Consider the following 56,518-nt stretch of genomic DNA (forward strand, 5'->3'; position numbering starts at 1 on the left):
AGCATGGCTCAAAAGAAAATCTGTTTTATCGGCGCCGGCAATATGAGCCGCAGTATCATCAGCGGGCTGGTGGGCAGCGGTTATCCGGCTGAATTGATCCAGGCCAGCAACCCAAGTACAGCTAAACTCGATGCCCTCAAGCGCGATTTCGGCATCCTCACCACCACAGACAACCAAGCCGCCTGTGACTGGGCCGATATCATAGTGCTGTCAGTCAAACCGCAACTGATGCAGCAGCTGTGTGAGCAACTGGCAACACTGCCGCTGGCCGACAAGCTGTTTATTACCATAGCGGCAGGGATCCCAGCCGCCAGATACAATGACTACTTCGGCCAGCAGATTAAGCTTATCCGTACTATGCCCAACACCCCAACCCAACTTGGCTATGGCATGACAGGCCTTTATGCCGCAAGCGGGGTTGAGCAGGCGGATAAAGATCTTTGCCAGCAGATTATGGCCAGTGGCGGCGAGACCCTGTGGGTAGACAAAGAAGCGGATCTCAATTTGGTGATCGCCTTGGCGGGCAGCTCTCCGGCCTATTTTTTCCTGTTTATGGAAGGCATGATGGATGCGGCCAAAGAACTGGGGCTGGATGAATCCAAGGCCAGGTTACTGGTGCAGCAGGCGGCGCTGGGTGCCTCACAGATGGTGATTCAAAATCCTCAGCTGAGCGCCGGCCAACTGCGGCAGAATGTCACCTCCAAGGGCGGTACCACCCATGAAGCGGTGGAAACCTTCCAACGAAGTGATCTCAAGGGACTGATCAAACAAGCAATGAACAACTGTATTGCCAGGGCTGAAGCCATGGCCAAAGAATTCTAAACGACCCAAGGGCGAAACTTTTCATGAATGACGCATTGATTTACCTGATTACAGTCGTATTCGACCTCTATTTTATGGTAGTCATACTAAGGATCTGGCTGCAGTTGGTGCGGGCAGATTTTTATAACCCCTTCAGCCAGTTTATCGTCAAGGCCACCCATCCTATTGTGGCGCCCATGCGGCGGATACTGCCCTCCATAGGCAGTCTGGATACGGCCTCTGTGGTGCTGGCGCTGCTGGTGGTGGTGGTCAAAATACTCTTGCTGACCCTGATGGCGGGCCAGGAGTTCAACCTGATTGCCACCTTGATGTTTGCCCTGGTGTCCTTGTTTAAAAAGGCCGGGGTATTGCTGTTCTGGATCCTGATCATCCGCGCCATCCTCAGTTGGGTCAGCCAGGGCCGCAATCCGATTGAGTATGTGATGATGCAGTTGACCGAGCCACTGCTGGCGCCCATTCGCCGCTTCCTGCCCCCCATCGGCGGGCTGGACTTATCGCTGCTGGTACTGATGGTATTGATGAATTTCATCAACATACTGCTGGCCAAGACGATTCCTTTCTGGGCCATTGCCTGATGAAAGCTGTTAGCTGGGAGCAGCAGGATCTGCTGCTCAATCTCTATATCCAGCCCAAGGCCAGCCGGGATCAACTGGTTGGCCTGCATGGTGAAGAGTTCAAGGTGGCCATTACCGCGCCACCTGTGGACGGCAAGGCCAACGCCCACCTGACCAAGTATCTGTCCAAAGCCTTCAAGGTGCCCAAGGGGCAGATAGCCATAGTCAAGGGAGAACTGGGCCGCCACAAGCAGGTGCGTATTGAGTCGCCCAAGATATTGCCCGCAGAAATCGAGGCCTTGCTCTGATGCCATGGCAGCAGACAAGGGACTATAATCAATTCAACACACTTAACCTCAGGTAAAGCATTATGTTGCGCAAATTTTTGACCCTGCTTTTGTGTCTCGGCTCTCTGGCCGGTGTCGCTCAGGCCGAACAGAAGCAGACCGTCGGCCAGTTCGACATCCACTATATGGCGCTGGGCAGCACCTTTTTGACGCCATCCATCGCCAAGAACTATGGTATAGAACGCAGCCGTTACACGGGTATCATCAATATCGCCGTACTGGATACCAGCGAAGAGGGCAATCCGGCAGTACCGGTCGAGATATCCGGCCTGGCCAACAATCTTATCGATGCCAGAATGCAGTTGAAATTCCGCGAAATTCGCGAGGGTGATGCCATCTACTATATTGCCGAGGTGCCCTATCGCGACGATCAGGAGATCAACTTTCAAATCCTGATAAAACACGGTAACGAGCTCAACACCACTCTGGCCTTCAAACAGAAATTCTACGTCGATTGAGCTGTACATTCCGTCAATAGAGCGCCGCCGAATAAGCGGCGTTTTTTTATGGCCGCCCCGAGTGGGTATTGGCCGCCGACTTAGAGAAACGACAACAGCCATTAGGGCTCAAACCTTCCACAGCTCTACTTGTTTTCGCACCTTTTCATTGTCGCTGAGTGAGTAAACTCTTTTGCAAAATGGTACTATTGCCGGCATTGCGAAATAAGGAAAATCCAAGATGAAACAGATAGTGCTTGCCAGTGGCAACAAGGGAAAACTCAAAGAATTCGCCGAGATGTTCAACGCCTTCAATATTGAGGTGTTGCCACAAAACCAATTCGATGTGCCTGAAGTGGCGGAAACCGGCACCACTTTTGTTGAAAATGCCATTATCAAGGCGCGCCATGCCGCCGAAATCACCGGCCTGCCCGCTATCGCCGATGACTCAGGCCTCGAAGTTGATGCTCTGGACGGCGCTCCCGGCATCTATTCCGCCCGTTACAGTGGCGCCAACGCCACGGCCGAAGGCAACTACAACAAGCTGCTTGGCGCCATAGAGGCAACGCCCGCCCCCCGTACCGCCCGTTTCCAGTGTGTACTTGTGTATATGCGTCATGCCAAGGATCCGACTCCCATCATCTGCCAGGCCGCCTGGGAAGGTGAAATAGGTTTTGAACCCAAGGGCAACAACGGCCATGGTTATGATCCCGTATTCATTCCCTGTGGCTACCAGCAAACTGCCGCCGAGCTAAGCAGTGATGAAAAGAACCATCTCAGTCACAGAGGCAAGGCGCTGAAATTGCTGCTTGAAGCCTTCAAACAACAGGGGATCCTCGGCTGATGCTGACGCTGCCACCGCTGAGTCTCTATATTCATATTCCCTGGTGTGTGCAGAAATGCCCTTACTGTGATTTCAACTCTCACGGAAAACAGGGTGAGCTGCCGCAGCAGGAATATGTCGATGCCCTGCTTGGCGATCTCAACGCCGACCTGCACTATGTTCAAGGTCGGCAACTGCACAGCATATTTATCGGTGGCGGCACCCCCTCCCTGTTCGATGCTGCCCAGATAGGCAGGCTGCTGCAAGGCGTGAACCGGCGCATTGCCTTTGCCGATGACATAGAGATCACCATGGAGGCCAACCCAGGCACCTTGGAACATGATGACTTCAGCGCTTACCGCGCCGCAGGTGTCACTCGCCTCTCCATAGGTGTGCAGAGCTTTGCCAAAGACAAGCTCAACCTGCTGGGGCGAATTCACGGCAAGGACGAAGCCGTCAACGCCGCCAAAGGCGTTGCCGCAGCCGGATACCAGAGCTTTAACCTGGATCTGATGCACGGGCTGCCGAACCAGAGCTTTGAAGAGGCCATGGCCGATATCGACACGGCGGCGGCGCTCAATCCTCCGCACCTGTCCTGGTATCAGCTCACCATAGAGCCAAACACCCTGTTTCATTCGCGCCCGCCGCAGCTGCCGGACGATGAAGCGCTTTGGCACATCTATGAACAGGGCCAGCAAAGACTTGCAGCCCTTGGCTACCAGCAGTATGAAATATCCGCCTACGCCAAACCCGGTTTTCAGTGCCGCCATAACCTCAACTATTGGGAGTTCGGTGATTATCTGGGAATTGGTTGCGGCGCCCACGGCAAGCTGACGCTACCGGAGCAGGACCGCATAGTACGCACGGTAAAGATAAAACATCCAAAGGGTTATTTGGCCACAGAGGATTATCTATTTGAGGTAAGTGACGTGCTGCCGGAAGACAGGGCGCTGGAGTACCTGATGAACAGGCTGCGACTGATGAGCCCCATCCCCTGGAGCGAATTTGAAGCGCGCACCGGCGTTGCGGCCAACACCCTGGATAAAGGCATGCAGCAGGCCGCCGAGCGCGGGCTGGTGGAGATCACTCCCGGTTACTGGAAGCTCACCAACAAGGGACATATGTTCGTCAACGATCTGCTGTCGCAGTTTTGTTAACTCCATCTCTTATTAGCCTCCTCTTGCTGCTGCGAAAGCAAAAGCAGCAAGAGGAAATATTTTCTAACATTTACGCCAATACTTAATTACTCAACTTCATTAGGATTAACTTCTTTAGACGCAAATGAGCCATAGCAGTCGCGGTTTCTGTGCGTCTTTCCTGACTCGGGCCATCGTCATCCGGCCTGCCATTGCCAAGCAAAAAGGAAGTTGTCCATGCCTATAACCATAAGAAAAAGTCTGTTGACGCTGGCCCTTGGCGCCGTTTTAAGCAGCAGTTATCCCCTTCTCGCCCAAGCCTCTGTCTCCGGGCAGAGTAACCAAGCATCAAACCTGGCTCCTGAGGTCATCAAGGCCGAATCCGCCAAAGCCAACGCCCTGTTTGAAGCCATCTTCAACGAGGATGTCGCCGCCAGCCCGGTGCGGCAGACCTTTCTTGGTATCAAGACAGATTACGGCAAATGGGACTCACTGGGCGATGCGGCCGATGATGCCGCGCTTGCTCGCGCCAAGCAGCAGCTTGAGCGTCTGTCACAACTGGATCCGACAAAGTTGGACTCACAGAGCAAGTTGAGCCTGGAGCTGTTGACCGCCAAGCTGCAACGCCTGATCCGCGATGATAAGTTCCGCCACTACAACTACCCGGTCAACCAGATGTACGGCATTCACTCGCTGGTACCTTCATTGTTGATAAACCAACACTCGATAGCCAACGAAGCCGATGCCCGCGCCTATATCAGCCGTATAGCCGGGGTTCCTGAGCTGTTTGAGCAGCTGATCACCGCCCTCGAGGTTCGCGCCGAGGAAGGCATAATCGCCCCCAAGTTCGTATTCCCCCACGTACTTTCAGACAGCCGCAATATTATTCATGGCGCGCCGTTTGATGGTGAGCCTGACAGCGCCATCTGGGCCGACTTCAAGGGCAAGTTGGCAAAACTCAAGCTGGATGAAGACACCCAAGATAAACTGCTGGATCAAGCCGCCATCGCCCTCAAAGAACAATTGAGGCCAGCTTACCAAAAGCTGATTGCCTATCTCGAAACCCTGGAAAAACGGGCCGACAGCAGAGATGGAGTCTGGAAATTTCCGAGCGGCAGCGCCTTCTATAACAATGCCCTGGCCAATACCACCACCACAGAGATGAGCGCCGATACCATTCATCAATTAGGACTGGACGAGGTCGCCAGGATCCACGGCGAAATGCGCGCCATCATGGACAAAGTTGGCTTCAAGGGCGATCTCAAAGCCTTCTTCAAGTTTATGCGCCAGAATGAGGGCTTCTACTTCCCGGACAATGACGCCGGCCGCCGGGCCTACCTGAGAGAGGCCACCGCCCTTATCGATAACATGAACTCGCGCCTGGATGAAGTGTTCAAGGTAAAGCCCAAAGCGCCTTTGATAGTCAAACAGGTGGAAGCCTTCAGGGAGAAGTCTGCCGGCAAGGCTTTCTACAACCAGCCCTCGGCCGATGGCAGTCGCCCGGGAACTTACTATGCCAACCTCTATGACATAATGGCTATGCCCAAATACCAGATGGAGGCACTGGCCTACCATGAAGGGATCCCCGGGCATCACATGCAGATAGCCATAGCCCAGGAACTGGAAGGACTTCCCAGCTTCCGTCGCTTCGGCTCTTACACGGCTTATATCGAGGGCTGGGGCCTTTACAGTGAGTACTTCCCCAAGGAGATGGGGCTTTACAGCGATCCTTACTCAGACTTTGGCAGATTGGCGATGGAGCTATGGCGCTCCTGCCGTTTGGTGGTAGATACCGGGATCCATGCCAAGAAATGGACTCGAGAGCAAGCCATAGCCTATTACATGGACAACACTCCCAATGCCGAATCTGACGCAGTAAAAATGGTTGAGCGGCACATAGTTATGCCCTCGCAGGCAACCGCTTACAAGGTGGGGATGAACAAGATACTTGCGCTTAGAGCCTACGCCAAGGAGGCGCTGGGTGAGCGTTTCGACATTCGCGCCTTCCACACCCTGGTATTGCGAAACGGCCCCTTGCCGCTGGATGTACTTGAGCAGGAAGTAAAAGACTGGGTAGCCGCGCAAAGCCAAGCTTGAAATTGAATCAACTGCCGCTCCCCTGAGCGGCTTTTTATGCGCTTGATTCCGTCCTGAAAACAGGCATAAAAATACCCCGGCCACCTGGGCCGGGGTAAACCAAAATCAGGATGATGGTTTTAAGGCCGACATTGTTTTAGTTCGAAAACCTGGATCGGCATTGATAAGGGCTTAACACTCTGTGTTGAACCAAGCAGTCTACAGCAGGAGGGGTCAGTCCCGCGGCACACCCGTATGTTGGTTCTACCCGAATCAACTGCAACCATTGTATTGATTTCAGAACAGACTGCAACTGAGTTATTAAAAATCTTTAAAGCCCATCAAATAATAAAGCGCTTAAAAAACCAATAAAACCACACCATCCATATGATATATAAACAAAAAACACCCAAGCGAAACTTGAGTGTTTTTCATTGTTCTATTATAAGAACGATATTTCTTTATTTTTCCTGGCGTTGGGCAAACAGATCTGCGTATTTTTTGTCCCAATAGGGTGGTGTACCTATGTGATCCTTGATGAACTCGATAAAGGCACTCACCTTGGGAGCCAAGTGTTTACGTCTTGGATAAACCGCCTGCAGCGGCAGATGATGGGTCAGTTGCCAATCGGGAAGTAGAGGAACCAGAGTGCCTTTTTCTATTTCATCTTCCAGCAGATAACTGGCGAGATAAACCACCCCAAGCCCACTGACAGCGGCAGACTTGAGCGCCGGCGCATTGTCGACTCTGAAATTACCCGAAACCCCTATCTCACAGTAGTCATCGCCCTTCTTGAATTGCCAGACGCTGTGCTCATGCCATTCACCGTGGTAAACCAAACAGTTGTGCTCCACCAACTGCTCCGGACGGGCCGGCATACCGTGGGCCGCAACATACCCGGGGGATGCCACCAGCAGGAACTGACACTTCATCAGCGGGCGGGCCACCATACCCAGAGGCAGTTGCTCTGACATGGTCAGCAGCAAATCCAGGCCTTCACTGACCACATCAACCTTATGGTCCAACAGGCTCACCTGCAACTCGAGATCCGGGTGACGGGTCATAAACTCGGGCAGTGCCGGAATAATATGCATGGTGCCGAATGACTGGGAGATCCCTACCTTGAGCACGCCTCGGGTGGCATCATTGAGGTTGTGCACACTGGCCACCGCCTGATCCGCATCCCGGAGCAGTTCTTCCCCCTGCACATACAGCAGATTACCGGCTTCGGTGAGGCTTAAGCTACGGGTTGTTCGCTGGATCAACTGGATCCCGAGTTTATGTTCAAGATCGGCAACCTGGGTACTGACCTTGGATTTGGATATTCCAAGCCTGCGCGCCGCGGCACTGAAGCTGCCGGCACGGGCGACATGAGTGAAAATAGCGATAGGTTCTAACAGTTCTAACATGAAAGTCGCCTTAAGCCGTTTACAACACTGGTAAAAGCTTTCCTGGAAAAGCGACGGGCCTCACCGTCAAGACCCCATAATGGGGTGTGGGCTGCCGGGTTTTGGAAAGCGCACTGGGTAGAGTCACTGAGTCCTGACTTGGGTGTCAGTTTTATTATTTTTGCGAAGTATACCAATTCTTTCTTATTGACTCTAACCCAAGGATAGCCTTGAGCCAAAAAAACCGCCGCAGTGATGGCATAATCGGCAGACAACCAATAAAAAACCCCTGTATCAAGGGAGGGGTAGATACAGGGGGAATCACCAGCTTAAACTGTCAAAGACTTCAATTGGAAACTATTGCAAAGTAATCGTAAAAATATGCCGTTAACTACTCGGGCTTCAGGTTATAAGCCCTTGGCTCCTAGTTTTGAACCTTAGGCTCTCACGGCTTAAAAATTATTGCTGCAGTTCAACCTTGCCGGACAGTACCTGGAATTCGCCCAGCTCAGGGACCTGCTTGCGTAACTTGTCTTCCAGCACCACCAAACGTTGGAAGTTGTCGCAAAGCGCGTCGGCTCTCTGCTCCATCTCCTGGGCGCGGGACTCCATTTGCACTTCAATATCCTTGCCCATCTTTTCCATCTTCTGGCTGAAGGCATTGATCTTCTCATCAAAGGTTTCGCCCTCACCTGACATCATCGCGCTGCCCATGGCCATCATCAAACTGCCTAGCGACTGCTGCACCAGTTGCTCTATCTCTTTGGAAAACTCATCACCAAAGGCGTTTTCCAGCGACTCTTCAGTGGCTCCAAGGAAGTACTGGTCACCATTGCGATGAGCCACTTCATAGACTCTCTGTTGCAGACTACCCATGGTTTCATCCAACTTGGCAGCGGCGGCATCACCCAAGAGTGGTGTCAGGGCCATGCTCACGGCCTCGCTCGCCATGGTGACGGCATCTTCCACCAAAGAGATAACTTCGGGTAACTGCTGAGCCATGGCATCCGAGTACTCGTTGACAAGCTTGCTCTGCTCGGCATTCAAGACCACTTCTTCACCTTCCACATACAGGCGGCCCGGCTCAATTCGATAATGTTCTTTCCCTTGATTACTGACACTCAGCTTCTTGGGCTCCAGTGAGATGTCGTAGTTTAGCGACATCTCGCATTGCTCATCTCTTGGCTCAAAGTTGATCGCCATAGCAGGCGCCGCCGCAAACAGTGCACACACCAAAGATATTCCACCAATCGCTTGTTTCATTCTGTCTTCCCTCTCGTTTTAATCTGCCGAGTAAACTTGGTTACCGCTTATGGCTCAGAATAAAGCAGACTTTGTGCCAAAGTTATAATTAACTGATACTAAATGAATTAACATCAAGCAAGGCTGTAAAACATGAAAATCCACCATCTGCGAGTGGCAAATTTTGCCAACTTGTAGCCGTTATGATGAATAAGACACAAGAATCCAAAGAAAGGTTTAACAGGGAATACTCTGGATGGCCAAGACAGTTCCTTTTCTTCACTGCATTCGGGATTAAAAGCCATAATAGCCGCTGTGCCAGCAGCCTGAAGTCGTGGAGCTTCGAGCGGGGTCGGTGTAATTCTGTGAGAATGGAGTAGCTTGAAACATCTGAAGTGTCCGCAGACATACACCTCATTTTCAGGCACAGGCGGAACTGTGACCTTCCGAGCCAGGGATGGCGAGGCAGAGCTTACAGGGATGTACTTGCAGCGAGTCACAGGATCGCCTGTGCGAAAGCGCACCGCAGGTGATGGGCTGCAACTTAGCTGGCAGCTAAAACCAGGTTTATTGGTGGGATTTGGTTCAAAGCCTGATAGCCGCTGTGCCAGCGGCCTAAAGTCGTGGAGCAAATGCATCCATGCACAACGGCCAGTTCGCCATCCCTGGCTCTCGCTCGAAAGCACGTTGCTACGCAACTCTCGCCAAACCACACCGAGCAAGAGGCTTTGCTTGTCCAAAGCCCCTTGCATCCCCAAGGACACCCCGACGTAGCCGAAATTCCCGCTGGCTTATGAAACAAATTGGCTACACTCAGGACTCGCCAAATGCATCCATACATAACGGCCAGCTCGCCTTCCTTGGCTCGCGCTCATGAACTTGTCGCTTCGCAACATTCGCCTTGCTCGACCTTCGAGCCTCGACATCCCTGTCTCGGCTACGCCAATTGGCAACAATGCCAGCGACGGCTCCAAAGGGGAGTCGGTGCAATTCTGTGAGAGTTAACTTGTTTGAAGCGACCTATATGCCCGCAGACATACACCTCATTTTCAGGCACAGGCGGAACTGTGACCTTCCGAGCCAGGGATGGCGAGGCAGAGCTTACAGGGATGTACTCGCAGCGAGTCACAGGATCGCCTGTGCATAAGCCTGCGGCAGGCAATGAGCAACATCCGTTGCCGGAAGCTTGGGCAATACTAGCTTAGATACTTTTAGCTGGAAGCTATGCTAGCCGCTGTGCCAGCAGCCTAAAGTCGTGGAGCTTCGCCCCACACCCGACCAAGAAGGGATCAACAGCAATCCCCTCTTGGATCTCCCTTGCCGCCCCACACGGTGTCGAAAGCCCCTCGGCCTAATGGCGCAAATAACTATCGCTTCAGACGCTCAGAGTCACATCCATGTGACTCTGGCCCAGCTCAACATCCTGTTTCGCGCTCGTTAGCTCGTCGCTAGGCGACACTCGCCCCTGATTCAACTGAGCTGCGTCAGCATCTGCCGGACAGGAGTCCCAATGCCGTGAAGGGCTGGACGCCCGTGAACGGCCATGCCTCGCTACGCGATTGTCATCAACGCCCTGCGGCCGCTTCGAGCGGGAGTTGGTGCAATTCTGCAATCATAGCGTTGCTTGAAATTGCTTATATACCCACTAACATACGCCTATTTCCCTGGCACAGGCGGAACTGTGACCGTCGAAAACAGAGCCGAATTTTGTTCCCGACAAATTCGGCATTTCCTACGTCCCTGTAGGTCAGATGTTTTCGTCGAGGCTACCACCGCATTTGTTCCAGACAAATGTCGGCATACACTCCATCCATGGAGATAAGGGACGTATTAACGCCGAGTCACAGGATCGCCTGTGCATAAGCCTGCGGCAGGCAATGAGAAACATCCGTCGCCGGAAACCCGGCAAGCGCCTAATGTGCGACTTTAGGCTGAAAGCTATGGTATGGCGTAAAAAACAAAGGCAGCGGAATGCTGCCTTTGGGATCAGAAGATTGAGCGGCCAACGGCCAGCCTGAGTTGCTCCAGCGCTGCCGTACCGGCGAGTGAGTTGCCGCTGCGGTCAAGCTCAGGCGACCAGACACAGATGGACATGTCACCGGGGATCACAGCGATGATGCCACCACCGACTCCACTCTTGCCCGGCATACCGACCCGGTAGGCAAACTCACCGGCGCCATCATAAAGCCCGGATGTAGCCAGGAGCGCATTGAGTCTGCGGCTCTGCAGCGGTGATATCAGCGCTTTGCCATCCAATGCCTTACCGCCTTGGACCAGATACATCATGGCCCGGGAAAGATCGGCGCAGCTCATTTTCAAGGCGCAGTAATGGAAATAGCTTCGCAGCACAGTATCCACATCATTGTTGAAGTTACCGAAGGACTTCATCAGATAGGCAATGGCTGCATTGCGGGCACTGTGCTGATACTCGGAATCGGCCACCACCTTGTCGTAGCAGATATGCGGATTACCCGCCAAACGGCGAACCACTTCCAGCATTCTGTGCTTGGGCGCTCCGAGGCGGCTCTGCAGCAAGTCGGCTATGACCAGCGCACCTGCATTGATAAAGGGATTACGGGGAATGCCGCGCTCCAACTCCACCTGCACCAGAGAATTAAATGAGTGACCCGACGGCTCTTTGCCTACCCGGCTCCAGATTTCGCCTTCTTCATAGAGTGTCAGCGCCAGTGTCAGGCTGAACACTTTGGAAATACTTTGAATGGAAAAAGGCTCTAAATAATCCCCTGCCCCCACTGTGGTGCCGTCGGCCATGGTGACGGCAATCCCCAGCTTGTTGGCATTGACCTGGGCAAGGGCCGGAATATAATCCGCCACCTTACCCTGGCCAATCAGAGGGCGAACCCTGTCGAGCACCTGCTCAAGCAAGGCCTCGTCCGGGATTAACTCCACCAAATGTCGTACAGCTCAGTAACTTCCAACTCGCTGATTGGCTGAGCTTCCCAGAATGCCTTGACTGCGCTTCTGTCATCTTCGGTGCACTTGCCAATTCTTTGGGTGGCAATAATGCCTTCCCACTCTCTGTGGCCACCACCGTGGAAGCCCAAGCCTCTAGGTTCTATGACTTCATCAATAAAACGGTCGACCAGGGGATCTATCTGTTCCTCCGACACAGAGTCGGCAAAACGCCAACTAACGTCAAATCCCAACTCCTGGAATTCATCAACACGCAACTTCTTGCGCAAACGACGACTGCGAATAGCCATACTGCTTCTCCCTCTGGTGTAATTACTCTGTACGTTCGAACATCAGATCCCAAACACCGTGACCCAGGCGCTGGCCGCGGGCCTCGAACTTGGTCAACGGACGATAATCCGGGCGTGGCACTACAGTGCCATCGCTGGAAAGGTTACGATAGCCGGGGGCGGCATTCATCACTTCCAGCATATGCTCGCTGTAGTTTTCCCAATCGGTAGCCATGTGGAACACACCGCCAATTTTCAGTTTACGGCGCACCAACTCGGCAAAGGCCGGCTGCACTATGCGGCGCTTGTGGTGGCGTTTTTTGTGCCATGGGTCGGGGAAAAACAGCTGCAGCCGCGCCAGAGAATTATCAGCAATGGTGTGCTCCAGCACTTCCATGGCATCGTGATGGAATACTCTCAGGTTGGTGACTCCGGCTTCGCCGGCATCGGCAAGACAGGCGCCCACACCGGGCTTGTGCACTTCGATACCGATAAAGTTAAGCTCGGGGGCTTCCTTGGCCATGGTCACCAGTGAGGCACCCATACCAAAACCTATCTCCAGCACTGTGTCTGCCTCACGGGCAAAAACGGCGTTCAAATCCAGAGGCTCGGGGGAATAATCCAGCCCCATGCTGCCCCAATGCGCTTCTATGGCCTGGGCCTGGCCCTTGGTGAGGCGACCCTCACGCAGCACAAAGCTTCTTACTTTGCGCAGATACTTGCCTTCTTCGTTAAACTCGGCCGTTGTGACTTCGCTCATTTTTGCCCCTAGAGAGGTGTGAAAAAGAAGGGCATTATCCAAAGTTCACCATACAGTGCAAGCCCTGATGCTGAAAAAGTATACCAACAATCCACAAGAACGAAATAAGTCAATCATTTGGGGGATCAATCTCCTTGTTTCGCCCCTTGGCTACGGCTACACTGCGCCGATGAACAAAACAGCCTCTTTCGCAGAACGTATCGTTAAATGGTACGACTTGAATGGTCGCAAGACTCTGCCATGGCAACAGCAAAAGACCCCATACAAAGTATGGATTTCTGAAATCATGTTGCAGCAGACCCAGGTCGCGACTGTTATCCCCTACTTCCAAAAATTCATTGCCCGTTTCCCCGATGTCGTCAGCCTGGCCAATGCCGACACGGACGAAGTGCTGCATCTGTGGACAGGTCTGGGCTATTACGCCCGTGCCCGTAACCTGCACAAGGCCGCCATCAAGGTGCGTGATGAGTTTAACGGCGAGTTTCCAACCGACTTCGACTCGGTACTGGCACTGCCGGGCATTGGCCGCTCAACCGCAGGTGCGGTACTGTCGCTGTCTTTGGGGCAACACCACCCCATATTGGATGGCAACGTCAAACGGGTACTGGCACGCCACGGCGCCATAGAAGGTTGGCCCGGGCAAAAGGATGTGGAAAACCAACTCTGGCAGCTGACTGAAGCACTCACGCCCAAAGCCGAGATCCAAAAATACAACCAGGCGATGATGGACATAGGTGCCACCATTTGCACCCGCTCCCGCCCCGCCTGTGACCAGTGCCCGGTCGCCCGCGACTGCAAGGCGCAGCTTATGGGGCGCCAGGGCGAATTCCCCGGCAAGAAACCGAAGAAGGCGATTCCGGCCAAAGAAGCCTGGCTACTGGTGCTGGAACACAATGGCGAGATCATGCTGCAGCAAAGGCCACCCGCCGGGATCTGGGGTGGCCTCTGGTGTTTCCCCGAGTTCAACAACAGACAAAACCTGCTGCAAGCAGCCAAAGCCTTGGGGCTTGCAGAGCACAGCATCACAGAGCTACCCGGTTTTCGTCACACCTTCAGCCACTTTCACCTGGACGCCCAGCCTATGCTGCTGCGGCTAAAGAGCAAAGTAGCCACAGACACGCTGCTGGACCAAGGTCACAGCGCCCAGAGTAAAGACAGGGTAATGGAACCCAAACCCTGTCTCTGGTATAACTTAAACCAACCTTCCCGGGTGGGACTGGCCGCTGCAACAGAGCGGGTATTGGCCAGCCTGGAACCGAGTCTGACCAAGGAGTAAACATGGCACGCACAGTTAACTGCGTCTATCTCAAGAAAGAAGCCGATGGCCTGGATTTCCAACTGTATCCCGGCGAACTCGGCAAGCGCATTTTCGACAATATCAGCAAAGAAGCCTGGGGACTGTGGCAGAAAAAACAGACCATGCTGATCAACGAAAAGAAACTGAACATGATGAATGTCGATGATCGCAAACTGCTGGAAGAGCAGATGGTCGCCTTCCTGTTCGAAGGTCAGGAAGTACAGATTGAAGGCTATGTGCCACCGGCAGAAGATGAATAAGCCGCTGTAACTATAGCGAGCGAAATGAGACAAGGCCCTTATGGGCCTTTATCACTCCTGTTAACCAGTTTTAAGAATCAATTCTCGTTGTTCACTAATCCAACCAACCAAAATGCAAAGTTAGGTTTTATTGACCACTAATATTTCTCAGAGCTAAAAGAACAGACTCAAGACGAGCCGATAAGTTACTCCTGCCAACAAAATTATCAACGTACTTACGCTAAGTACTTACACTGATAGTCTTACCAGCATAGCCGCACAATATGCAGCCAATAGAATGGTACTTTGCTACGTTATAGTCTTTTCCCCCAACAGACCTTATATATCGTCCGTAAAGTCCCATTGCTGTACCAGTGTGTTTAACAAGCTATCTGAGGCTTCCTCAAGTCACTCCAACACGCTGTAATCAGAAAAACTTATCCAAATGAGTACTCAATCAAACTATCGTCCCCCAAAAAACTATCAAACATTTATTAACAAACATATAATTTCAGACACAAATGCCACGTGCTATAGCAGATCGTCAAGAGAGTTACCCTATGTCCCAAGCAGAGTCCTCCTCCAGAAAGTTGAGTTTTTTCATCATTGGCCTCGTCTTTTTCATTTGGCTCTATAGCTTGTGGGCTGATCGTGTAACCCCAATGACAGGGATGGCCAGAATCCACTCTTATCTGGTTAGAGTCGCTCCCGAAGTTTCAGGCAACATTACCGAGGTCAAGGTCAGAAATAACCAGGTGGTGGAACCCGGCCAGACTTTATTTGAAATTGATTCCAGAGATTACCAAATCAACTTGCGCACGGCTCAAGCCAACCTGGCTATTGCTGGGCAAAATATCGGCGCCAGTACTGCAGCCGTTGAAGTCGCGCAAGCCAAAGTGATTGAGTCATTGGCGGCGCGCGATAATACCAGAGAGCAAGCGGCGCGAATCACTGAATTGGCAGCAAAAGGCGTATTGAGTAAAGCTGAGCTGGATAATGCGATTGAAGCCAGGGATCGAGCCCAAGCCGCCTTAAATGCAGCAGAAGCCTCTCTGGTACAAGCAAAACAAAACCTTGGTCCTGAAGGGCAAGACAACCCGCAAATCCTCGCCGCAATAGCCAGCCTGGAAAAAGCACAGTTAGACTTACAACGCACTAAAGTCATTGCCCCTTCCAAAGGTATTGTGACCAACCTACAGCTCACTGTTGGGCAAAAAGCCAGTGTAGGCTCTCCGCTACTTACTTTTATCGACCCAAGAGGTGTCTGGATATCAGCGCTGGTAAGAGAAAATTCTCTGGAGCATATCCGTGTCAATCAAAAAGTAAAAATTGTCATGGACGCTTTACCGGGTCGAGTGCTCGAAGGAAGAGTCGAAAGCATAGGCTGGGGCACGGGAGGGAGTAATGAAACGGATCAGGCTACCGGCTTTTTAGTCGCAAACAATAACTCCCTAAATGCGCAACGGTATCCGGTTAACATTATCTTTGAGAACGGTAATGTGCCCGGTAATGTTCGTTATGGTTCTAAAGCAACGGTTGCATTCTTAACCGAGCAAAGTAGCTTTGGTGATTGGTTGGCGTCCATCTGGATGAACATTCTGAGCGTTTTGACTTATGTTTCATAGTGCAGCAAATTCAGTCATCAGGCTGGTTTTCACGCCAGTGCTGCTCCTGTTCTATCTCATATATTCAGGCGCCGCCATACCTGTTATCGCCCCTGTATTTGTAGTGATATTGTTTACCCTGATGCCATCCAGGCCACAGCTTAAGGTGCTATTAAAGCTACTGGTAGTACTCCTGCTTATCAGTTTTGGCATAGTAACACTGGGAAATCTGTTGATAGGTACGCCCACTGGATTTTTACTGTTTACTTGGTCACTGATGTTTCTGAGCTATTACCGTGGCCATCAAGATCCCAAAGATATTATTGCCAATTTAACTTTAGTTATCGTCATTTTCATGGTGGTAATGAAGCAACAGATGTCCATACCATTAAGCGCCTTACCATGGACATTGTTCGAAAGCTTTATCATTGCGGTGTTGGCAACCTACCTTGGTTTTTGGTTATTTCCTGGTGACGAGACAAATATCCCGCCCGATGAAACCAGCATTGAAGGTGCTGATAAAAACATGGGGAAAATCGTCTTTAAAGCAACCGCTACAAGCATTGTGCTTTATGCATTAATCTGGGCTGGCAGCTCACAAGCCTTGTTGATAGCCATAACTTTTGGCAGCATGATAAAATCGCCTATTACCAAAGACAGCCACACGTTTGGCTACCATAGACTTATCACAACTTCTGTCGGGATACTATTTACCATACCATGCATGCTGTTAACCTCTGTGAATGCACCGACTTTCGTGATCATAGGGGTAACTATTTTTTCAGGATTACAATTAGCCTGTTTCGCAATACGCCGTAAAACCCACCTGACTATCTACCAGTTACTGTTTACCAACTTTATCGTATTGACTTATCAAATAGTCAATAATCCAAGTGTATTATCGCTCTCTTCTCAAATGGTTAGACTGGCATCCATTATTGCCGCAATCTCAATTGGGGTTCTGACCATAAACTTGCTCAAGAGTGAGCCGAAAAACACCCATTAACCACAATAGCCTCCTCAAAGAAGTGCCCGATCAGCAGCGAAAGCCACACCTGAACAAGCTCAAGTGTGGCCGGCAAGCTTATAAGAAGCTATTTACTCTGCCGCCGCCCCTGCAGGATAAAGCCCGCAGCCAACAGGGAAGAGATAAAGATATACACGGCTATGGTGGCCGAGGTTCCGGGCGGGATCAGCTTTATCAGCACACTGACCATAAGGCTTAAGTACAGGCTTTCCAGCGCATAATAAAGCGCCGTTGCCAAACCCGCCGAAGCGGAGAAGGCGTGCAGCGCGCCGTTGGCCGAGACAGCACAAGTTAAGGCAATATTGACTCCAATCAGGTACATGGGAAGCATAAAGCCCAGCAGGGTAACGCCAAAGAGCCACTCGCACAGATAGAGGATAAGCCCACTGACAAATAGCCCCGCCAGCCCCCGAAACACTGTGCCGCTGATTCCCCAACGCCTAACCAAAGGCTTGACGAACCTGGTGGTCAGTATCATCACAATCGCCACCGAGCCGAACCAGAGGCTGAACTCGACTTTACTCAGGCTCAAGGTATCCATCAGCACCGAGGGCGAGGTGGAAAAGTAGGCGAAGAAGGTTCCCATTGCCGTTGCATAAGCCAAGGTATAACCGATAAAAGTCTTGGACCCCAGGATGGTGAACAAGCTATTGAAACGAAACGGCTGGGTTTTGGCCGGCCGGGTTTCTGGCCATTTAAACACTGTGTGCACGGCAACCACGGCAGCGAATATTCCCAGGAAGTAAAATATGCCCTGCCAATGCCACTGCTTTTCTATCAAGGCGCCCAGAAACGGAGCCACTGCCGGGACACAAGCCAACACTGAACCCATGATGGCATAAACGACTACGCCTTCTTCCCTTTCGGCAAATACATCTCTGACCGTGGCAAACGCCGCAACCAATAGTGCAGACGCGCTCAGCGACTGTAACAATCTCAGTCCCAGGAAGTAATCAAAGTTCGGACTTAAGGGAATAGCCAGGCTGGACAATGAGTACAAGACAGCGCCAATAACGACTATCGGCCTTCTGCCAAACTTGTCCGAGAGGGGACCAAACAGCAATTGCCCAAGGCCTAGGAGTGCCATATACATGGTCAGCGTCAGCTGAACCTGCTCCCTTCCTACCTTGAAACTTGTGCCGATGTCATTCACTGCCGGAAGGTATAAGTCCATCCCCAGTGAAGCAAGCAGATCGAAAGGTACCAGAAGTACCAAAGAGTATAAGAATGAGTAATTCCAGATATTGTTTCTATTCATTTTTGCGTCCAATTATTGCTAAGAATCTATTCAAGCGATAATTGGACTGCCTTCACTGCTCTCTTCATAATCTAACCTCAATCCCAGGCGCAGCTGCGACTTGCGTTGAAACTATATTTAATAACTTAATCAAACAAGCATCGAATACTGACACATCATTGTTTGGGCTAAAACTACTCAAAACTGAGCCGATAGGGCCTGTCGATTGCCTCTCGCAGATCCGCCAGAGAAAATACCCGCTGCAACTCGGCAAACTTTTCGCCGTCAAAATAGACCTGCACCACGGGCAAACTAAAGATACTCATCTGGGCAGACAGCTGCTGGCCAGGGCCCTGACAATCGATATAGGCCGCCTGCAATAGTGGATACTCGTCGGCCAACATGGCGCTTATTCTGGGCTTCAACGCCTGACACACACCGCAATGCTCGCCGCCGAACAGCAGTAATACCGCGGGTTGGCTTTCGAGCAGTTGTTTAAGCTGCTCAAGGGTTTCGATATTCAACATGGTTTCAGCTCACAACTCACCGGTAGCCCAAGTACCCGGGCTCTATTGTTTATATTGGCGCTCATTGTGCCATATCGGCGCTGGCTTTCGGTGACTTTCGCAGCCAGTTTACAGGCCAAAAAGAAAAAGGCGCCGACGGCGCCTTCTGTAAAAACTATTGTGGATTACTGCTTAACCCCTTCAACCACCAGATCGAGTTTGACGTGAGTGGAAGCCGGGCCCAGATCGGTAGTAATCTTGTAATCCTTGAGGGCAAACTCGGTAGAGCCGATAAACCCGGCGCGGTAACCACCCCAAGGGTCCTGCCCTTCACCGATAGCCTTGGCATCTATGGTCAGCGGCTTGGTGACCCCATTGAGAGTAAAGTCACCGGTGATCGCCAATTCGCCATTCCCTTTGTCCTCCACCTTGGTGGACCTGAAGCTGGCCTTGGGATACTTGCCGGCATTGATGAAGTCGGCCGAACGCAGGTGCTTGTCCCGCTCGGCATGGTTTGAATCCAGGCTTTGGGTGTTGATGGTCACATTCACCTTGGCATCTGCCGGGTTGGCCTTGTCAAAGCTGAAGCTGCCTTCAAATTCATTGAAACGCCCGACTACAAAGCTGTAGCCAAGATGGTTGACTCTAAAGTTGATAGAGGCATGGGCGCCCTGGGTATCAATCACATAGTCGGCGGCATTCACGGCACAAGGCAATAACAGGGCGCTGCCAAGCAAACCGGCAAACAGGGTCTTTTTCATTTCGCTATCCTCTCTTGAGTTTAATCATCCTGATGAGTGTCTGATCTTTATCGATAAAATGGTGTTTCAGCGCCGCCAAGGCATGCAGCACCACCAGGGTTATCAAGCTATAGGCGGCGTATTTATGTATCGCCCCGGCGATATCGGCCTGATTGTTAAACAGCTCACCGACACCCGGCAGCTCAAACCAGTCAAATACCGCGATACCCCGGCCATCGGCGGTGGAGATCAATATGCCGCTCAACATAATCAGCAGCAGCAACAGGTAGAGTCCCCAATGCGTCAAACGGGCCGCCTTCTGCAGTAAAGGCTTGTCCGGTATCGCCTGTGGCGAGGGGCTCAGCAGTTTCCACAACAATCTGACCAGGGTAAGCGCCAACAGCAAAATGCCGATACTCTTGTGCAGATGCGGCCCCTTCTGATACCAGGCACTGTAATAGGTCAAATCAACCATCCAGTAGCCGAGCCCAAACAGGCCTATCACGGCAATGGCCGATAACCAATGGTTTAAAATGCTGACAAGGCCGTAGCCCTGACGAGTGTTGGCAAGCATTTTCTATCCTTAAGCTAGGTCTTAAGCACATCATATGGAGGCTAAATGAAAACTAAAATCATTAAATATTGGCCATTTCTTTCGAAATTTTAGAAAGTAGGACAAAAGGTGGGCTTAAAGAGCCACAGTGATGCGGGTACCACGGCAGATGGCGGCGAAGATAGTTTGATGCAATAGGCGGCGTGCTGGCTTTTCAAGCGATATCAGTTTGATTTCAGCTCAAAAAGCCCAATTCTGAGCATTAACTGAGCGAACACAGGATTTATGCCGAAAAAGCACTTGCAGGAAAAAATTCAGAACTATATTATACGCGCACTCCGAACGACACGGGCCTTAACTCCCGGTTCGAAGTAGATGACTGACACTCAGTTCAGTTGCCCGAATAGCTCAGTTGGTAGAGCAGCGGATTGAAAATCCGCGTGTCCCTGGTTCGATTCCGGGTTCGGGCACCACAATTTAGCCGGCATAGCTCAGTTGGTAGAGCAACTGACTTGTAATCAGTAGGTCCCGAGTTCGACTCTTGGTGCCGGCACCATGAAACAGCAAAAACGCCACTCACTGAGTGGCGTTTTTGTTTCTGTAACTCTCTACCCGCCCAACTCCTTGTTGCTAATCGTTTATCTTCCCCATGTAGTCGTTATACATAGCTTAGAGCCATAGCTGCACCTGGTATTAAAGACCTGTTCAAACAAACATCATCCAGAGTGCTTGTTTGAACAGGCCCGACGGCGAAGATTAACTCTGGATGCAGAAGCTATCCGCCCTCGTGGCAGTTCGTTATCAAGTTCACCGCCAGTCTAAAAAACCAAGTCAAATAGCCGGTACCCGAAACCTCTGCCCTTGAATTTCCAGCACCACATCTCTTGGACGGATCTCAACAACCTTTAATATTCCTTTGATACTATCGCCCTCCTGCAATTCGGCACCGTCTACATTCAACCAACGCTTGGAAGGCTCAGAAGCGTATACATGGGCACTGATATCAAATTCAGGCACTTGCAGTTGCAGTCCGGCAGGCAAGCCGCCATAGGGAGGCACCTCTTCCTCAGTTTTGGGAATGGGGTCCAATTCAGGAGGCGATACAGGTTTTTCCGCCGAGTGCCGGTGCTCAACATCGGCTAATGCAGCCTGAAACTGAGCCACCAGTTCATCCTGACGGCGACTCTCGGCACTGGATAGCCCCACATCCTCAGCCGCATCATTGACCTGGCGCTTGAGAGATTCAAGCACCTCAAGCCCACGGCGATTGGGGTTAGCTCCCAGGATAATCGGCTCCTCGTCCGTTGCCTGTATCGCTTGCCGCTGATTTGCAAAAGATGAACTGCCAGACTGAACTTGCTCAAACTGCAGCTCTTTGGCCGCTTCGGCCACACTGGCAGCCAGCGTATCATTATTACTAAGCTCAGTATTCGCCAAAGTCTGACTCTGATTAGCGGCAATATTTGCTTCGCGTCTTTGGTTTAGATTTGTGCTACTCACAGCTTGAGCATTTTGAAGCTGTGTGGTCTGCGGCTGTATAGTTTGCAATTGGGTTAGTTGAGATTGAACCACTTGAGCCTGAGGTATAGGTTGAGCCAAAGGCAAGGCAACCTTTCCGGCTAAACGCACCTCAGCAGCCCCCTGTTCAGCCACCTCAGCGGCTTGAGTCGGTTGCTTATATCCTTGAGACTCATCTTGTTGCCTGACTTGTTGCTGCGAGGCTTGCGCCTCAACTGAAGATGTCTCGGGAGCCGGAGTCTTCTTGCTGTTATCCAACATGTGCCATCCCCAGGCCAGGGCTCCTCCTGCCAGCACAGCAACTACCAATACTGCCAGCGGCTTGAAATAGGCTCCGCCGGATGAAGGCTGACGATATTGCGCCCTGGGGGTCAACACAGGATCCAGCTGCTCTCCCATTTCCTGTTGTTTGGCCCGGGTCACAGCATCAAGAAGAATAGACATCAGCTCTCTCCCCCCGCATGCAATCTGGGGCCTTGATGGCTCAGATACAGATTAAGCTGAACCAAAGTCTGGCTACCGGCAATACCGTCCGGCTTCAAACCATGGCGGCGTTGAAACTGTTGCAGCGACTGCTCCAACTCGCTGTCAAAATAGCTCATTAATCTGGCTTGGCGACCATCTACCTGCGCCAGAGTATTTTCCAGCCATTGCACTTGGGCCAAGCCGGCACTGGGGCCTATCGCCTTGAGCGGATCTTTGGGGGCATCCCAGATGATTTCAAAAGTGCCGCTGAAATGACGATTGAACCAATCAATACTGACCCAGAGTTGCTGTTCATTGAGTTGCAGCAGCAACTGTTCACCATCTTTAGTAACCAAAGTGCCATAGAAAGGTTGCTGTTGTTCATCTTCCAGATAGACCACAGCCGGATAGTTGAGCCGTAGTAAGGAGTTGAGATTACCCTGCTGCTGATAACAGGCTAGCCCCTGCTGCTCGGCGGCCTGACAAGCGCTGATGCCTGAATATGGCACCTTGTCCCAAAGCGCAAACAGCGCCGCGAAGGCGGTATCTATATTGCGGCTCTGATCTATGGCCTGCATCAAGATCCGCTGCGCCCGGTTGGCTGCGGCCTTGTCTGCGCCAGCTTGATTGACAGAAAGATTGTTCACAGAAGCTTTATTAGCGGAAACCTGAGTCTGCTTGGCATCTGTCATTGAATAAAGTTGCCGTCCGGACTGATCTTGGGCCACAGCCTGTTCCGGCTGCGCAAAGAAATAGTAACCACCGGCAAAGGCCAAAAGCAGCATGGCGGCGGCAGATGCCGGTAACCAATAATTACGCTGTTTGATTTTCTCTCCCAGTACCTCTTCGGCGGCAGAGGCCACCATTTTTGCATCGATAGGGGTTCGAGACTGACCATAACCCGCCATCAAGGCCCGCTCACACAAGAGGTTGATAAGCCTTGGAATACCGCCACTGAATTTATGCAAGGCCCGAATCGCACCGCGATTGAACAAGGGTTCGCTGCGCCCGGCCACCTGCAACCTGTGCTGCACATAGAAGCCCACCTCCTCTTCGGTGAGCGGCAACAGATGATAACGAGCAGTGATTCGCTGTGCCAGTTGCCGCAACTCCTGGCGCTTGAGCAGTTGCTGCAGCTCGGGCTGACCTATGAGGATCACCTGCAACAATTTACGAGTATCAGTTTCCAGATTGGTAAGCAGGCGCAGTTGTTCAAGCACTTCGGCCCGCAGATGTTGGGCCTCATCGATTATCAATACTGTGTTGCGTCCGGCCTGATGGTTAGCCAGCAAAAAACCACTGATATGGTCGGTCAACTGCTTAAGGGTGGGTGCCTCACCATAAGGAATTTTCAATTCATCACAAAGAGTGGCCAGCAGCTCAAGCTCGGTCAGAGATGGATTGAGGATAAAAGCAGTATCGGTATTTTCCGGTAGTTGCCGCAATAAGCAGCGGGAAACCGTGGTTTTTCCTGTGCCCACTTCGCCCGTCAGCAGCACAAAGCCTCCCGTTTCCCCCAGACCATAGGTCAAATGCGCCAAGGCTTCCCTGTGTCTGTCACTGAGAAACAGGTAACTGGGATTAGGCGCAATTGAAAACGGGTTATCGTTCAGTCCATAAAAGGCCTTGTACATAGGCACTACCATCCTTCTTTGTTAGAGACAGCTCAGTTTAAGGCAAGGTCATAAATTGTAAAACCCCGGCCGCCATATATGTGATGCACAGGAAAATCCCCCACGGCCTGGTCTCATGTTATCCTGAGGCCAATACCAAAGCAGTCATTATAAGGAATTCACAAGCGTGCAGATTTATCTGGTTGGCGGTGCGGTACGCGACAAGCTATTGGGTTTGCCTGTCAAAGACAGGGATCATCTGGTCGTCGGAGCGACTCCGGAGCAGATGGTCTCACTGGGATACCGGCAGGTGGGCAAGGATTTCCCTGTGTTTCTGCACCCCAAAACCCAGGAGGAATATGCCTTGGCAAGAACCGAGCGTAAGACGGGCTTGGGTTACGGCGGCTTCTCCTGCTATGCGGCGCCCGATGTTACCCTGGAAGAGGATCTGTTGCGACGGGACTTAACCATTAATGCCATAGCCCAAAGTGAAGATGGCGAGCTGCATGACCCTTACGATGGCCAAAAGGATATTGCAGCCCGGGTGCTGAGGCATGTTTCTCCTGCCTTTATTGAAGACCCGCTGCGGGTACTCAGAGTAGCCAGATTTGCCGCCCGCTTTGCACCTCAAGGTTTCAGTATCGCCCCGGAAACCCTGGCTCTGATGCAGGAAATTGCCACTGGCCCCGAGCTTAGCGCGCTTACGCCGGAGCGGGTCTGGCAGGAACTGGATAAGGTGCTCGGCTGCGAACAGCCCCAAGTGTTTTTTGAAGTACTGCGCCAGGTTAACGCCTTACAAGCACTGATGCCGGAAATCGATGCCCTGTTCGGCGTACCACAACCGGCCAAGTGGCATCCTGAAATCGATAGCGGCATTCACACACTAATGGTATTGGAGCAAGCCGCAAGACTGACCCAGGACAAAGCGGTGCGCTTTGCCGCGCTGGTACACGATCTCGGTAAGGCTTTGACCCCGGCCGACATCTTGCCCAAACATCACGGTCACGGCCAGAAAGGTCTGGCGCCTATCCGCAATCTGTGTGAGCGGCTGAGAGTGCCTTCCGAGTATCGGGATCTGGCGTTGCTGGTCAGCGATCAGCATCAAAATATTCATAATTTGATGGAGCTCAAGCCGGAAACCATAGTGAAAATCTTCCACAAAGCTGACTTCTGGCGTAAGCCAGAGCGCCTGGAGCAGTTGGCACTGGCCTGTGAGGCCGATGCCAAGGGCCGCACCGGACTTGAACAAACCCCCTACCCTCAGGCGCAGGCATTGAGGCAGTTGTTTGCTGTGGCATCGGCGATAGATGTCAAACCCATAGTGGCAGCAGGGCACAAAGGCCCGGCCATCAGGGAACAACTCGTACGACAGCGGATTGCCGCCGTACGTCAAGAAAAGCAACTGTTACTGAATTCCGCCGTTTCCTGAGAGAAAGGCAAGATATTGACAGTGATAATTTCAGTTATGTTAAAAAAATAGCGAAAAAAACTGGCTATTTTCCCAAAGACTTGGCAATTCAATGAGTATTCGATAAGGTTAAGCGGCCTGTGCGTGAATATTCGTAGCAAAATAAATTGACTATGACATAATTAGGCGGTGTCGGCTGTTTTACAGTCGAGCCATTAAAAATCCAACCTATCTAAAGGGATTTCTTCATGAACAAAAAAGTACTGATGATTGCTGGCGTAGCAATGACTGCTCTGCTGGGCGGCTGTGCCAACACCACTGCTCTGGAAGAAAGCGTTGCTAACCTGGGCAACAAAGTTGATCAATTATCAGCCGAAGTTAGCTCTCTGAAAGCAGAGCAAGGCAAACTGTCTGCTGACGTTAAAGATGCCAAAGCTGCTGCTATGGACGCTCAGTCTGAAGCTAAGCGTGCTAACGACCGCTTGGACAACGTTGCTTCTCGTTACAAGAAGTAATTCAGTCCCGGATCGGCAACACCAAGGTGTTGCCGATTTGATTTATTCTCCAAGCTACAAGCTGTCCCCCGTCAGTACTTACCAGCATTCCCAACCAATCTTCACTTTCCAGCCCGAAACCCCAGGTTCAGACTCAGTTTCGTTTGATCACCAACAAACGGTAATCCAGCTCCAGCCCTTCAATGGCCCGTCCTGCAATCGAGCGCTTCTGCTTTTCACCGGCGCGCCAGGCATAGGGAGTGGTTTCCAGAAGCGTCAACGCCTGTTCACCACTGACATCCAGCGAAAAACTCAAGCTCTCGGTTTCCAGCACAGTCAACTCCGCCGGCAGGCTGATGCTGAACTCCCGCAGCTTAAGGTCAGCACTCAATTGCTCACGCAACTGCCATAAGTGTCTGGGCCCGGGTGCCAACATCACAAGATGTGCCCCCGGCTTCATCACCCTGGGGATCTCCTTGCCCTTGAGCTGTCCATCAAGCAAAGTCACCAGTGAAAACTGCGCGTCTTCAAAGGGTAAGCGTTTGGCAACACTGAGAAATACCTGCGCCTCAGGCATTGCCTTGGCCGCGGCGAAGGCGGCATTTTGCGCATCACTGATTAGCAAGCGTTGCAGCCCATCCGGCAGTTGCAGCATCTGCTGCAAGGCGCCATCTCCAGCGTTGGGGTCAAGCAAGGCATCACAGTTTTCAGCAAGCCTGGCCAGCTTGAGATTGAGCGCCTGATGCAAAGGCGCCATCAACTCAGACTGCAGCAAAAAACGCCGGGCCCGCAGCGCCTGACGCGACAAGGCGTGCACCGCCGCGCTCTTGGGCTTGGCCAGCAACCAATAGCCATCCTCCTGGCGATCGAAGTGATGCTTGTTGGCGCAGTAAAAACCTCTGGATGCCTGATGTTGCCTGAGCTCACTCTGGCAAACCGGGCACTGAAATTGCACTGAATTCATCTAGGGCCTCACAGAAAGATAAAGCCGCACAGGAGTGCGCCGAGCGCCAAACGATAGATCACGAAAGGCAGCATGCCCATCTTGCTGATAATCTTCAAAAACAAGTGAATACAGGTGAAGGCCGCTATAAAAGAAAGCACTACCCCCAAAATCAACGCCTGCCAGTCAATCACATGCCCACCTTCGAGCAGATCTTTGCCCATCAGCAGCGCAGCCCCCAGGATCACTGGAATCGACATCAAAAAAGAGAAACGCGCCGCCGCCTCGCGATTAAGCCCCAGCATCAAGGCCGCCGTCATGGTGATCCCCGAGCGACTGGTGCCGGGAATAAGCGCCAGTGCCTGGGCAAAACCTATCATCAATGCCTTGCGCCAACCTGTTTGATACTCACTAAGCTCAAGCCGCGCCATCTTATCTGACCACCAGAGCAGCAAACCGAATACCACAGTAGTGATAGCGATAACGCCCGGGCCCCGCAGATAAGTTTCAACCAGATCTTTGGCCATAAAACCAAAGATGACTGCAGGTATAGTAGCCAGAATAATCCACCAGGCCAGTTTACTCTCGGCGCTGTGATTACCCTTGAATATGCTGCCAAACCAGGCGTTCAGCATAGCGATGATTTCAGCGCGGAAGTAAAGTACCACAGCGAGCAGTGAACCTATGTGCACCGCCACATCAAAGGCCAGTCCTTGATCTTCCCAGCCAAGTAACTGAGAGGGCAAAATAAGATGCGCCGAGCTGGAAATAGGCAAAAATTCAGTCAGGCCCTGGATCAGGGCAAGGATAATGACCTGTAATGTGTCCATAATTGTCCTTTAAAAAATCAGGCCGACAGGCCCCAATCGAAAGCGATAGGCCAGAGTTTCTGACTGGCCTTGTCATATTCCTGCCACAACTGCTGATAGCTGAGTTGTGCCAGAGGATGCTTGGTTTGCGGTGCCAACTCTGCCAGCGGCCAAAGCACAAAAGCATTGGTCAGGATCTCGGCTCTGGGTAAAACAATGGGCTGCTGACAGACCTTGTCATCGTAGAGCAGCAGATCCAGATCCAAGGTGCGCGGAGCAAATTTCTTTGCTCCCGGGAGCCGACCATGACGCAATTCTATCTGCTTGAAGCAGGCCACCACTTCGGCAATACCGAGCGAGGTATGAGCGCCCACCACCATATTGAGAAAGTTGCTGCCCTTGAATCCCACCGATTCACTCTCGTAAACCGATGACAACAGCAGCTCGCCAAAAGCAGCGTGCAGCTCTTTGATAGCTGCACGTAAATAATGTTCCGGGTCGATATTGCTACCCAGACTGATGTAGATATGTGCCATATTGCCGTTAGATACCACGCTCGATTTCAACACCGACGGCTTTGGCCGAAGGAACGGCGCCGGGCTTCATCACCCGCACCTTGACCCAAGGCACTGCAAACTCACTCATCAGACAGTGGGCTATCATTTCGGCCACGGTTTCAATCAGCTCAATAGGCTTTTCGGTAATCAAGGCAGTAAGGCGCTTGCTGACGGTTTCATAACAGAGCGCCTGGCTGTAATCATCACTGTCTGCGGCGGCTCTGTTATCCCAGGCCATATCCAGATCGATAAGCAGCGTCTGGTGCACCTGCTTTTCCCACTCATAGATCCCAATAACTGTCTCTATCTGTAATTCCCGTATCAGCACTCTGTCCATAAAATCCCCCTTAACAACTGCCGGGCCTGAGGTCAGATAAGCTAACGGCGATAAAACCGCTATAATCCGACGCGTTCCGGAGATATTCACTGTAGCCCCTTTCTACCTGGCCCGATCTTAAGTAGGATAAGGCATTGAAGGACAAGATGAACCCGAGATTTTAACCACCAGCAGGCGGTCAAGATTTTCACCTTGGGTTATCTGGGCAAGGGCTGCATTTTTCAGTGTGCGCGATAATACCTTAAGACGAGTAAGGAAACCAATTTGAGTACCATGGTACTGACCCCAATGATGATTGTGGCCGCTTACTTGCTCGGCTCTATCTCCAGCGCCGTACTGGTATGCCGCCTCAAGGGCCTTCCGGACCCCAGAGGCAAGGGCTCCGGCAACCCGGGCGCGACCAATGTGCTGCGTATCGGTGGCACCTGGGCCGCCGCCATGGTGTTTTTCTTCGATATGCTCAAAGGAGCTCTGCCCGCTTATACCGCTTATCTGATGGGGATAGATGCCGTCTGGCTCGGAGTAATAGCCATTGCCGCCTGCCTGGGGCACATATACCCGATTTTCTTCGGTTTCAAAGGCGGCAAAGGCGTAGCCACAGCGCTCGGTGCCATGGCGCCCATAGGTGAAGGCTTGGCGCTGTGTTTGATGGGCACCTGGTTAGTGGTGGTTTTACTGACCCGCTACTCATCGCTGGCGGCTTTGGTTACCGCCCTGCTGGCACCTTTATATACCTGGTGGCTGGATGACAGATTTACCCTACCTGTGGCGATGCTATCGACTCTGATCATAGTGCGCCACAAGGATAATATTCGCCGCCTGCTCAAAGGAGAGGAGTCCAAAGTATCCCGCTCCAGGCGCACTAAATAGGGCCTGCAAGGTCACGGTTGTGAAGACAATATTAAAAACCCAAAAGGCGCCAGTGGCGCCTTTTGCTTTTCAGGTACATTAAACTATATTGCCGGGTTTCAGGAAACCGCTTCCAACGTATCCAGCGGCCAACGCGGCTGCCCTTTTACCGCCAACGTCTCACGCTCGCCGGCTTTGAGGCGTTGCAAGCCCGCGTAGGCTATCATAGCGCCGTTATCTGTACAGAACTCACCTCTGGGATAGAAAACCTTGCCGCCTCGGCTCTGCATCAACTCGGCCAGTGAACTTCTCAGGCGGGTGTTGGCACTGACACCGCCGGCAATAACCAAGCGCTTAAAGCCGGTTTGCTCCAGTGCGCGGCGGCACTTGATAACCATGGTATCGACCACGGCTTCTTCAAAGGCCCTGGCGATATTGGCACGGGTCTGTTCATCATCCGGTTCGGCGGCTATGGTATTGGCGGCGTAGGTTTTCAACCCTGAGAAACTAAAATCCAACCCCGGTCTGTCCGTCATCGGCCGAGGAAACTTATAACCGGACTTTTCGCCCTTGGCGGCGAGTTTAGCCAGTCTTGGGCCACCAGGATAATCAAGTCCCATCAGTTTGGCGGTCTTGTCGAAGGCTTCACCGGCCGCATCGTCTATGGACTCACCCAGTACTTCGTAGCGACCTATGCCTTCTACCTTCACCAGCATGGAGTGACCTCCGGAAACCAAGAGCGCCACAAAGGGGAACTCAGGTGCATCCTCTTCCAACATGGGCGCCAGCAGATGTCCTTCCATATGATGAACACCTACTGCAGGCTTATTCCAGGCAAATGCCAAGGAGCGACCGACGCAAGCCCCCACCAAAAGCGCGCCAATCAGCCCAGGGCCCTTGGTGTAAGCGATACCGTCGAGATCTTCGATACGGGTATCGGCCTTGGCCAGTGCCTCACGGATCAGCGGTACTATTTTACGTACATGATCCCGTGATGCCAGCTCAGGCACCACGCCACCGTAGTCGGCATGTAACTTGACCTGACTGTAGAGTGCATGGGATAACAGCCCCTGCTCTTCGTCGTAAACCGCTATTCCTGTCTCATCACAGGATGTCTCAATACCTAAAACCCGCATCTATGAAATCTTTCCACCTGAAAAGGGGCGCCAATTCTACCCCTAACCAGGAGATTTCTCCAGTTGTAGGCTAAAGTGAATTTACTTTAGGGACTTTACATTCAGTGCCTGTCGGTTTAAAATTCCGCACCATTTTAAATCCACTTGGGTCAAGTGATTGACTCAATACAAACTTACACCTAAGGGGTGATGGCGTATGCCAATTATTAAAGTACGTGAAAACGAACCATTCGACGTAGCTCTGCGTCGTTTCAAGCGCTCTTGTGAAAAAGCCGGTATCCTGGCCGACGTGCGTGCTCGTGAATTCTACGAGAAGCCAACTACTGCTCGTAAGCGTGCAAAAGCTGCTGCAGTTAAGCGTCTGGCCAAGAAGCTTTCTCGCGAAAACGCACGTCGCGTACGTTTATACTAATTCCTTATGAGCCTGATAGATAAGCTAAAAGACCAAATGAAACAAGCCTTGGTGGCCAAAGAGAAGGTCCGCCTGGGTACGATTCGTATGGCATTAGCTGCCATCAAACAGATTGAAGTGGATACCCGCGAAACTCTGAATGATGAGCAGATAATAGCTGTCTTGACCAAAATGGTGAAACAACGCCGTGATGCCATTGCCCAATATGAAGCAGCGGGTCGTCCGGAGTTGGCAGAAGCCGAAGCAGCAGAGATTCAAGTTATTGAAACTTTCCTGCCACAGCCTCTGAGCGAAAGCGAAATCGCTGCGCTAATTGATGCTGCTATCCAGGATAGCGGCGCCAGCACCATGGCGGATATGGGCAAAGTAATGGGAGCGTTGAAATCCAAAGTTCAGGGTCGTGCAGACATGGGTGCCATCAGTGCCCAGATCCGTGCCAAACTGCAATAAGCGGGTTTCCACGTATGAACAAGCCGTGCATCTGCGCGGCTTGTTTGTTTACATCGGTCAAGGGTGCATGACTCAGTCTGATGGCTATACCTCGTGATTTTATCAATGAGCTGATTGCTCGCACAGACATAGTTGATCTTATTGATCACAAAGTACCCCTTAAAAAAGCGGGTAAGAATTATTCTGCCTGTTGCCCTTTCCACAGTGAAAAATCACCCTCTTTCACCGTCAGCAGAGACAAACAGTTTTACCATTGCTTCGGCTGTGGAGCCCATGGCAATGCCATCGACTTCATCATGGAGTATGACCGTCTCGAGTTCCTCGATGCTATTGAGGAGCTGGCAAGCCAACTGGGGTTGGAAGTGCCGCGGGAGAATAACCCCAACCGTCGTCGTGACGAAGGGCTCAGCCGCGATCTCTATCAGTTGATGGAAGAGGCCAACAGGTATTATCAAAGCCAGCTCAGACAACACCAGGACAAACAGAAGGTGTTGGACTATCTGGCCTTTCGTGGGTTATCAGACCAGGTCGTCGAACGCTTCGGCATAGGCTTTGCCCCCGATGGCTGGGACGGTTTACTGAGCCGTTACCGCTCGCAGCAAGAGTCGCAGGACAAGCTGTTGACTGCGGGGATGATCATCAGCAACGACAACGGTAAGCGTTATGACCGCTTCCGTGACAGACTGATGTTCCCGATCCGCGATAGGCGCGGCCGGGTGATAGCCTTTGGTGGCAGGGTATTGGGAGATGGTACCCCCAAGTACTTGAATTCTCCGGAAACGCCCATATTTCATAAGGGTAATGAGCTTTACGGTCTGTATGAGCTGAAACAAGCCCACAGAGAACCTCGGCAAGTGCTGATTGTCGAAGGTTATATGGACGTGGTAGCGCTGGCGCAATTTGGGGTCGATTATGCGGTAGCCTCACTGGGCACCTCAACCACGGCCGAACAGTTTCAGTTGTTGCTGCGCAGCGCCAAAGAAGTGGTTTGCTGTTATGACGGAGACAACGCGGGTAAAGAAGCAGCCTGGCGCGCACTGGAAACCGCCCTGCCACTGCTGAAGCCCGGCGATACAGTGCGCTTTATGTTTTTGCCCCAGGGGGAAGATCCCGACTCCATGGTGCGCAAGACAGGCAAAGAAGCCTTCGAAGCATTGATAGATGAAGCGCAAACACTGACAGGGTTTCTGTTCGATACCCTGACCACAAAATACGGGACAGACAAGGGCAACCTGGCCAAGCAAGCCATTGCTCTGATTGAAAAGATTCAAGACACTGTGCTGCAAAATCTATTGCTCGAAGACCTGTCACACAGGCTCGGCATGAACAGCGCAGATGATCTAAAGAAAAAGCTGGGATTCAAGAGCCCCCAAGGGGTGGCTTCTGCCCGGCATAAAGCGCTTAAGGGCCGGGGTACCCCGCTGCGACTCGCCGTCGCCTTGCTGGTACAACACCCACAGTTGGGGCTGAATTTGATCCCCCAACCGGCTCTTAAGCATTTGCAGATGGCCGGCATAGACTTGCTGGTCGAATTACTGGATTTGACTCGCGCCCAGAAGATGAACAGCGCACAACTACTTGAGCAATTCAGGGATACGGACGAATTTTCCGCCCTGAGAAAACTGGCCCAATGGGAGCATCAAGTGGCGGATGAAAACCTGGAGCAAGAGTTCAAAAAATCCCTGGTATGGCTGAATAATCAATACATTGAGCAACGTTACCAGGAATTAAGTCTGAAACAGACCCATACTAAAGAAGAGAAAATACAGCTTAAGAAGCTAATCGCAGCCATGAAAAGCTGCCAATAAGCTCTCTCAATTTATGGGTCCGGTCGCCGGACTAGCACAGGGATGCGCACATGGCTATAATTGACGATTTGTGCGGCAAGAGCCCCAGGCCGCTGCCCATCGTTGTAACAGTTACCCAACTTGGATGATATCTATGGATCAAACTCCGCAGTCGCAACTTAAACTGTTGCTCGCCAAAGGCAAAGAGCAAGGTTACCTAACCTATGCAGAAGTGAATGACCACTTGCCTGCAGATATGGTCGATTCTGACCAGATCGAAGATATTATCCAGATGATAAATGACATGGGTATCCGAGTGTTTGAAGAAGCACCGGATGTCGATGACATTATGATGTCGGAAGACAGCACGGATGAAGATGCCGCCGAGGAAGCAGCTGCTGCCCTCGCCTCTGTAGAGAGCGAATTGGGCCGTACCACAGATCCTGTACGCATGTATATGCGTGAAATGGGAACAGTGGAACTGCTGACCCGCGAAGGTGAAATTCAGATCGCCAAGCGTATCGAAGAAGGCATCAACACGGTACAGAGCTCAGTCGCCGAGTACCCACAGGCAATCGCCATGATCCTCGAACAGTTTGATCAGTTCGAGGCCGAAGAGATCCGCCTGTCCGACATTATCTCTGGATTTGTCAATCCCGATGAAGACAATGTAGGCCCAAGCGCCACCCATATTGGCTCAGAGTTATCCGATGAAGATCTGGATGATGAAGATGATATGGACGACGATGATGACGATGACGACAGCGATTCCGAAGATGAAGGCTCAAAAGGTCCGGATCCGGAAGAAGCACGTGAGCGTTTTGGGCAACTACGCACCGTCTACGAAAACTCACTGAAACTCATCGAACTCAAGGGACGCGATCATCCCGAGTCAGTCGCCACCCTGTTTCACATTGGCGAGATTTTCAAAGAGTTCCGTCTGGTGCCCAAGCAGTTTGACCGTCTGGTCAAGAGCATGCGCAGCATGATGGACAAAGTTCGGGTTCAGGAACGCCTGATCCTCAAGCTTTGTGTTGAACAAGCCAAAATGCCGAAGAAGAACTTTGTTAAGCTCTTCACCGGCAACGAAACCGATATCAGCTGGTTCAACGCCGAGATGAACTCCGGCAAGCCATACGCCGAAGGCCTGAAAATGGTCGAGGAAGACGTGCTGCGCTGCCGCGCCAAGCTGGAAGCCATCGAAGCCGAAACCGGCCTGTCTATCGCCTCAATCAAAGACATCAACCGCCGCATGAGCATAGGTGAAGCCAAGGCTCGCCGTGCCAAGAAGGAAATGGTTGAAGCCAACTTGCGTCTGGTTATTTCTATCGCCAAGAAATACACCAACCGTGGCCTGCAGTTCCTGGATCTGATCCAGGAGGGCAACATAGGTCTGATGAAGGCTGTAGACAAGTTTGAATATCGTCGTGGTTATAAGTTCTCTACCTATGCTACCTGGTGGATCCGTCAGGCTATTACCCGTTCAATCGCGGACCAGGCCCGTACCATACGTATCCCGGTACACATGATAGAGACCATCAACAAGCTCAACCGTATCTCGCGGCAGATGCTGCAGGAAATGGGACGCGAGCCTTCTCCTGAAGAGCTGGCCGAGCGGATGATGATGCCGGAAGACAAGATCCGCAAAGTGCTAAAAATCGCCAAAGAGCCTATCTCCATGGAGACCCCTATCGGGGACGACGAAGATTCGCATCTGGGGGATTTCATCGAGGATACTACCCTCGAGCTGCCACTGGACAGCGCCACCAGCGAAAGCCTCAAGAGTGCCACTCATGAAGTGCTTGCTGGCCTGACGGCCCGTGAAGCCAAGGTCCTCAGAATGCGTTTTGGTATCGACATGAACACTGACCACACCCTAGAGGAAGTGGGCAAGCAGTTCGACGTTACCCGAGAACGTATTCGTCAGATTGAGGCCAAGGCACTGCGTAAGCTGCGTCACCCGAGCCGCTCGGAAATCCTCAAGTCTTTCTTGGACGAGTAAGCAAACTTTTGTACAAAAACCCCGCTACGCGGGGTTTTTTATTGTCTTTCAGCCTCAAGTCTGATTAACAGATAACCACTTGAAAGCAATGACATCAATAATGCGCAAAACACGGGTGACAAGCGCAATTAAACTTCGTATACTCTCTCCCGCTTCTGGTGATGACGATTGCCTTAAGCCGGCCCCTTAGCTCAGTTGGTTAGAGCACACGACTCATAATCGTTAGGTCCCCAGTTCGAGTCTGGGAGGGGCCACCACTTTTTCGAAGGCTTAGCTAATTCAATTTAGCTAAGCCTTTGTTGTTTATGTGGCGCTGGGTGCTGTAGCGTTCAAACTCGCATTAGAAAATATCTTGTTGCCTTCCCCAAACCTCCCCAATAAAGTATCGGTCAAAGAGTATGCATGTAACCGCTTTTGAAGTGGTGGCAATTCCTAAACTGTACATCTAAGGACTAACATGAAAATTATAGGGATATTTACAGCGTTAATAACGCTATCGGCTTGCACCTACACATCTAACATGAACGTAGGAACCAATTTCAGTTCCGGGCAGGTGGCAAAGATAGCAAAGGGCAAAACGGCAGAAGCAGATTTAGTTAACCTCTTTGGTCAGCCACAAGTAAAAGCTGTCATCAACGAAACAGACGTAAAGTGGATTTACAGTTACACAGAGGGCAGCGCATCTGCCCAAGCGTTTACCATGAAAACCACATCCGACTTCACGACTCACACACTTGATATTTTGCTTAGAAATGGTGTGGTAGTGAACTTCGCAGAAACCCACGCGCCAACAAATATGACTATCAACACTCAAAGCTCAATAAAGTAATCAAGTGACTGTATGGACATATTGGACTATTACGACCTAAAGGAATGGTGGAACACGGCGTTAATGCCTGCACAACGCGCTCAGATAGCCAGAGACTATCAGCCGATGGGTTACCCTTCAGGCACACCATTTCTCTACTCGCCAATCGGCAAATCCTATGGTGAAACGGGTAAGTGCTGCCTACTGGACGTCTTAGCGTGTGTGGCAAAGGATGCCGCGAAAGACATCATCTGGAACAAAACCGAGCAAGCGGTAAAAGAGGCTCTTAGCCAGACTAAGCGAAATTACATAGATATTCACTTAGCTCTAGCTGGTTTAATTAAATATCATTACCGTTTGCGAAATGACCAAGCTCATTATGAAAAGGCCAAAGAGTTTTGCTTATTGCAGATATCTATTTCCAGTAAATTAGTCAAAAAATTTCGTTATCCCGAAAAACCGAAAGAATTAAAACGGCTTCATAAATTAACGGGTATGACTCATCCCTATTATGATGAACCTCAAATTCTGCCTTCACATACAGGTTACAAACAACTTGCTATCATTCTTGAAAAAGAAGGCGATCTTAAAGGTGCACTTGAACTGGCCAAGAATGCATTACAGCAAGGGTGGACTGATGATTACGAAAAGCGAATAGCGAAACTAACAGCCAAACTTGCCAAGCAAAGGTAGCCCTTTTTATAGAGTAAGAAAACTCATCCTAAAGGTGTCCAAAAACTCCTTTAGCGATGTCAGAAAACGATCGGCTAATGATGTCGGAAAAGTCCACCAGCGATGTTGGTGACTATTTGTAGCTTGAATCCAGCATTACGTACAATCCAAAGCTGAGCGGCTTCCCACTTAGCTTTGCAGTCTTTTTCATCAATACAAACTGGTGTTGTCGCCTCAAGTTGCGCCCGTTTAGCTTGAATATCTGCCGATGGAGTAGTTGCACAACTTGCGAGCGTTAGTAGGCATGCAGAAAAAATAAAACGTCTGTTCATTATTTTCGTCCTTGATAGTTGGTCGAGTTCCAACTCATTGATTATTTTTAATAACTATAAAATTTATTTATGAAGTTACATTTAAACATTATTTTTACGGCATGTATGATGTCCAAGTATTACTCATCTTTGCAAACGATAGCGCGGTGGTGAGCCCAAAATGTAAGTCAGACTTCCCTCATTGACACAGGTCGCAATAGCTGCACATATGGCGTCCGACTTAGGGGCTTTAAAGTTGGTAATTTTGGTTGTTTTGTATTGCCCAACCATTACAGCAACAAATTAGGAATAACTCAGCCATAACATCACTTCATATTCTGGATAGCTAAATACCGCTGAAACCCTTGCCACACCTTAAACTGACCAAACCAACCAAAAGAGCCAATATCTCTAAACTTCATATATCATCAATTATCGCTTCCATGGTTAAGCTAAGCAAATTACCACCTTTCGCTTCAATATAACCACCATCAAGGTAATAGCAGAACAAGTCTGAATCACGCATTAGGTCGATAAAAACCGGGTTACCATTGTCAGTTCCGATCGTAATGCAAGTGCTGCATTGATCAATGGTTAAAGGAGAACTACCGGAAACTTCCAATTGAGTTTTGATAAAGGCATAAAGCTGATTAAAAGTATTAACTGTATTTTTATCTATCGTGATTTCATCTGCAAGCTCACTCTCTGAAAATAAATAGAACTCACTTCCTCTGTAACAGACCGCTTCAGCCGTATCAATACTATTGAGCCATTCCGTATAATAACTTGGCAATATCACAATCACTCCCCTTCCAAAAAACAACATCCAAATAATGCAAACAAATAATTTTACCGAACAAAATAAATTACGCGTTGCAATTCAAACTTAATGCCATAGCCAGTTCTTAAACTTTTAACCTACTCTCTGGCGAAACTTGATCATTTATCAATTCAACAAGAGACTTGGCAACAAATTTGGCCTCATCCCAACCTAAATCGCCACAATTAGCGATGTAATAGCCAGAAATTTTTCGCTGTTCAATTTTTGCCACGCAAATATTACCATTCCCATCCATGCAAACAGGTATTGAGTTAGGCATATACTTCTTTAACTCGTATATATCCTCACCGAGTATTTCTATGATTGAGAAAAATTGCAGCTCTTTAAAACCAAAAAAGATGTCCGCCCCATTACTTGTCTGCCACCAATCATAAAACTCACTTGGTAAGCTAACACCAAAAGCCCCTTCAAGCTCTCGAATCGATTCTCGACTTACTCCCGGTGGTTTGTTTACGTATTCCATACCGTCCTCTATGCATAATACCGACAACAACTAATCGTAGCGAGGTTCACCCCAGAAATAGCAATACACCCTAGCCTTGCTCTTTGTGTTTTTTGCATATTTCATCAATCTCTTCCAGAACCAAGCCTAGAGAAGATTTTTGTTCATTTTGCTTGAGTTTTTCGGCCAATGCTTTCTGAAGCGTTAGCAGCTCCTCTTTTCTGCAACGCAAGTGCCAGATATCAGCCTTTGATGGTGCCCCCATTATTTTTGACTCTAGCAAGTTTGAAAGCTTAAAATTCCGGAGCAGGATCAGTGCGCCTATTTGTGAAATACTGAAATCTACCATTTGGTCTCTTTAACAAAAATCAAGCTATCCATTATAGAATGAAAAATTAATCTTCTTTCTGTCTGCATCCAAGCAGCGCTATATGGTTTAAGCTCTTTGAAATCGAAAGAGAGCCTTGAGTTGTAGAGCTTTGATGAAATCGAACTTATTTCAGTCGTGCTAACCTCTACCTAGGATTCATTGTCCACGTTTTTAAGCTTGGGTTTACTTGTTTTTTCCTTGCTTTTCATCCCGTTTTTTTGAGCTATAAAATACCTCAATGGACTTACCCTCAATTCTGTGATGATCAGAGAAACAAACCCAAAAGCACAGACTGCAATCATAAAAGCATGCAAAAAACTGATGAAAACTAAGGCTCCGTAAAGAGAAATAGAAAAAAGAAACGCGTAGATGATACCTAGAGGTAAATCTCTAGTACCAACATCATATTGGTCTTTTGCCAAATCATAGGTAACCGATACCGGATTGGTTAGGCCCCCCAAGCGAATTTTTATCGTATTCCCTTGAATCTTGATATTGTACCCTTTGCTTTCTAGTTCATTGGCCAGTTCATTCATCAAGAAACTCCTTTTCCCAATAAGGCATCAAAAAATCTAGCAACCCACTAAAAACAACTTATTTTTCGCTCAAGTATTGTTTGGTAATTGAGCATTCCCAGGTCGAAATCTAGTGTTCAACTATTGGTTAGATATACATTTTTCCTTTGAGTTCGGCGAAGACGTGTTAACACCGGGCAAAAGTTGGGCCGCTTTATTAAACGCCGTAAATTCTGCTTTTCGTACGCGATACCAGTTAACTCTGCTAATTCAAGCAAGACTGCTTAGGTATCAGCTACAAGCTCAGAATACCTCATGATCCAACTCAAACCCACTAACAGCTGTAGAGTACGCATGTGCGGCTCTAAACCTATCATCGGCCAGCAATTAGTTATACCCAACTGAATTTATTGATATTTTCAATTTTTTCAACAGATTAACGCTAAAATCATTCATAACAGGTGCGCTTTTGCGGAGCATTTTGCTGTAGGCATAGCTACCGCACGGATACGAAACTGACTTCGTCCCTGAAGATACCCCAAAACCGCCGAGAACGGCCCGGGAACTGTGTCAGGCCAATATTCCCTATTATGGCCTACTACACTGAGTGTCATATCCACTGCAGTTAAGCAAAGGCTTAACATAAGAAGTTGAATTGTATCTACAATAACTAGATTGAATGAGTGAAACAATCGCCAATCGGGAGAAATTAAGTAAAAACGATAAAATACTGCTTTAGCTGTCGGCGCCGAAATGATTGGCTATTTCGGAAAAGAGTCGCTCTCTTTTGCGATTCAACTCATGCTTGTTGAGCTTTAGCAATCAGGAATGTGAAGCGGATTACAGCAGTTTGCAGCAAAACACTCTAGGGTAAGTTAACCTTAACAACGAGAGGCAAGCTCTCGACTTTAAACAGGAATCTCAGATGTCTGATACAGATAAGGCGTTTTTTCAGCGTGCCAGTGAACTCATCGATTTGGCTAACAAACAGAACCAGAATACTGAGGTCCAAACCGGTGAAGTCAGTGCCTCCTTCATGTATGCCCTGGCTCGCTACAATGCCTGGTTCGGCTCTACCGGTTTTGCCACCAAGGAGCAGATGCAGTCGAAAAAGCAAGAGATGATGGATTACTATATGGAGCGCTACAAGGAGATGCTTGAAGGCTCTATGGACGACTATATCGAGAATTTCGACCACTACCGCGCAACGCAGAAGTAGAGCCGCCATAGCCTTTCAAAATGCCCGGCCAGATGCCGGGCGTTGTATTTTGACTTGACTCATGTTTAAAGCCCTTCCTTGGCCTATCGATTTTGCCAGCCTTTGCTTAGCCTCGAATTCAGATTGAATCGCCACTGATATCTAGGCTGTTGTTTGAGCTCATGTCTAGGCTCTAGTCTAAGCTATTTTTCTTGGCTATTTTCTAAGCTATTGTCTGAGTTAATACTTAAGCTTTTGTACCGCTTTGTGGTCTTGCTCTTAAACTGAGTCTTAAAAGAGTGACCCGCTGTCTCGACCCAGAAAGGCTTGAGGCTTATGCTATGACACCTATTTTGATAGTTAGACAGGTTTTGGCGCAACAGATATCCGGATTAAAACGCGATACTAACGCTACTCACGCCATCACCTAAGGAGACACTTGTGACACCCGCAATCGATCTCGCCACCAAGGCGGGGATCTCTTTTACCGTTCACGAATATCACCATGACAAGAATGCCCCTTCCTACGGGGAAGAGGCCGCCAGTGCACTTGGGCTGGATCCCAACCGGGTATTCAAGACTCTGCTGGTCAGCAGCGATGAAAAGTCGCCGCCACTGGCGGTGGCCCTGGTACCGGTAAATCATCAACTCAGCTTGAAATGCGTTGCCAAGGCGATTAAGGCCAAGAAGTTGGTGATGGCCAATCCGCAATTGGCGCAGCGTTCATCCGGCTATCTGGTGGGCGGCATTAGCCCTCTGGGGCAGAAAAAGCAGTTACCCACAGTGATAGACGCCAGCGCCCAGGAGTTTGACAGCATCTATGTCAGCGCCGGTCGCCGCGGACTGGAGATCTGTCTTGCCGCAGAGGACTTGGCCAAGCTCTGCCGCGGCAGTTTTGCAGCGATTAAGAGCTGAATCGTAAGCGGCCAAAGCAAAAGCCCCGCAACTGCGGGGCTTGGGTTATACGATGCTCTGAATACCTTTTACAAGAAGTAAACACTAACTTCTGGCGGTGTAATCACCGACTCCCAACCACTTGTAGGTGGTCAGTGCTTCCAGTCCCATGGGGCCTCTGGCATGCAGTTTCTGAGTACTGACAGCCACCTCGGCGCCCAGGCCAAACTGGCCGCCATCGGTGAAACGGGTGCTGGCATTGAGGTAAACCGCCGCCGAGTTCACCTGATTCATAAACTCGGTAGCGGCGTTGATATCATCCGTGAGGATAGCCTCGGAGTGACCGCTGGAATAGCGGCGAATATGACCTATGGCCTGCTGGATATCATCGACTACCCGGATCCCCAGATTGAGAGATAACCACTCGGTAGCAAAGCTATCCTCGCTGGCGGCGGCCACTTGCTCGGATCCAAGAATAGCCACTGTCTCGGGGCAACCTACCAGCTTAACTCCGGCATCGACTAAGGCCTTGACCACCTTGGGCAATGCCTCCTTGGCTATCTGCTTGTGCACCAACAGAGTATCCAGGGCGTTACATACGGTTGGGCGCTGCACCTTGGCGTTGAGAATGACAGGAATAGCCTTCTCCAGATCGGCCGCCTTATCCAGATAGAGATGGCAGATACCGATACCGCCGAGAATAACCGGGATAGTCGCCTGTTCGGCGCAGAGCCGCTGCAGCTTGTCGCCGCCGCGGGGTACTATCATATCCACATATTGATCCAGCTTGAGCAGGCCGGTAACCAGGGTGCGATCAGGGTTGTCGATAAGCTGCACCGCATCTTCCGGCAAACCACTGGCTTTAACGCCCTGGCGAATGGCCTTGGCCAGTGCCAGGTTGGATTTCAGGGTTTCCTTGCCGCCACGGAGGATCACCGCATTGCCGGTTTTAAGGGCCAGCACGGCAATATCCACCGTCACATTGGGCCTGGCCTCATAGATAACGCCTATCACCCCCAGTGGCACGGCGCGCCGACACAGGCGCAAGCCGTTATCCAGCACCCGGCTGTCATATTCGCGGCCAATGGGGTCGGCAAGGGCAATCACATTGTCGATATCGGCTATCACTCCGGCCAGGCGCGACTTATCCAGCAGCAGCCTGTCTATCATGGCCGCGTTGAGACCAGCCTCTTTGGCCGCGGCTACATCCTGCTCATTAGCCGCGAGAATAGCCGCTTCATCGGCCTTGAGAGCGGCAACGATATTATGCAGCAGTTGCTGCTTGGCGGTGCCGGAAAGATTGGCCAGGGCAAAACTGGCTTCCTTGGCCCTTTGCCCCAATTGTTGCAGATATTCAGCTGTCATAAAACCACCATGTCGTTGCGGTGCACTATTGCATCACCATAGTCATAGCCGAGCAAGGATTCAATGTTATCTGAATGCTGGCCCGCGATACGTTTGAGGGCCACGGCGCTGTAGCGACAGATCCCCCGCGCCAGTTTACGGCCCTTGGGATCCAACAGTTGCACCGTGGCGCCGCGTTCAAACTCGCCCTCGACGGCGACAATCCCCTTGGACAGCAGACTGCGGCCCTTTTCGGTTACCGCCCGCACCGCGCCTTCATCCAAGGTCAGTTTCCCCTTGGCCTTGGGCCCGGCAAGGATCCACTGTTTACGGCTCTCCAGTGGGGTTTCGATGGCGCAGAAGTGAGTCCCCACTGACTCGCCGGCAGCGATTTTTTCGATGGCATCCGGATGATGACCCGAGGCGATAACCACTTCGATACCGGCGCGGCGAGCTATATCGGCCGCCTCCAGCTTGGTTGCCATGCCGCCGGTACCCAATCCGGAAACCGAGCCGCCGGCCAGTTGCCGCAGGCTGTCGTCGATATTGGCCACTTCGCTGATAAGATGAGCATTGGGATTGTGGCGCGGATCGGCATCAAACAAGCCTTTTTGGTCTGTCAGCAGGATCAGCAAGTCGGCATCGCACAAAAGCGCTGCGCGGGCGGACAGGTTGTCGTTGTCCCCTACCTTGATCTCATTGGTGGCAACGGCATCGTTTTCATTGATGATGGGGATAATATTCTGTTTCAGCAGCGCATTTAGGGTATCTCTGGCGTTGAGATAGCGCTCGCGATCATGGAGATCCGCCCGGGTCAGCAGCAACTGCCCCACGTGCAGACCATAAATACTGAATAATTGAGCCCAAGCCAGGATCAACTGGCTCTGGCCCACGGCCGCCAGCAACTGTTTGTTGGCCATGGTATCCGGCAACTCCGGATACATCAGATGCTCACGCCCGGCGGCAATGGCGCCGGAGGTACACAAAACCACTTCGATACCGGCGCGCATCAGGGTCGCCATCTGCCTGGCCAGCTCGACCATATGGGCCTTGTCCAGGCGCTTGCTGCCGGAGGTAAGCACACTGGTACCCAGTTTTACCACTACCCGGCGGTAGCGTGTGTCACTCAAGTTCATCACTTGTATTTGCTTAAAAAAGTCGGGGATAAATCTTATACCCAATCCGCCGCAGGATTCCTAGCGGCAGTCGGCTTTCAAGCGGACAAAATCGTTATTTATTGCGATATCTCATACAAAAAGGGCCATACAAAGTATGACCCTCAATAAATGCAGTTCATAAAGCAGATGCTTGCGCTTTAGCTTTTTTAACCACCGTAGGCAAACTTGAGAATAAACAGCAGCGCCAGTGCCACAACCCCGGCATTGAGATCGCGAAAACGGCCGCAGAGGAGTTTAATCGCCGCATAGGCGATAAAGCCAAAGGCGATACCCGTGGCTATTGAGAAAGTCAATGGCATCAGCAGACAGACCACCACCACAGGGGCAGCTTCGGTCAAATCTTCCCACTCTACATGCACCAGGCCAGACATCATCAGAATCGCCACATAGAAGAGGGTGCCCGCGGTCGCATAGGCAGGCACCATACCGGCCAGCGGCGAGATAAAGAGTGAGGCCAAAAATAGCAGTCCGACCACGACGGCGGTCAAGCCGGTACGGCCACCGGCACTGACGCCTGAGGTACTCTCGACATAACTTGTGGTGGTCGAGGTACCCAGCATGGCCCCGGCAATAGTGGCAGCGCTGTCGGCGGTCAGGGCACGGTTGAGCCTTGGCAGGCGGCCCTTGTCATCCAGGAAACCACCACGCTGCGCCACAGCCACCAAGGTGCCGGAGGTATCAAACAAGTCCACAAATAAAAAGGCGAACACCACGGAAATCATGCTGATCTCCAGCATGCCGGAGAGATCCATCTTCATAAAGGTGGGCGCTATGGAGGGCGGCATGGATACCAGGCCGGTATATTGCACATCACCAAAGGCCAGCCCTAGCAGAGTGATGGCCAGAATGCTGAGGATCACCGCCGCCTTATATCCACGCTGAACAAAAGCGATGATCAGGAAGAACCCCAATACCGACATCAACGCCGGAAATGCAGTGATATCACCCATGCCCACCAGAGTTGCCGGATTGGCAACCACAATACCGGCACTCTTGAGGCCAATGAGCGCCAAAAACAAGCCGATACCAGCGGCAATACCGAGGCGCAGCGACATAGGAATAGAGTTGACCACCCATTCCCGAATCCGTACCAAGGAGAGGATCATAAAGCAGATCCCGGAGAGGAATACGGCGCCAAGCGCGGTTTCCCAGCTGTAACCCATTTCACCCACAACTGTATAGGTAAAAAAGGCGTTGAGACCCATTCCCGGCGCCAGGGCGATGGGATAGTTGGCCAAAAGTCCCATGACCAGACAACCTATCGCCGCCGCGATACAGGTCGCCACAAAGACTGCGCCCTGATCCATACCGGCATCGGCCAGCATAGCGGGGTTAACGAAGATGATGTAAGCCATGGTCAGAAAGGTGGTTAGACCCGCCACAGCTTCCTGCTTCAGAGAGGTTTTGTTTTGTTTTAACTTGAACAGTTTTTCCAACATGGAACCAGGTTCCTTGAATTTGAGTGTAGGGAGGTTTGTGACACTTCTTTAACGAGGTCATCGGCGGCAGATTATAGGGAGTTTGCTCTGCTCAGACCAGCACCAGAGTAGTTAGCCAGCCAGTGGTATCCATTAAATGCCCACCAGCTCACAATTTATTCACATTTTGCCGCAAACAAAAAAAAGCCTGCTCAAAGAGCAGGCCAAGACATGTATCAAGCACCCAAAAGGGAAAGAGTCTACCGCGCTAGCGGGTAACACCTGGCAACAGAAGCAAAACTTCTATTGCGACTTGAGTCTAAATACACCACAAAGTGGTGAACAAAGGTTGATGGATGATGGAACTACTTAAAGGGGTAGTCAGCCCTTGAAACTCATGGCGAACATGCCGCCGCGCAAAACCTGACAATCAAACCAGGTGTTGCTCCAATAAACTAGGTTGTTTTTGCCTGTGTAAGACATAGCCGATACTCCTAACAAAGTTGTGAAATAAATACTCTAGTGAAGCTTGGCTCGGTTCCCTGGAACTAGAGGTTCTCATATCCGTGGAGACAACTTGTCACTCATTTCCCTGGAGATAGTTATCCATCCTGGATTGACTAGAGGTGGAAGGCGCTTGCCTAACCAACGAGAGCTATTATAGCTACCTGTAATTTTATTACAAGTATTAAGGCGAAAAATTTAAAACACACCTAAAACTGTAAGGTAATTACATAAAAGTTACACAAGATTTACCCAAAGCACCGAATAACACATCTCGAAACACAGTAAAAAATACGCCTTACCACTTGATTCTAAACAAATAAATCAAAAACAAATTAAACTAAGCTAATTCCAATTAAGTAAAATCTAACGCTGTAATTGACTGTCAGTCAGTGCCCAAATGTTAGTCTCCCCACAGGGGTAAAAGCGTGATCCCAAAGAGGTAAGACCAGTTAAAGTGAGTTAGATCACCCGGTTACAGGATTGACTAAAAATCCGTCTGAAAGTTTTCTGTTGTTTTCAGTGCTCGTAGTGGATGACAATTCAAACGGCTTCAAATCAGATCTGACCCAACCGTTTGCAATGGAGAACTTAGGTAAGATGACATCCAGCAAATGTCGGGGCCATGTAATGCCAACATAGCGGTCGCCAAGTAAAGAAAAGCCAACGGACAGAGTGCAGGGATAACCCGGCCGACAGCGTCGGCCGGGAGGCGTTGAGGACTTACTCAGTCATATAGGCAAACAACCCAAGCAGCGGCGCCGCCGTAGGTTTGCCATAGAGGGGATCGCCTTCAGTGGCACTGCCGGCAATATCCAGATGACTATAGGCCATGGGCTGAACGTCTTTTAACCCGTGTTGTGCCAATCCGGAAGCCTTTAGCAGGAAGGCCGCCGGATACTGGTGTCCTCTGGCGGTAACCGATGAGGGCGCATTATTGGAAGAAAGTAGCTCAGAGGCACCGGAAACATCACGCACCTTGGCAAAATCTTCCTTACGCAAACGGGACAGCTCCAGCCCTTCACCGTAACGCTCGGCGCTGGCCTGCAACCGCTTGGGTAATGCCTGTTGCTCGGCAACGGCGTTGGCCACTACCGCACTGTAAGCTCCATAGGCTCGCACCACATGGCCGGTCAGGGTTGCCACAGAGAATAGCTCGGGCGCCGCACTGCCCTGCGCCTTTAAACGCAGATGAGACAGCAAGTCGGCCAGCACCAAACGCCCTTCGGCATCGGTATTGCCGATCCTGACCCTGACACCCGAATGGGCTGTGATGATTTCGTCCGTGACAAAGGCTTCGCTGCCTATACTGTTGCGTACCAGCCCCAGTTCGGCCACCACACGAATGCCTTTGGGCTTGAGTAATGACAAGGTCTTCATCAAACCGGCCACGGCAGCCGCGCCGCCCTTGTCGCGGCTCATACCGGCCATGGCGCCGGCCACTTTCAGATCGGCGCCGCCTGTGTCATACACCACGCCCTTACCGGCAAAGAAATAGTTGTGCTGGATGTCACCTTCGCCGCGGTACTCCAATTTAACGACTCTGGGCTGATGTCTGGCCACGGCAAAAGAGGCCCGCGCCACAGCGCTCAGCAAGGGATAGTCCCGCTCGAGAATGTCTCTGTCTTCCACGACCTGTAGCGACAGCCCTGATTCTTTGAAGGCGTTGAGGCAGTAATCGGCAAAGGCAGGGGCGCCCATGCGCTCGGGCTCAGTGCCACAAAGATCTCTGGCAAGGGTGCGGCCGGCTTCAATGGCATTGAGCATGCCAGCATCGGCGCCGTTCATCACCCCTATGGCTTCTATGCTGTCAAGGGCGGCACCCGCCTCACGGGCTTCCAATGGCTGCCATAACTCCTGCGCCGTTGCCAGCGCCGCAACCATATCTGCCTTGGCGTATTCATCGCCTAAGGATGCAGGCTTATCGACCCACAACAGCGGCCTTTTGGCTCCGGCGTCACGGGCAATGGCGATACCGGCACGGGCGGCATTGGCGAAGGCGCGCACATCGTCATAATCGCCAAGCGGCGCGACCGGGGCGATAATCAAACGGCCACCGGCAAGCCCGGGAGCAAACAACAGGGTTGGGCTCTTGCCCACCCGTTTGTCAACTTGAGCCCCATGGGAGGCCAGCATAGCCACCTCTTCGATTGGACACGCCGTCACATCGGCGCTGACCACCAGTAATGCATCCCAGTCTGCCTCACTGAAAATTGCATCCTGGTCAGTAACATCAATAAATTCAACCATGACCCATCCTAATTATTTTTTATTGGCGCCCAGCATTATTCCCTTTCCGGCGCCGGATTACCAATATCTGGCTGGCAAGTTTCGCTGCCACAAATAAACAATTGTCCCAACTGGGTTCTGCGCCCTTACGTCGCTCTGTGATAGACTGATGACAACTCGCGCTTGGCCCGGTCCAAGCCCGCCAACCAGACGAAAAGATCAGGAGTTTGCTGTGTCCAGTCTCAGCCAATTGCAACCTCAGCCTCTATGGCAGTGGTTTGAACAAATCTGTGCCATTCCTCACCCATCCAAGCATGAAGCCGCGCTCAGCCAGTATATTCAGAACTGGGCCAAAGACCGTCAGCTTGACGTTATCGAAGATAAAGTCGGTAACCTGATTATTCGCAAAGATGCCACTCCCGGGATGGAAAACCGCAAACCCGTGGTGATCCAAGCCCATATCGATATGGTGCCGCAGAAAAATGCCGATAAAGAGCATGACTTTGTCAAAGATCCGATCCAGCCCTGGATTGATGGCGACTGGGTCAAGGCTCAGGGCACGACTCTGGGTGCCGATAACGGCATAGGCATGGCATCGGCGCTGGCCATTCTCGGCAGTGACGATATTCCCCACGGACCGCTGGAAGTGCTGCTGACCATAGATGAAGAAGCTGGTATGACAGGAGCCTTTGGCCTGGAAGCCGGTATGCTTCGCGGTGAAATCCTGATCAACACAGATTCCGAGCAGGAAGGCGAGATCTACATGGGCTGCGCCGGTGGCGTGGATGCCGAGATCACCCTGCCCATGGTCTGGGAAGCCACAGGCGAGGGTTTCCAGGCATTCAACCTGACGCTCTCCGGGCTAAAGGGTGGCCACTCAGGGGTGAACATTCATCTGGGACGCGGTAATGCCAACAAGCTGCTGGCCCGTTTCCTGTTTGAACACAGCGAAAGCCTGCAGCTGGAACTGGCCGAATTCAACGGCGGCTCGCTGCGTAACGCCATTCCCCGCGAAGCCAGTGCCACTATTCTGGTACCGGCCGAACAAGCCACAGCTTTGAGCGAAACCGCCGTGGCTTTCCAGGCACTGCTTAGAGAAGAGCTGGCGGTTGCCGATCCGGCCGCTTGCCTGACTCTCACCGAAGTGCCGCTGCCTGCCAAGGTGATGAGCGAGCAGAGTCAGAACACTCTTATCGATCTGCTGCATGCCTGCCCCAATGGTGTCATGCGGATGAGTGACGAGATTGAAGGCGTGACCGAGACCTCACTCAACCTCGGGGTGATCAATTCCAGCGAGCAGGATGTTAAACTCCTGTGCCTGATCCGCTCCTTGATTGACTCAGGTCGCAGCCAGATTGAGGGCATGCTGATCGCCCTGGCCAACCTGGCCGGTGCCGAAATCGATCTCTCCGGTGCCTACCCAGGCTGGAAACCAGACAGCCAGTCTCCTGTAATGGCGATTGTGCGCGACACCTATCAGGACATCTACCATAAAGAGCCGGTGATCATGGTGATCCATGCCGGTTTGGAATGTGGCCTGTTCAAGGAGCCCTATCCGGCTATGGATATGGTATCTATTGGCCCCACCATACGTTTCCCTCACAGCCCGGATGAAATGGTGAATATCACCACAGTGGGCCAATATTGGCAGCTGCTGTTGGCGGTACTGGAACGTATTCCCGAAAAGGCCTGATACCTTGTTAAAGGCACTTAAGCCTTGAATAAATAGCGCCAAACGACTTGGCGTGGCAGCCAGGCGGCAAGTGAGTGACGCCCCATCAACATGGGCAAACTATGTGATTGGGGTAAGCGAAGATTGCCAGCACAAATGCCACTTCAAGAAAGGTAATTAAAAAAAAGCCGCACCGGAGCACTCCGGGGCGGCTTTTTGATGCGTAGTGCCTAGCGTTTAGGCTATTCCTCCAGCAAGCTACGCAACATCCAGGCAGTCTTTTCGTGAACTTCCAGTCTGCGGGTCAGCAGATCAGCGCTCGGCTGGTCATTGGCCTTGTCGATAACGGGGAACAGGGCTCTGGCGGTGCGGGCCGTAGCCTCCTGGGCTTCGACCAGGTGCAATATCATCTCATTGGCAGAGGGCACGCCTTCCACTTCCTTGATGGATGCCAGACGCACAAACTCTTTATAAGTCCCCGGCGCCGGATACCCCAGGGCGCGGATCCGCTCAGCAATTTCATCCAGAGCATTCCACTGCTCTGTATATTGATCCATAAACATCTGATGCAGGCTGTTGAACTGCGGCCCTTTGACGTTCCAATGGAAATTATGGGTCATCAGATACAGGGTATAACTGTCGGCCAGCAGCGCGGAAAGCCCCGCGACGATTATTTTACGATCCGCATCCGTGATACCTATATCTATGTTGGGTGCCTTGACTTTCTTGGTTGCCATATACACTCCTTTTGCTTGTTGGCGATAGCCGCACTCAATAGCGACTAAAGATAAATAGCTATAACAGGGTGGAGACTTGTGCTCCCATAAACTGTGACTCAGTACACAGTTTATCCAGTTTAAGCTTCCCAATTACGATCTAAATGACTGTTTTGATAAAACCGCTCACAACCAGGGCCTGACCTTAAAAAAGCAAAACCTTTTGCCCATTCACTGGATAATATTTAGCCATCCAAAAGCCTTCAGCTTATGTTCATCAAAGGCCACTTATCCTGAAACTACTGATGGGGAATTGCATCGCAAGGCCTCAGTTAGCTCACTTGCCAGGCTGGTAACCATACCGGCCTAAAGGAGGCAACCATGAACAAGCTGAAAATCTGGCTGCAGCACAGTGTGCTTATCCTGTGTCTGTTTGGCCTGCCAACTACGGCGCTGCAGGCCGCCGAATCCGGCAGAGATATCCGGGAACCCGAGCTGATGCAGCTGCTCTCCCCTATCGCTCTCTATCCGGACACCTTGTTGACCCATATGCTGATCGCCTCAACCTATCCACTGGAACTGGTGCAGGCACAGCGCTGGCGCAAACAGCGCAGCTATTGGAGCAATGAACGCCTGATGGCCGAAGCCGAGAACCAGGATTGGGATCCCAGTGTGATGGCGCTTATCGCCTTTCCGGAAGTGTTAAACAAGATGAGCACAGATCTGGACTGGACCGCCCGTTTGGGCGAAGCCTTTATCGCCGATGAAGGCCGGGTGATGGATGGGATTCAAACCCTGAGACAAGCCGCCTGGGATGCCGACTCATTAAATGATCTGGGTAACCTCAACGCCAGACGCGACGAACGTCAGATAGTGATAGCGCCGACCCGCACCGAGGTGATCTATGTCCCTTACTACGACAGTCGCCGTGTCTATGGCCATTGGCACTGGAGCAGCTATCCGCCTATCTATTGGGACCCTTTCCCCGGATATGTGCGCTACCACTCCAGTCCGTTTTACTGGCGCAGTTCCGGGGTCAGCATTTCATTTAACTTCTTCTTCAGCGCCTTTCATTGGCATGACAGAGTGATCTGGGTCGATTATCGCCACAAACACTATAATCACTACCGTCCGAGACTGGCCTATAGCCAGGGAGCCCAGCGCTGGAGTCATAACCCGCACCACAGACGTGGCGCCCATTATCGTCACCCTGGGCTGCAACAACGCTACAATAAGGCGGTATACAACAAGCCACACAAGCGTTATGAATCCCAGGCCCGCAGCTTCAACCACAGCCAGAGGCTGCATCAGGACAGAAACAAGCAACAAAAGCAGTTGCAGCATGAGCTAAAAAAGCACAGAGAGCACAATAGTCGTGAATGGCGCGCCGGTGACAAGAGGGAAAAGATGCATAAGGGCGAGCCCCAAAAAGTTCGCCAGCTGTCACAGCAGCCGTCATATAGGAGTGCCAATAACAGTGCCAACGCCGCCGACAAAACGATGCGGGTTAAACATCAGGCCAGAGACAGACAGTTGCAACAGGCCTCAAACCGGCACACTAACACTACTTATAGACAAGCTGAAAAGCGCCGGCAACAGGCAGATAAACAACAGCAGCCACAGAGACACTATCAGCCTCAGAGTCAATCGAAGGTGCAGCATCAGCAGCGAGCTCAGCCACAGCGCCATCAGGCGGAGCGACGCCAACCCAGTCGTGCTCAGGAGCACAGACAACGCGCAGTGCATCAACAAAGAGAGCGTTGAACAAAGAGAGTGCTGAAAAAGCTGAGTTGAAAAAGCCGGGTTAAAAGTAGCACTTGCCCTAAAGTGAAAACGAATGAAAAAGACAGGTCCAGCACTGGCCTGTCTTTTTTTGGGTGTAGTTGTATGACTCAGATGAAGGCGCTCAGACGGCTCTGTCGTCGTACAAGTCGATTTGAGTCAGCGCCGCCACCTCTTCGATATAGGCGCGCACTCTGGCCGGGAATACCAGCCCCTTGACCATGGTCAGGTTTCTCAGACCGGGGAACAGGTTGATATCATCAATACTCAACTTATTGCCCCGCTCCGACGGCAATAGCAGCCAGTCGAGCAGTGGCCAACACTTAGCCAGGCCCTCAAGAAAATCGGCCGTTTGCGCAAGCGCTTTTTCGAAAGACATCTCTATCATGGCGCTCTTGTTTTGGGTAAACCAGGCAATCGCCTCTTGGCAGCCAAATTCAGGCAGGCCGAGCAACACACTGCGTGGATAGAGTAAGCGACTGCTGAAATAACCGGATGCCTCCTGCCATTGGCTGACAGCATCGGCCTGGCTGGCAACGGCAATGACCGGCTTACCATCCAGATTATCCAGATAGCTGACGATATCCAGGCTCTCGGCCATGAAGCTGCCATCGGCTTTTTGTAAAATGGGCACCATATTGGCACCGACCATAGCTATTCTGGACTCCACATCATGGTTTTGCAGATAGACCCGCTCCACCGGCAACGCCTTAAGCCCCACCAGCATCATAACCTTGACACAATAGGGACAATGGTCAAACACAAAAAGCTTCATCAGTACTCCTTAGCTTCCTTGGAACTGTCAGGGCCATCAGCATATCCTCCGAGGCCGGAGCTGGGCAACACCTGACTGGCCGGCGGTGCAAACAGCAAACGCCAACGCTGCCTGAAACCAAGGCCGGGGCGGCTCACTTCCGCCAACATATCGCGCCATTCGGCAAAAGTGACTGTCACAGGATTAAAGCTGTTCACTGGCTTGGTAATACCATAGCGCACGGTTTCCCGCTCCGGCTCAAAGCTGCCGAATAATCTATCCCAAATGATCAACACCCCGGCGTAGTTCTTATCTATGTACTGAGGATTACGGCCATGGTGCACCCTGTGATGAGACGGCGTGTTGAATACCCACTCCAAGGGCCCAAGACGTTTGATGGCCTGGGTATGGACAAAAAATTGCAGGCCCAGATTAAGCAGCACCACAAATACCACCCAGTTGGGGTCGAAGCCTATGATCACTAAAGGCAGCCAAAACAGCCACATGCCCGCCAATGGGTACATCAGGCTCTGACGAAAGGCGGTGGAAAAATTCATGTTTTCCGAGCTGTGGTGCACTACATGGGCTGCCCACATCCAGCGGCATCTGTGGCTGGCCCGGTGGAACCAGTAATAGCAAAAGTCCTGCCCCAGCATCAGCAGCACAAAGGTCCAGCCATTCATCTCAATGTCGAACAAACGCCAGCCGAATAACCACAAATACAGTTTGGCCTGCAGTAACCCTGTGAGAATATCGGCGCCCTGGTGCATGCCTGCCAGCACAAAGTTACAGAAAACCTCCGCCGGCCGATAGCGGGCATTCTCAGGCAAACGTCTGAGGCGGTCACCGAAAAACCACTCCAATGCCATGCAGATGAAGAACAGCGGCGCCAATACCAGCAGCAGCCATTCAGGGTGGGAAATAAGTAAATTGAAATCCATTTTTATTCCTTTTATTCCAGCTCACCACTTGGCAAAGTGATCTTCTGTCAGGCCGCTCTGCTGCACCAGCTCATGGCGCTTGCCCAGGGAGTCTTTGACCCAACCGGAAAACAGCCCGGTATACTGGCGAAAATTGCTTTTAAGCAGCCCCAGGTTGAGCCTTTCGCTGCGGCACCCCAAGGGCGAAAATACCAACTCCAGATCGCCGCGCTCAGACCAAACTCGCCATTGGCCGCCTGATGCTGCCATGCGGTCAAACTCAAAATGCACCGGCGACAGCAAATGCCTGGCACCATCAACCCAGAGCACGTTTTCACAAGAGCCGGTCTCGTTGACTCCGGCCGCCAGATTTAGCCCCAACCCCTTACCCTCAATATCGGCATTGATAGAGGCCCAGCGCCAACTGGTTTCCCGGCGCATAAAGCCTGCGGAAAAGTCATAACCTGCTCTGGCATGCAGCAACGGCTGAGGTTCATGATTGAAGGACAACTGGCCGGAAACCTTGAGGGCATTGTGTTTCTGGGTATAGGTCCAACCGCTGTAACCGGTTGGACTGCAAAGCGCCATCGGCAAGCTGAGCGGTTCGGGAACCAAGGTCAGCTCCCCCTCAAGTGGCATTCCCTGTAGTTTAAGATCCAGACTCAGTTGCCATTGTCCCTGCTCACGCCGAAAGTGAATGCCGCCCATACGGCTCTCCCCCTGCCATGGCGAACGGCTCAGGTTAAAACCAGCGGGTGGCCGCAGCAGATTCTGCTGATACATGCGACGACTCTGCAAATCAAACAGATAACAGAAACCACTGCCAAGATAGGCGATATCCGCCAAGGCAACGCCCAGCATCCATCTGGGGCTGTTAAGGCCAATAAACTCAAACTGCTTATAACTGCAACGCTGTTTCAAGCGTGAAACCCTGCGGTCCATCTCATTGAACAGCTGAAAGTCTGCCAATCCCAGGCTTTTCGGCGGCCCGTCGAAATGACCAAACAGAGGCCGGCCGTGAACATCTATCAAAGAGTCAGGCGTGGCCTGGGTTGCAACCCCGGATTGAGTCGTCGGCAAAGGCCCGGATTTCAATTCCAACATATTCCCAACAGCTGTTTTTAGAGCAATAACTTGACTCTACCCTGTCGCCATCGGAGATTGAAGCCTTGAATGTTACAAAAATGAAAAAACTGCTGTGCGGGGTCTTATCCGGTTTACTGTGTCATTCAGAAACGGTAACTGACAGCGATGTTCCTTGATAATCTAAGCTAGCGGTTTTCCCAGATTGATACTCGAGTTTGTCCTTTGGTGGCCTGCGCGCAAAGAACCCGCAAAAAAATCTCCCCCAGACCGAACCCAAGCCGGTTATCTGACATAACCAGATGCTGGAAGCCAAACTCAAATCTGGTTATCCTGATGCCACCTTTTTTACAGCTTCGGATTTTTATGAAACGGCTTGCTACCTTGATGCTGGGGTCGGCGCTGCTCTTTGGCTGCGCCAGTCATACCCCCAACTTTATTGCCCTGAGCCCTGAACTGCCTGCGGTCACGCCACAGACTTCGCTGGAGCCGGCTCTGGCGCTGCAAACCCTGGATACCCGCACCGCCAACTTTATTGTGCGATTCAATGAAGATGGCAAAGCCGCACGTCTGGTCAGCCCGGCGGAGCCACCCAGGGTCCAGCTGGATCAACTGTTCCGTCAAGGTTTTGCCAAGGCCGGATACCGAATCGATCCCGCCAGTGGAAAAGAGGTGCAGTTACAACTGATTGAACTGCTCACTGATGTGGATGAATCCGGCTTCGGCTTCGAAGCCAAAACCAATGTCAGCATCAATCTGCTGGCGAAAAACAGCAGCCATACCCTGACCAAGCGTTATAAGGCCAAGGGACTGCTCAAGGGCCCATTCAGTGCCGACTTCGCCTCGCTGGAACTGGACATGAACAAGCTGATCACCCAGTTGACCGGCGAAATACTCAACGACCCCGAGCTGCACAGCTTTTTGCAACAGTAATTTATTGGGCCGGTCTGTGACTCACGGGCAGGCCCGTCTGCAACACTATGATAAGGAATCAGGTCATGAGCCGATGGATACTCGCAGCCGTATTGATGCTGACCAGTCAGCTGGCGCTGGCGTTGGATATACAAAAAGACAATCTCTACCCCCAAGTGGAATTTGATACCAGCATGGGCAAAATCGTGGTCGAGCTCGATCGCACCCGGGCGCCCATTACTGTGGACAATTTTCTCACCTATGTGGTGCGCGGCGACTACAACAACACATTGTTTCACCGCATTATTGCTGATTTCGTGGTTCAGGGCGGCGGCCTCAGCCCCAAGTATGAAGAACTGCCGTCAGACAAGCCGATAGTCAATGAGTCGGGCAACGGCCTATCCAACAGCCTAGGCACTATAGCCATGGCCAGAGAGAATGCTCCCCATTCGGCCACCCGCCAGTTTTACTTCAATGTAGCCGACAACAAAAAGCTCGACCCATCCTCCAGGCGCTGGGGCTATGCCGTATTCGGTGAAGTCAGCCAAGGGCTTGAAGTTCTGCAGAATATGGCGCTGGTAGAGACAGGCACCAACAGCACCTTGGGTTGGCCCGACGTGCCGGTTACCCAGGTTTTGTTGAAGAAAGCCACACTTCTGCCCAGAAATTAACCCCAGGCCCGGTTCAGTATCAAAAAGCTGTCTATACTGAACCTGGCAAACATAAGGAGGCGATCTGATGACCCCGGAAGAGTTCATCGATGTGAAAGCGCCCCAACTGGCTCATTACGGCAAAGCATTCTTGAGCGACAAGCTGGAATTTAATGAAGTCAGATTGTATCTGTGGGATACCCTGGAAGAATGGCATCAGCTGAACTTGCAGGGGGAAGCGCAAACGGATGTCGAACGCGTATTTTGGCACTTGTTGTACGCCTTCGATAAATGGCCCGATTGGGTATTGCGCGGTAACCAGTTTTTGCGCCAGCAACTGGACGACTGCTGTGAATACCTGTTCGGTGGTGGCCCCATACCCGAAGGCTGTATCGGCGTCAGGCCCTGAGACAGACGTTAATCTACCCCGCCCGGGTGATACTTTAATGACACGGGCGACCAATCCCCGGCTTTGCCGGGGATTTTTTATTGGGCAAACACCCAAGCACGCCTTGAAGTCGCAGGCGCGGGCTT

56 protein-coding genes and 3 tRNA genes are annotated in these 56,518 nt (G+C 51.4%); 30 read left to right on the forward strand and 29 right to left on the reverse strand.

Going from position 1 to position 56,518, the window contains the following annotated elements; genetic code table 11:
- Nucleotides 1-3: 3 nt before the first annotated feature.
- From proC to WKR14_RS15085, 7 genes are all read left to right on the forward strand, one after another.
- The gene (gene proC / locus WKR14_RS15055) at nt 4-822 is read left to right on the forward strand and encodes a pyrroline-5-carboxylate reductase (RefSeq protein ID WP_339086712.1); all 819 of its coding nucleotides are present in this window, start codon (nt 4-6) and stop codon (nt 820-822) included.
- A 23-nt stretch (nt 823-845) separates the two neighbouring features.
- A complete protein-coding gene (locus tag WKR14_RS15060; RefSeq protein WP_339086714.1) occupies nt 846-1,397 on the forward strand; it encodes a YggT family protein in 552 nt (183 codons plus the stop codon).
- On the forward strand, nt 1,397-1,684 hold the full coding sequence (gene yggU / locus WKR14_RS15065; protein WP_037436422.1) for a DUF167 family protein YggU: 288 nt from the start codon (nt 1,397-1,399) through the stop codon (nt 1,682-1,684). The genes WKR14_RS15060 and yggU overlap by 1 nt, the downstream gene beginning before the upstream one ends.
- A gap of 62 nt (nt 1,685-1,746) precedes the next feature.
- On the forward strand, nt 1,747-2,181 hold the full coding sequence (locus WKR14_RS15070) for a DUF4426 domain-containing protein (RefSeq protein WP_101055484.1): 435 nt from the start codon (nt 1,747-1,749) through the stop codon (nt 2,179-2,181).
- Between the two features lie 220 nt (nt 2,182-2,401).
- Entirely contained in the window at nt 2,402-3,004 is a 603-nt protein-coding gene (gene rdgB / locus WKR14_RS15075; protein ID WP_101055482.1) for an RdgB/HAM1 family non-canonical purine NTP pyrophosphatase, read from the forward strand.
- Entirely contained in the window at nt 3,004-4,140 is a 1,137-nt protein-coding gene (hemW, locus tag WKR14_RS15080) for a radical SAM family heme chaperone HemW (protein WP_208172111.1), read from the forward strand. The genes rdgB and hemW overlap by 1 nt, the downstream gene beginning before the upstream one ends.
- Before the next feature lie 216 nt (nt 4,141-4,356).
- The gene (locus tag WKR14_RS15085) at nt 4,357-6,216 is read left to right on the forward strand and encodes a DUF885 domain-containing protein (protein WP_339086717.1); all 1,860 of its coding nucleotides are present in this window, start codon (nt 4,357-4,359) and stop codon (nt 6,214-6,216) included.
- Between the two features lie 440 nt (nt 6,217-6,656).
- Here WKR14_RS15085 and WKR14_RS15090 read toward each other — a convergent pair whose 3' ends face one another.
- The 5 genes from WKR14_RS15090 to trmB all read right to left on the reverse strand — a co-directional run bounded on the left by WKR14_RS15090 (nt 6,657) and on the right by trmB (nt 12,788).
- A complete protein-coding gene (locus WKR14_RS15090) occupies nt 6,657-7,604 on the reverse strand; it encodes a LysR family transcriptional regulator (protein ID WP_039034912.1) in 948 nt (315 codons plus the stop codon).
- A gap of 438 nt (nt 7,605-8,042) precedes the next feature.
- Nucleotides 8,043-8,846, reverse strand: coding sequence for a YggN family protein (locus tag WKR14_RS15095; RefSeq protein ID WP_101055476.1), 804 nt, complete (start codon nt 8,844-8,846; stop codon nt 8,043-8,045).
- Nucleotides 8,847-10,811: 1,965 nt separating this feature from the next.
- Nucleotides 10,812-11,726: a glutaminase B gene (gene glsB, locus WKR14_RS15100; protein ID WP_221061024.1), complete on the reverse strand. Its 915-nt coding sequence runs from the start codon at nt 11,724-11,726 to the stop codon at nt 10,812-10,814.
- Complete coding sequence (locus WKR14_RS15105) at nt 11,726-12,049, reverse strand: YggL family protein (RefSeq protein ID WP_025009472.1); 324 nt, start codon at nt 12,047-12,049, stop codon at nt 11,726-11,728. The genes glsB and WKR14_RS15105 overlap by 1 nt, the downstream gene beginning before the upstream one ends.
- Before the next feature lie 22 nt (nt 12,050-12,071).
- The gene (gene trmB / locus WKR14_RS15110; RefSeq protein ID WP_221060754.1) at nt 12,072-12,788 is read right to left on the reverse strand and encodes a tRNA (guanosine(46)-N7)-methyltransferase TrmB; all 717 of its coding nucleotides are present in this window, start codon (nt 12,786-12,788) and stop codon (nt 12,072-12,074) included.
- Between the two features lie 169 nt (nt 12,789-12,957).
- On the opposite strand from trmB, the gene mutY reads away from it, so the two are divergent.
- The 4 genes from mutY (at nt 12,958) to WKR14_RS15130 (ending at nt 16,934) form a co-directional block, all read left to right on the forward strand.
- Complete coding sequence (gene mutY, locus WKR14_RS15115; protein ID WP_339086722.1) at nt 12,958-14,064, forward strand: A/G-specific adenine glycosylase; 1,107 nt, start codon at nt 12,958-12,960, stop codon at nt 14,062-14,064.
- Nucleotides 14,065-14,066: 2 nt separating this feature from the next.
- Nucleotides 14,067-14,345, forward strand: a complete 279-nt coding sequence (locus tag WKR14_RS15120) for an oxidative damage protection protein (protein ID WP_039034915.1) — start codon at nt 14,067-14,069, stop codon at nt 14,343-14,345.
- A 539-nt stretch (nt 14,346-14,884) separates the two neighbouring features.
- Nucleotides 14,885-15,949 carry an HlyD family secretion protein gene (locus WKR14_RS15125; protein WP_101057025.1) on the forward strand — a complete coding sequence of 355 codons (1,065 nt, stop codon included), beginning with the start codon at nt 14,885-14,887 and terminating at the stop codon, nt 15,947-15,949.
- On the forward strand, nt 15,939-16,934 hold the full coding sequence (locus WKR14_RS15130) for a DUF2955 domain-containing protein (RefSeq protein WP_248952465.1): 996 nt from the start codon (nt 15,939-15,941) through the stop codon (nt 16,932-16,934). The genes WKR14_RS15125 and WKR14_RS15130 overlap by 11 nt, the downstream gene beginning before the upstream one ends.
- 88 nt (nt 16,935-17,022) lie before the next feature.
- Here the strand turns inward: WKR14_RS15130 and WKR14_RS15135 are convergent, their stop codons facing one another.
- The 4 genes from WKR14_RS15135 to WKR14_RS15150 form a co-directional block, all read right to left on the reverse strand.
- The gene (locus WKR14_RS15135) at nt 17,023-18,213 is read right to left on the reverse strand and encodes a multidrug effflux MFS transporter (RefSeq protein WP_339086725.1); all 1,191 of its coding nucleotides are present in this window, start codon (nt 18,211-18,213) and stop codon (nt 17,023-17,025) included.
- A 173-nt stretch (nt 18,214-18,386) separates the two neighbouring features.
- Nucleotides 18,387-18,719, reverse strand: a complete 333-nt coding sequence (locus WKR14_RS15140) for a thioredoxin family protein (RefSeq protein WP_208144665.1) — start codon at nt 18,717-18,719, stop codon at nt 18,387-18,389.
- A 164-nt stretch (nt 18,720-18,883) separates the two neighbouring features.
- Nucleotides 18,884-19,459 carry a YceI family protein gene (locus tag WKR14_RS15145; protein ID WP_101057017.1) on the reverse strand — a complete coding sequence of 192 codons (576 nt, stop codon included), beginning with the start codon at nt 19,457-19,459 and terminating at the stop codon, nt 18,884-18,886.
- Nucleotides 19,460-19,463: 4 nt separating this feature from the next.
- Nucleotides 19,464-20,012: a cytochrome b gene (locus WKR14_RS15150; RefSeq protein ID WP_165565443.1), complete on the reverse strand. Its 549-nt coding sequence runs from the start codon at nt 20,010-20,012 to the stop codon at nt 19,464-19,466.
- Nucleotides 20,013-20,388: 376 nt separating this feature from the next.
- Here WKR14_RS15150 and WKR14_RS15155 point away from each other — a divergent pair.
- Together WKR14_RS15155 and WKR14_RS15160 are read left to right on the forward strand one after the other, a co-directional pair.
- A tRNA-Phe gene (locus WKR14_RS15155) sits at nt 20,389-20,464 on the forward strand.
- A 7-nt stretch (nt 20,465-20,471) separates the two neighbouring features.
- Nucleotides 20,472-20,547: transfer RNA gene (locus WKR14_RS15160), tRNA-Thr, on the forward strand.
- A 275-nt stretch (nt 20,548-20,822) separates the two neighbouring features.
- On the opposite strand, the gene WKR14_RS15165 is transcribed toward WKR14_RS15160, so the two are convergent.
- Both WKR14_RS15165 and WKR14_RS15170 read right to left on the reverse strand, forming a co-directional pair.
- Nucleotides 20,823-21,953 carry a general secretion pathway protein GspB gene (locus WKR14_RS15165; protein WP_339086729.1) on the reverse strand — a complete coding sequence of 377 codons (1,131 nt, stop codon included), beginning with the start codon at nt 21,951-21,953 and terminating at the stop codon, nt 20,823-20,825.
- On the reverse strand, nt 21,953-23,608 hold the full coding sequence (locus WKR14_RS15170) for an ExeA family protein (protein WP_339086731.1): 1,656 nt from the start codon (nt 23,606-23,608) through the stop codon (nt 21,953-21,955). The genes WKR14_RS15165 and WKR14_RS15170 overlap by 1 nt, the downstream gene beginning before the upstream one ends.
- A gap of 166 nt (nt 23,609-23,774) precedes the next feature.
- Here WKR14_RS15170 and WKR14_RS15175 point away from each other — a divergent pair, with 166 nt between their 5' ends.
- Both WKR14_RS15175 and WKR14_RS15180 read left to right on the forward strand, forming a co-directional pair.
- Nucleotides 23,775-25,016: a multifunctional CCA addition/repair protein gene (locus WKR14_RS15175; protein WP_339086733.1), complete on the forward strand. Its 1,242-nt coding sequence runs from the start codon at nt 23,775-23,777 to the stop codon at nt 25,014-25,016.
- A gap of 227 nt (nt 25,017-25,243) precedes the next feature.
- Nucleotides 25,244-25,510, forward strand: a complete 267-nt coding sequence (locus WKR14_RS15180) for an Lpp/OprI family alanine-zipper lipoprotein (RefSeq protein ID WP_025010519.1) — start codon at nt 25,244-25,246, stop codon at nt 25,508-25,510.
- A 133-nt stretch (nt 25,511-25,643) separates the two neighbouring features.
- Here the strand turns inward: WKR14_RS15180 and WKR14_RS15185 are convergent, their stop codons facing one another.
- From WKR14_RS15185 to folB, 4 genes are read right to left on the reverse strand one after another with little or no spacing between them, the layout of a single operon-like run.
- Nucleotides 25,644-26,453 carry a putative RNA methyltransferase gene (locus WKR14_RS15185; protein ID WP_101057007.1) on the reverse strand — a complete coding sequence of 270 codons (810 nt, stop codon included), beginning with the start codon at nt 26,451-26,453 and terminating at the stop codon, nt 25,644-25,646.
- A gap of 8 nt (nt 26,454-26,461) precedes the next feature.
- On the reverse strand, nt 26,462-27,262 hold the full coding sequence (locus WKR14_RS15190; protein WP_101057005.1) for an undecaprenyl-diphosphate phosphatase: 801 nt from the start codon (nt 27,260-27,262) through the stop codon (nt 26,462-26,464).
- A gap of 17 nt (nt 27,263-27,279) precedes the next feature.
- Nucleotides 27,280-27,777 (reverse strand): 2-amino-4-hydroxy-6-hydroxymethyldihydropteridine diphosphokinase, encoded by a 498-nt coding sequence (gene folK / locus WKR14_RS15195; protein WP_101057003.1) that lies wholly within the window; start codon nt 27,775-27,777, stop codon nt 27,280-27,282.
- Nucleotides 27,778-27,784: 7 nt separating this feature from the next.
- On the reverse strand, nt 27,785-28,135 hold the full coding sequence (gene folB / locus WKR14_RS15200; RefSeq protein WP_101057001.1) for a dihydroneopterin aldolase: 351 nt from the start codon (nt 28,133-28,135) through the stop codon (nt 27,785-27,787).
- Nucleotides 28,136-28,408: 273 nt separating this feature from the next.
- On the opposite strand from folB, the gene plsY reads away from it, so the two are divergent.
- On the forward strand, nt 28,409-29,005 hold the full coding sequence (gene plsY / locus WKR14_RS15205) for a glycerol-3-phosphate 1-O-acyltransferase PlsY (protein WP_373296862.1): 597 nt from the start codon (nt 28,409-28,411) through the stop codon (nt 29,003-29,005).
- Nucleotides 29,006-29,103: 98 nt separating this feature from the next.
- Here the strand turns inward: plsY and tsaD are convergent, their stop codons facing one another.
- Nucleotides 29,104-30,120, reverse strand: a complete 1,017-nt coding sequence (gene tsaD, locus WKR14_RS15210) for a tRNA (adenosine(37)-N6)-threonylcarbamoyltransferase complex transferase subunit TsaD (protein WP_101056997.1) — start codon at nt 30,118-30,120, stop codon at nt 29,104-29,106.
- Between the two features lie 196 nt (nt 30,121-30,316).
- Between tsaD and rpsU the strand changes: the two genes are divergently transcribed.
- The 7 genes from rpsU (at nt 30,317) to WKR14_RS15245 (ending at nt 36,272) form a co-directional block, all read left to right on the forward strand.
- The gene (gene rpsU, locus WKR14_RS15215; RefSeq protein ID WP_006080725.1) at nt 30,317-30,532 is read left to right on the forward strand and encodes a 30S ribosomal protein S21; all 216 of its coding nucleotides are present in this window, start codon (nt 30,317-30,319) and stop codon (nt 30,530-30,532) included.
- A gap of 6 nt (nt 30,533-30,538) precedes the next feature.
- Nucleotides 30,539-30,982: a GatB/YqeY domain-containing protein gene (locus tag WKR14_RS15220; protein WP_025010513.1), complete on the forward strand. Its 444-nt coding sequence runs from the start codon at nt 30,539-30,541 to the stop codon at nt 30,980-30,982.
- Nucleotides 30,983-31,062: 80 nt separating this feature from the next.
- On the forward strand, nt 31,063-32,790 hold the full coding sequence (gene dnaG, locus WKR14_RS15225) for a DNA primase (RefSeq protein ID WP_039034928.1): 1,728 nt from the start codon (nt 31,063-31,065) through the stop codon (nt 32,788-32,790).
- A 133-nt stretch (nt 32,791-32,923) separates the two neighbouring features.
- Nucleotides 32,924-34,771, forward strand: coding sequence for an RNA polymerase sigma factor RpoD (rpoD, locus tag WKR14_RS15230; protein ID WP_101056995.1), 1,848 nt, complete (start codon nt 32,924-32,926; stop codon nt 34,769-34,771).
- Nucleotides 34,772-34,951: 180 nt separating this feature from the next.
- Nucleotides 34,952-35,028 (forward strand) — tRNA-Ile (locus tag WKR14_RS15235).
- Between the two features lie 200 nt (nt 35,029-35,228).
- Nucleotides 35,229-35,600, forward strand: a complete 372-nt coding sequence (locus tag WKR14_RS15240) for a hypothetical protein (RefSeq protein ID WP_286996968.1) — start codon at nt 35,229-35,231, stop codon at nt 35,598-35,600.
- Between the two features lie 12 nt (nt 35,601-35,612).
- The gene (locus tag WKR14_RS15245) at nt 35,613-36,272 is read left to right on the forward strand and encodes a hypothetical protein (protein ID WP_039036190.1); all 660 of its coding nucleotides are present in this window, start codon (nt 35,613-35,615) and stop codon (nt 36,270-36,272) included.
- A 74-nt stretch (nt 36,273-36,346) separates the two neighbouring features.
- Here WKR14_RS15245 and WKR14_RS15250 read toward each other — a convergent pair whose 3' ends face one another.
- From WKR14_RS15250 to WKR14_RS15270, 5 genes are all read right to left on the reverse strand, one after another.
- Nucleotides 36,347-36,583: a hypothetical protein gene (locus WKR14_RS15250; RefSeq protein WP_286996972.1), complete on the reverse strand. Its 237-nt coding sequence runs from the start codon at nt 36,581-36,583 to the stop codon at nt 36,347-36,349.
- Between the two features lie 397 nt (nt 36,584-36,980).
- Entirely contained in the window at nt 36,981-37,367 is a 387-nt protein-coding gene (locus WKR14_RS15255; protein ID WP_339086742.1) for a hypothetical protein, read from the reverse strand.
- A gap of 100 nt (nt 37,368-37,467) precedes the next feature.
- Entirely contained in the window at nt 37,468-37,866 is a 399-nt protein-coding gene (locus WKR14_RS15260) for an SMI1/KNR4 family protein (RefSeq protein WP_339086744.1), read from the reverse strand.
- A 70-nt stretch (nt 37,867-37,936) separates the two neighbouring features.
- Nucleotides 37,937-38,194 (reverse strand): hypothetical protein, encoded by a 258-nt coding sequence (locus tag WKR14_RS15265; RefSeq protein WP_248952460.1) that lies wholly within the window; start codon nt 38,192-38,194, stop codon nt 37,937-37,939.
- A 170-nt stretch (nt 38,195-38,364) separates the two neighbouring features.
- A complete protein-coding gene (locus WKR14_RS15270; protein ID WP_339086747.1) occupies nt 38,365-38,751 on the reverse strand; it encodes a hypothetical protein in 387 nt (128 codons plus the stop codon).
- 904 nt (nt 38,752-39,655) lie between these two features.
- On the opposite strand from WKR14_RS15270, the gene WKR14_RS15275 reads away from it, so the two are divergent.
- Nucleotides 39,656-39,949 carry a DUF3144 domain-containing protein gene (locus WKR14_RS15275; RefSeq protein ID WP_101056800.1) on the forward strand — a complete coding sequence of 98 codons (294 nt, stop codon included), beginning with the start codon at nt 39,656-39,658 and terminating at the stop codon, nt 39,947-39,949.
- A gap of 420 nt (nt 39,950-40,369) precedes the next feature.
- Nucleotides 40,370-40,843, forward strand: coding sequence for a Cys-tRNA(Pro) deacylase (gene ybaK, locus WKR14_RS15280; protein ID WP_028780679.1), 474 nt, complete (start codon nt 40,370-40,372; stop codon nt 40,841-40,843).
- 84 nt (nt 40,844-40,927) lie between these two features.
- Here ybaK and WKR14_RS15285 read toward each other — a convergent pair whose 3' ends face one another.
- From WKR14_RS15285 to WKR14_RS15300, 4 genes are all read right to left on the reverse strand, one after another.
- Nucleotides 40,928-42,187, reverse strand: coding sequence for a glutamate-5-semialdehyde dehydrogenase (locus tag WKR14_RS15285; RefSeq protein WP_339086749.1), 1,260 nt, complete (start codon nt 42,185-42,187; stop codon nt 40,928-40,930).
- Nucleotides 42,184-43,302, reverse strand: a complete 1,119-nt coding sequence (gene proB, locus WKR14_RS15290; protein WP_339087756.1) for a glutamate 5-kinase — start codon at nt 43,300-43,302, stop codon at nt 42,184-42,186. The genes WKR14_RS15285 and proB overlap by 4 nt, the downstream gene beginning before the upstream one ends.
- Before the next feature lie 188 nt (nt 43,303-43,490).
- Nucleotides 43,491-44,783 (reverse strand): NCS2 family permease, encoded by a 1,293-nt coding sequence (locus WKR14_RS15295; protein WP_224866260.1) that lies wholly within the window; start codon nt 44,781-44,783, stop codon nt 43,491-43,493.
- Between the two features lie 1,206 nt (nt 44,784-45,989).
- Nucleotides 45,990-47,516, reverse strand: a complete 1,527-nt coding sequence (locus tag WKR14_RS15300; RefSeq protein ID WP_101056803.1) for a peptidase M17 — start codon at nt 47,514-47,516, stop codon at nt 45,990-45,992.
- A gap of 211 nt (nt 47,517-47,727) precedes the next feature.
- Here WKR14_RS15300 and WKR14_RS15305 point away from each other — a divergent pair, with 211 nt between their 5' ends.
- Nucleotides 47,728-49,188, forward strand: coding sequence for an aminoacyl-histidine dipeptidase (locus WKR14_RS15305; RefSeq protein ID WP_339086752.1), 1,461 nt, complete (start codon nt 47,728-47,730; stop codon nt 49,186-49,188).
- 221 nt (nt 49,189-49,409) lie between these two features.
- On the opposite strand, the gene WKR14_RS15310 is transcribed toward WKR14_RS15305, so the two are convergent.
- A complete protein-coding gene (locus tag WKR14_RS15310) occupies nt 49,410-49,904 on the reverse strand; it encodes a Dps family protein (RefSeq protein WP_101056805.1) in 495 nt (164 codons plus the stop codon).
- A gap of 360 nt (nt 49,905-50,264) precedes the next feature.
- Between WKR14_RS15310 and WKR14_RS15315 the strand changes: the two genes are divergently transcribed.
- The gene (locus tag WKR14_RS15315) at nt 50,265-51,647 is read left to right on the forward strand and encodes a DUF3300 domain-containing protein (RefSeq protein ID WP_339086754.1); all 1,383 of its coding nucleotides are present in this window, start codon (nt 50,265-50,267) and stop codon (nt 51,645-51,647) included.
- 142 nt (nt 51,648-51,789) lie between these two features.
- Here WKR14_RS15315 and grxB read toward each other — a convergent pair whose 3' ends face one another.
- From grxB to WKR14_RS15330, 3 genes are read right to left on the reverse strand one after another with little or no spacing between them, the layout of a single operon-like run.
- Nucleotides 51,790-52,440, reverse strand: coding sequence for a glutaredoxin 2 (gene grxB, locus WKR14_RS15320; protein WP_226564676.1), 651 nt, complete (start codon nt 52,438-52,440; stop codon nt 51,790-51,792).
- The gene (locus tag WKR14_RS15325; protein WP_339086756.1) at nt 52,440-53,360 is read right to left on the reverse strand and encodes a sterol desaturase family protein; all 921 of its coding nucleotides are present in this window, start codon (nt 53,358-53,360) and stop codon (nt 52,440-52,442) included. The genes grxB and WKR14_RS15325 overlap by 1 nt, the downstream gene beginning before the upstream one ends.
- 21 nt (nt 53,361-53,381) lie before the next feature.
- A complete protein-coding gene (locus WKR14_RS15330; protein ID WP_234555592.1) occupies nt 53,382-54,443 on the reverse strand; it encodes a DUF2804 domain-containing protein in 1,062 nt (353 codons plus the stop codon).
- A 345-nt stretch (nt 54,444-54,788) separates the two neighbouring features.
- Here WKR14_RS15330 and WKR14_RS15335 point away from each other — a divergent pair, with 345 nt between their 5' ends.
- The 3 genes from WKR14_RS15335 (at nt 54,789) to WKR14_RS15345 (ending at nt 56,393) form a co-directional block, all read left to right on the forward strand.
- Complete coding sequence (locus WKR14_RS15335; protein ID WP_224866265.1) at nt 54,789-55,355, forward strand: YajG family lipoprotein; 567 nt, start codon at nt 54,789-54,791, stop codon at nt 55,353-55,355.
- 65 nt (nt 55,356-55,420) lie between these two features.
- Complete coding sequence (locus WKR14_RS15340; RefSeq protein WP_028779732.1) at nt 55,421-56,005, forward strand: peptidylprolyl isomerase; 585 nt, start codon at nt 55,421-55,423, stop codon at nt 56,003-56,005.
- 67 nt (nt 56,006-56,072) lie between these two features.
- Entirely contained in the window at nt 56,073-56,393 is a 321-nt protein-coding gene (locus tag WKR14_RS15345) for a hypothetical protein (protein WP_025011704.1), read from the forward strand.
- Nucleotides 56,394-56,518: the final 125 nt, after the last annotated feature.

The organism is Shewanella chilikensis, assembly GCF_037953065.1.
Lineage (GTDB): Bacteria > Pseudomonadota > Gammaproteobacteria > Enterobacterales > Shewanellaceae > Shewanella > Shewanella chilikensis.

What these genes read in the sequence shown, in the direction of transcription:
- proC (WP_339086712.1), top strand. Translation starts at nt 4, where the DNA reads ATGGCTCAAAAGAAAATCTGTTTTATCGGCGCCGGCAATATGAGCCGC.
- WKR14_RS15060 (WP_339086714.1), top strand. Translation starts at nt 846, where the DNA reads ATGAATGACGCATTGATTTACCTGATTACAGTCGTATTCGACCTCTAT.
- yggU (WP_037436422.1), top strand. Translation starts at nt 1,397, where the DNA reads ATGAAAGCTGTTAGCTGGGAGCAGCAGGATCTGCTGCTCAATCTCTAT.
- WKR14_RS15070 (WP_101055484.1), top strand. Translation starts at nt 1,747, where the DNA reads ATGTTGCGCAAATTTTTGACCCTGCTTTTGTGTCTCGGCTCTCTGGCC.
- rdgB (WP_101055482.1), top strand. Translation starts at nt 2,402, where the DNA reads ATGAAACAGATAGTGCTTGCCAGTGGCAACAAGGGAAAACTCAAAGAA.
- hemW (WP_208172111.1), top strand. Translation starts at nt 3,004, where the DNA reads ATGCTGACGCTGCCACCGCTGAGTCTCTATATTCATATTCCCTGGTGT.
- WKR14_RS15085 (WP_339086717.1), top strand. Translation starts at nt 4,357, where the DNA reads ATGCCTATAACCATAAGAAAAAGTCTGTTGACGCTGGCCCTTGGCGCC.
- WKR14_RS15090 (WP_039034912.1), bottom strand. Translation starts at nt 7,604, where the DNA reads ATGTTAGAACTGTTAGAACCTATCGCTATTTTCACTCATGTCGCCCGT.
- WKR14_RS15095 (WP_101055476.1), bottom strand. Translation starts at nt 8,846, where the DNA reads ATGAAACAAGCGATTGGTGGAATATCTTTGGTGTGTGCACTGTTTGCG.
- WKR14_RS15105 (WP_025009472.1), bottom strand. Translation starts at nt 12,049, where the DNA reads ATGGCTATTCGCAGTCGTCGTTTGCGCAAGAAGTTGCGTGTTGATGAA.
- trmB (WP_221060754.1), bottom strand. Translation starts at nt 12,788, where the DNA reads ATGAGCGAAGTCACAACGGCCGAGTTTAACGAAGAAGGCAAGTATCTG.
- mutY (WP_339086722.1), top strand. Translation starts at nt 12,958, where the DNA reads ATGAACAAAACAGCCTCTTTCGCAGAACGTATCGTTAAATGGTACGAC.
- WKR14_RS15120 (WP_039034915.1), top strand. Translation starts at nt 14,067, where the DNA reads ATGGCACGCACAGTTAACTGCGTCTATCTCAAGAAAGAAGCCGATGGC.
- WKR14_RS15125 (WP_101057025.1), top strand. Translation starts at nt 14,885, where the DNA reads ATGTCCCAAGCAGAGTCCTCCTCCAGAAAGTTGAGTTTTTTCATCATT.
- WKR14_RS15130 (WP_248952465.1), top strand. Translation starts at nt 15,939, where the DNA reads ATGTTTCATAGTGCAGCAAATTCAGTCATCAGGCTGGTTTTCACGCCA.
- WKR14_RS15135 (WP_339086725.1), bottom strand. Translation starts at nt 18,213, where the DNA reads ATGAATAGAAACAATATCTGGAATTACTCATTCTTATACTCTTTGGTA.
- WKR14_RS15140 (WP_208144665.1), bottom strand. Translation starts at nt 18,719, where the DNA reads ATGTTGAATATCGAAACCCTTGAGCAGCTTAAACAACTGCTCGAAAGC.
- WKR14_RS15145 (WP_101057017.1), bottom strand. Translation starts at nt 19,459, where the DNA reads ATGAAAAAGACCCTGTTTGCCGGTTTGCTTGGCAGCGCCCTGTTATTG.
- WKR14_RS15150 (WP_165565443.1), bottom strand. Translation starts at nt 20,012, where the DNA reads ATGCTTGCCAACACTCGTCAGGGCTACGGCCTTGTCAGCATTTTAAAC.
- WKR14_RS15165 (WP_339086729.1), bottom strand. Translation starts at nt 21,953, where the DNA reads ATGTCTATTCTTCTTGATGCTGTGACCCGGGCCAAACAACAGGAAATG.
- WKR14_RS15170 (WP_339086731.1), bottom strand. Translation starts at nt 23,608, where the DNA reads ATGTACAAGGCCTTTTATGGACTGAACGATAACCCGTTTTCAATTGCG.
- WKR14_RS15180 (WP_025010519.1), top strand. Translation starts at nt 25,244, where the DNA reads ATGAACAAAAAAGTACTGATGATTGCTGGCGTAGCAATGACTGCTCTG.
- WKR14_RS15185 (WP_101057007.1), bottom strand. Translation starts at nt 26,453, where the DNA reads ATGAATTCAGTGCAATTTCAGTGCCCGGTTTGCCAGAGTGAGCTCAGG.
- WKR14_RS15190 (WP_101057005.1), bottom strand. Translation starts at nt 27,262, where the DNA reads ATGGACACATTACAGGTCATTATCCTTGCCCTGATCCAGGGCCTGACT.
- folK (WP_101057003.1), bottom strand. Translation starts at nt 27,777, where the DNA reads ATGGCACATATCTACATCAGTCTGGGTAGCAATATCGACCCGGAACAT.
- folB (WP_101057001.1), bottom strand. Translation starts at nt 28,135, where the DNA reads ATGGACAGAGTGCTGATACGGGAATTACAGATAGAGACAGTTATTGGG.
- plsY (WP_373296862.1), top strand. Translation starts at nt 28,409, where the DNA reads ATGGTACTGACCCCAATGATGATTGTGGCCGCTTACTTGCTCGGCTCT.
- tsaD (WP_101056997.1), bottom strand. Translation starts at nt 30,120, where the DNA reads ATGCGGGTTTTAGGTATTGAGACATCCTGTGATGAGACAGGAATAGCG.
- rpsU (WP_006080725.1), top strand. Translation starts at nt 30,317, where the DNA reads ATGCCAATTATTAAAGTACGTGAAAACGAACCATTCGACGTAGCTCTG.
- WKR14_RS15220 (WP_025010513.1), top strand. Translation starts at nt 30,539, where the DNA reads ATGAGCCTGATAGATAAGCTAAAAGACCAAATGAAACAAGCCTTGGTG.
- dnaG (WP_039034928.1), top strand. Translation starts at nt 31,063, where the DNA reads ATGGCTATACCTCGTGATTTTATCAATGAGCTGATTGCTCGCACAGAC.
- rpoD (WP_101056995.1), top strand. Translation starts at nt 32,924, where the DNA reads ATGGATCAAACTCCGCAGTCGCAACTTAAACTGTTGCTCGCCAAAGGC.
- WKR14_RS15240 (WP_286996968.1), top strand. Translation starts at nt 35,229, where the DNA reads ATGAAAATTATAGGGATATTTACAGCGTTAATAACGCTATCGGCTTGC.
- WKR14_RS15245 (WP_039036190.1), top strand. Translation starts at nt 35,613, where the DNA reads ATGGACATATTGGACTATTACGACCTAAAGGAATGGTGGAACACGGCG.
- WKR14_RS15250 (WP_286996972.1), bottom strand. Translation starts at nt 36,583, where the DNA reads ATGAACAGACGTTTTATTTTTTCTGCATGCCTACTAACGCTCGCAAGT.
- WKR14_RS15260 (WP_339086744.1), bottom strand. Translation starts at nt 37,866, where the DNA reads ATGGAATACGTAAACAAACCACCGGGAGTAAGTCGAGAATCGATTCGA.
- WKR14_RS15265 (WP_248952460.1), bottom strand. Translation starts at nt 38,194, where the DNA reads ATGGTAGATTTCAGTATTTCACAAATAGGCGCACTGATCCTGCTCCGG.
- WKR14_RS15270 (WP_339086747.1), bottom strand. Translation starts at nt 38,751, where the DNA reads ATGAATGAACTGGCCAATGAACTAGAAAGCAAAGGGTACAATATCAAG.
- WKR14_RS15275 (WP_101056800.1), top strand. Translation starts at nt 39,656, where the DNA reads ATGTCTGATACAGATAAGGCGTTTTTTCAGCGTGCCAGTGAACTCATC.
- WKR14_RS15285 (WP_339086749.1), bottom strand. Translation starts at nt 42,187, where the DNA reads ATGACAGCTGAATATCTGCAACAATTGGGGCAAAGGGCCAAGGAAGCC.
- proB (WP_339087756.1), bottom strand. Translation starts at nt 43,302, where the DNA reads ATGAACTTGAGTGACACACGCTACCGCCGGGTAGTGGTAAAACTGGGT.
- WKR14_RS15295 (WP_224866260.1), bottom strand. Translation starts at nt 44,783, where the DNA reads ATGTTGGAAAAACTGTTCAAGTTAAAACAAAACAAAACCTCTCTGAAG.
- WKR14_RS15300 (WP_101056803.1), bottom strand. Translation starts at nt 47,516, where the DNA reads ATGGTTGAATTTATTGATGTTACTGACCAGGATGCAATTTTCAGTGAG.
- WKR14_RS15310 (WP_101056805.1), bottom strand. Translation starts at nt 49,904, where the DNA reads ATGGCAACCAAGAAAGTCAAGGCACCCAACATAGATATAGGTATCACG.
- WKR14_RS15315 (WP_339086754.1), top strand. Translation starts at nt 50,265, where the DNA reads ATGAACAAGCTGAAAATCTGGCTGCAGCACAGTGTGCTTATCCTGTGT.
- grxB (WP_226564676.1), bottom strand. Translation starts at nt 52,440, where the DNA reads ATGAAGCTTTTTGTGTTTGACCATTGTCCCTATTGTGTCAAGGTTATG.
- WKR14_RS15325 (WP_339086756.1), bottom strand. Translation starts at nt 53,360, where the DNA reads ATGGATTTCAATTTACTTATTTCCCACCCTGAATGGCTGCTGCTGGTA.
- WKR14_RS15330 (WP_234555592.1), bottom strand. Translation starts at nt 54,443, where the DNA reads ATGTTGGAATTGAAATCCGGGCCTTTGCCGACGACTCAATCCGGGGTT.
- WKR14_RS15335 (WP_224866265.1), top strand. Translation starts at nt 54,789, where the DNA reads ATGAAACGGCTTGCTACCTTGATGCTGGGGTCGGCGCTGCTCTTTGGC.
- WKR14_RS15340 (WP_028779732.1), top strand. Translation starts at nt 55,421, where the DNA reads ATGAGCCGATGGATACTCGCAGCCGTATTGATGCTGACCAGTCAGCTG.
- WKR14_RS15345 (WP_025011704.1), top strand. Translation starts at nt 56,073, where the DNA reads ATGACCCCGGAAGAGTTCATCGATGTGAAAGCGCCCCAACTGGCTCAT.